Source organism: Rhizobium sp. AN73, from assembly GCF_030757975.1.
Classification (GTDB): Bacteria; Pseudomonadota; Alphaproteobacteria; order Rhizobiales; family Rhizobiaceae; genus Agrobacterium; species Agrobacterium arsenijevicii.
This window is the reverse complement of sequence record NZ_JARWME010000002.1, coordinates 2,705,515-2,763,185: the sequence shown is the minus strand read 5'-3', so window position 1 is coordinate 2,763,185 and position 57,671 is coordinate 2,705,515. Positions and strand designations below refer to the sequence as shown.

Here is a 57,671-nt window from a genome sequence, read left to right as displayed (position 1 = left end):
CGCGCGTGAAATAGGCAACCACGACGTCGGCCCTGCCGTTGCCGGCGCCGATATCGATCTCTACCTCGTTTCCGGCAAACTTCGACGAGACCGGCACGTTCAGCCCCTGCCCCTCGCGCTTGAAAGCATCGAGCCTGTCGTAGATGCCGCGCACATCGGCGCCCTTGACGTGATCGCGACCGTTCAGGATGGCTTGCGGCGTATAGACCCCGTTACGGCCGAGAGCGCGCATGTAACCATATTGCCGTTCGGTATTTTCCTTCGATGCTAGCGAATCCGTCCAGCCCAGATAATTCCAGTAGTCGACATGGTAAGAGAGACCGACGACATCGCCCTTCTGGATCATCTTGCGGAGCGCCTCGTCCGCCGGCGGGCAGGACGCGCATCCCTGCGACGTAAACAACTCGACAACGCCCTTCACAGCCTCCTGCGCATGCGCGGATGTGACGAGGAGCGTGCCGAGAAGACATATCGACAGGGGCAATTTCAGCGGCATTACAAGAACCTTTGTCCAGACCAGATATCCGGACGAATTGATGCGATCAACCCAACCGGATGCAATCCGGAAAATAACGTCTATTCCACTTCAATAGAAAGTCACGAAGGGGTGAGTGGCAATCACAAAAAAAGAGGTGATGAAACGGAAAGACGCCGGGATTTTTCCCGGCGTCTTTTATTGGTTTAAGCTTTCTCAGGCGACCAGATCGCGAAGAACGGTCTGCAGAATGCCGCCATTGTTCATGTAAATCACTTCATCCAGCGTATCGATGCGGCACAGAAGCGGGACTTCCTTAACCGAACCGTCGCTGTAAGTGATCTTGGCGATCTTCTTTTCGCGCGGCTTGATTTCGCCGTCGAGACCATCGATCTCGACGATTTCGTCACCCTTAAGATCGAGGCTCGCCCAGGTCGTGCCTTCCTCGAAGACGAAGGGAACGACGCCCATGCCGACGAGGTTAGAGCGGTGGATGCGCTCGAAAGACTGTGCGATGACCGCCTTGACGCCAAGCAGGTTGGTACCCTTCGCTGCCCAATCGCGGGAGGAACCGTTGCCGTATTCCACACCGGCGAAGATGACCAGCGGAACGCCCTCCGCCTTGTACTTCATGGCGGCGTCATAGATCGACATCTCTTCCTTGGACGGATAGTGGATGGTGTAGCCACCTTCCTTGCCGTTCGGGCCGAGCATGTGGTTGCGGATGCGGATGTTGGCGAAGGTACCGCGCATCATCACTTCATGGTTGCCGCGACGCGTGCCGTACTGGTTGAAGTCGGCAACGGCGACGCCGTTCTCCGTGAGATACGCACCTGCCGGCGAGGCAGCCTTGATCGAACCGGCCGGAGAAATATGGTCGGTGGTGATCTTGTCGCCGAAGAGACCGAGAACGCGGGCGCCCTTGATGTTCTTGAGGCCCGTACCGGTCTTGCCCATGCCCACGAAGTAAGGCGGGTTCTGAACATAGGTCGACTTGTCGTCCCAGGCATAGGTCTGGCCCGGAGGAACCTGAACCGCCTGCCAGTTCGCGTCACCCTTGAAGACGTCAGCATACTTCGATTCGTAAAGTTCGCGGGTGACGTATTTCAGGATGAATTCCTGGATTTCCTGCGAGGTCGGCCAGATATCCTTGAGGTAGACGGGGTTGCCGTTTTGGTCGTCGCCAATCGGCTCCTTTGTCAGGTCCTTCTGGACCGTACCGGCAAGGGCGTAAGCCACGACGAGCGGCGGAGAGGCCAGATAGTTCGCCTGAACGTCCGGCGAGATACGGCCTTCGAAGTTGCGGTTGCCCGAGAGGACACCGGCCGTGATCAGGCCCTTGTCGTTGATCGTCTTGGAGATCGGCGGCGGCAGCGGGCCGGAGTTGCCGATGCAGGTCGTGCAGCCGAAACCAACGAGATTGAAGCCGATCGCGTCGAGATCCTTCTGAAGACCCGATTTGGCGAGATATTCGGCAACGACCTGTGATCCCGGTGCCAGAGAGGTCTTTACCCACGGCTGGGATTTCAGACCCTTGGCAACCGCATTGCGGGCAAGAAGGCCGGCGGCGATGAGAACCGAGGGGTTGGAAGTATTGGTGCAGGAGGTGATGGCAGCTATCGCCACATCGCCATGGCCGAGATCGAAATCCTCGCCCTCAACCGCGTAGCGGCTGTGGAGCTGGCCGGGCTTCTTGTAGTCGTTTTCGAGCGCCGTTGCGAAATTCGGCGCAATGGTTTCGAGCGGCAGGCGACCCTCCGGACGCTTCGGACCGGCCATGGACGGCACGACGTCGCCAAGGTCGAGTTCCAGCGTGTCGGTGAAGACGAGGTCGGAACCGTCGCCGGTGCGCCACATGTCCTGCGCCTTCGAATAGGCTTCGACCAGCGCGATGCGATCCTTGGCGCGGCCGGACATGGTCAGATAGTTGATGGTTTCGCCGTCAACCGGGAAGAAGCCGCAGGTTGCGCCATATTCCGGACCCATGTTGCCGATGGTCGCACGGTCGGCCAGCGTCATCGAATCGAGGCCGGGGCCGAAGAATTCGACGAACTTGGAAACCACACCCTTCTTGCGCAGCATCTGCACCACGGTCAGCACGAGGTCGGTCGCGGTTACGCCTTCCTTCACCTTGCCGGTCAGCTTGAAGCCGATGACCTCAGGCAGAAGCATGGACACCGGCTGGCCGAGCATGGCCGCTTCAGCCTCGATACCGCCAACGCCCCAGCCGAGAACGCCAAGACCGTTGATCATGGTGGTGTGGCTGTCTGTGCCAACGCAGGTATCCGGGTAAGCGATCGTTTCGCCGTCCTCTTCCTTCGTCCAGACGGTCTGGCCGAGATATTCGAGGTTGACCTGGTGACAGATGCCGGTGCCGGGCGGAACCACGCGGAAGTTCTTGAACGCCTGCTGGCCCCACTTCAGGAAGCGGTAACGCTCGCCGTTGCGCTCATATTCAAGCTCGACGTTGCGGGCAAACGCGGTCGGCGTGCCAAATTCGTCGACGATGACCGAGTGGTCGATCACGAGGTCGACGGGAACGAGCGGATTGATCTTTTCCGGATCGCCGCCGAGCGACACCATGGCGTCGCGCATGGCGGCGAGATCGACCACGGCCGGAACCCCGGTGAAATCCTGCATGAGAACGCGGGCGGGGCGATAAGCGATTTCGTTTTCGGTCAGGCCCTTATTATCAAGCCATTCGGCAACGGCCAGAATGTGCTCCTTGGTGACGGACTGGCCGTCCTCGAAGCGAAGCAGGTTTTCCAGGAGAACCTTCATGGAATAGGGCAGCTTGGAAACGCCCTTCAGGCCGTTGGCTTCAGCTTTGGGAAGGCTGAAATAGACGTAATCCTTACCGTCAACGGTAAGGACGGAACGACAATGGAAACTGTCGAGTGATTTGGGCATGGTTAAAAACCCCGCTTACTCTGATAGCCAACACGTACGTGCAGACACCTATGCACTCATGCACATCAGGATGCGGGTACGACCATTTCCGCTGTCCGCACGTGAAAGTTACTCCTCGTAACATTCAAGTCCGGCGCAAGATGATGTTCACGCCGGCCGCTGGCGTGGTTGACACCCATATAGATAATTTCGGAGAAACGTGCCAGACCATTCAATGACCCTAATCGATTTTTTATGATCGAGACGATGAAAATCTTACACGGAACCGCGGCATGGATTTGACGGCGGAAAATCTTGGCGTGCGGCGCGGCGAAGATTTCATATTCATGAATATTTCCTTCAAGTTAAGCGACGGCGAAGCGCTGGTGCTGACCGGCCGCAACGGCTCTGGAAAATCCACGCTCCTGCGCACGGTGGCTGGCCTGTTGCGTCCCGAACAGGGATGGGTAGAGATAGCCGGCGAAGGAATAGAGCCGGACATGCGCCCGTCGGAGGCCTGCCATTATCTCGGCCATCGCAATGCGATGAAAACGGAATTGACCGTTTCGGAGAACCTCAGGTTCTGGAAAGACTTTCTCGGTGATTTTTCCGGCGGCACCGGGGTGGGCATCGATGAGGCAGCGGAGATCGTCGGCCTTGCGGGCATCACCCATCTGCCTTTCGGTTATCTGTCCGCGGGCCAGCAACGGCGTTTTGCCATGGCGAAGCTTTTGATCGCATGGCGGCCGGTGTGGATTCTCGACGAGCCGACCGCGGCGCTCGACAAGGCCGCGGATCACATGTTTACCGATCTCGTCAAGAACCACCTGTCCGGCGGCGGCATCGTCATTGCAGCAACCCACCAGCCTTTGGGGCTTGAGAATGCTCGGGAATTGCAGATGACGGGGTTTGCGGGTGTGGAGGCTTGGGCATGATGGGTATGTACGCGGGACATACCCCCTCTGCCCTGCCGGGCATCTCCCCCCTCAAGGGGGAGATCGGCAAGAGGCTTTCCCATCACTTCATTCTCGGGCTTCGAGATGGGCGAAACTTTGCCGCAGATCGATCTCCCCCCTTGAGGGGGAGATGCCCGGCAGGGCAGAGGGGGTAAAACCTCAGACGCGGAGCAACCCCAATGACCGCCCTCTTCCTCCGAGACATCAAACTCTCCATCCGCGCCGGCGGCGGTGCGTTGATCGGCGTGCTGTTTTTCATGACCGTGGTGGCCGTCATCCCCTTCGGTGTCGGGCCTGATCTCAACCTGCTTGCGCGCATCGGCCCGGCCATCGTCTGGATCGGCGCGCTTCTTTCCGCCCTTCTCGGCCTCGACCGGCTGTTTCAGGCCGAGCGCGAAGACGGCTCGCTCGACCTCATACTCATGCAGGAAAACCCGCTGGTGCTGACGGTACTCGTCAAATGCCTGGCGCATTGGGTGGGGACCGGCCTGCCGCTGGTCATCGCCTCGCCGCTCATCGGCCTATTCATGAACATGGACGAGGTGGCGATCGGCGCCGTGATGCTGACGCTGCTGGTCGGATCGCCCGCCATTACCTTCATCGGCGCGGTAGGAGCCGCTGTCGCCGTCGCTCTGCCGCGCGGCGGCCTGTTGGTCTCCATCCTCGTCCTGCCGCTGGCCATTCCGGTCCTAATCTTCGGTGTCAGCGCTTCCTATGCGGCGGTGCAGGACCCGGCACCTTTTCTGCCGCCATTCCTCATTCTCTGCGCGATCACGTTATTTTCAGCCGTGACCGGTCCTTTCTTCGCCGCTTTGGCGTTGCGCAATGTTATGGATTGATGAAACCGCGATTGCCGATCTACCATTGACAGGGATCAATTGCGGGGCGGCCATTCTCGGGTTACACAAACGGCATGAACGAGCAGACTTTCAACATCACCAAATTCAGCGATCTCGCCAATCCCACGCGATTTCTGGCGCTGGCGGCACGTATTCTGCCCTGGCTTGCGGTCATAACGGCGCTGGTGCTGGCCGCCGGTCTCTACCTGTCTTTCACGACAGAGGGCGATTATCAGCAGGGCTACACCGTTCGCATCATGTATGTGCACGTTCCTTCCGCCTGGCTTTCGATGATGTGTTATACGGTCATGGCCGTCTCGGCGATTGGCACGCTCGTCTGGCGTCATCCGCTTGCGGATGTCAGCCACAAGGCTGCCGCACCCATCGGCGCCGCCTTCACGCTGATCGCACTGGTCACCGGCTCGCTCTGGGGTAAACCCATGTGGGGAACCTGGTGGGTGTGGGACGCACGGCTGACCTCCGTCTTCGTCCTCTTCCTGATGTATCTCGGGCTGATCGCGCTCAACCGGGCCATGGACGATCCTTCCAGAGCCGCCCGCGTCAGCGCCGTGCTGATCCTTGTCGGTTTCGTCAATATTCCCATCATCAAATTTTCGGTGGAGTGGTGGAACACGCTGCATCAGCCGGCAAGCGTCATCCGCATGGGCGGCTCGGCCATCGATGCGGAGTTTCTCTGGCCACTTCTGACCATGGCGATCGGCTTCACCCTGCTGTTCTTCACATTGCACATCGCCGCCATGCGCAACGAAATCTGGCGCCGACGTGTGGCCGCGCAGCGGCGGCTTGCCGCCCGCATGGCAAACCGGGAGGCATGAGGCCATGACACACGCCTTTTATATCGGCATGTCCTATGCGGCGACCGGCCTTGTTGTCCTCTGTCTCATCGCCTGGGTCATCCTCGATGGTCAGGCGCGCAAACGGGAACTGAAGGAACTGGAAGCCTCCGGCGTGCGCCGCAGGAGGAAGGCCGGCTCCGCAGGTGACGCCCGATGACGCAAACCGACCACGACCAGAACACCAAGGCCAAAGCGACGGGTCGCGCACGATATGCACTGGCGCTGCTGCCGCTGCTGCTTTTTGGCGGCTTCGCCCTCATCGCCGGCAAGATGCTCTACGATCAGGATGTCAACGGGCTGGATATCAGCGCCATTCCGTCAGCACTCATCGGCACCAAGGCACCCGCATTGTCTCTGCCGCCGCTTGAAGGCTCGAACCTGCCAGCGCTAACGGATGCCGCCATCAAGGGCAAGCTGACGCTGGTGAACGTCTTCGCCTCCTGGTGCATTCCCTGCCGTCAGGAACACCCCATCCTTCAGGAACTGGCGAAAGACAACCGCATTACCGTCGTTGGCATCAATTACAAGGACGGCCAGGACAACGCGCTTCGCTTTCTCGGCGAACTCGGCAATCCCTTTGCTGCAATAGGTGTAGATCCGAACGGCAAGGCCGCGATCGACTGGGGCGTCTACGGCATTCCCGAAAGTTATCTTGTCGGCGCCGACGGCACGATCCTTTATAAAAAGGTCGGCCCCTTTGATGCCCGCAGCGTCGAGCGTGATCTGCTGCCGGCAATCACCGCCGCAGCCGGAAAATAACCTGCGCGCCGAAAGGCATTATCCCTTGGAAATTACCCTGAGCGACGGCCCTTCGGCTGTCGCCTGCAAACGTATGCCTTCAAGCACGACCTGATCTCGGCCGCCCCGCTTTGCCGCATAAAGACTGTCGTCGGCGCGTTTGATCGTATCGTGAATGGAATGATCTCCCCTCGCGACGGCTGAGACGCCGAAGCTCGCAGTGACCTTGGTGGCCACGCCCCAGCTGCGCCAATCCTGTGACAGGAGGTTCAAACGCATGCCATTGGCAAGGTGACCGGCCGCGGCAGCCGTGTGGCCGGGCAGGAAAACCACGAATTCCTCGCCGCCGAAACGCGCCACCAGAGCGTCTTGAGGTGCGCTTTTCCTGAGAAGATCTGAAAGGCCGATGAGAACGATATCGCCGGCGGCGTGGCCATAAACATCGTTGATACGCTTGAAATGGTCTATGTCGCAGGCAATCACAGCACCATCAGGTGTCTCGCTGCGAAAATCGGGAACGCGTCGGTCGAACCCGCGACGGTTCAGCACATCCGTCAGCGGATCGTGCTCAGCCGCTTGCAGGTGCCGGTCGACAGTCACGGAAATCTGGCTTGCAAGTACGGATAGCGCAAGCAGGAAGCCGAATATGCTCGCGGCAACCTGCATGTAAAATGCGTAGTCCGACTCGAAGAACTCGCTGAGTTCCACCATCGAACCGCTTGGCGTCATCACCAGCAGAACGGTGACCCGCACCAGCGTTTCAAGCACCACCAGCAACGCGATCGCCACCATCAGCCTGTCGGCAAGGGCGATGGGCCGCTTTCGCACGACCAGAACCGGAAAGGCGAGCAGCAGGGCGCAGACGACATCGCCGATGACGAGTTCGCGTTTCAGATCCGGTGTGATGAGAACGTGAAACGAGACCAGCAAAATCGCGGCAAGCACGATCGACAGCCGCACCCTCGTATAAAGCGGCCGCCCGAAATGGATGAGCAGCGCATGGCCGTAGAGAAAAAAGGCAGAGAAGAACAACAGGTTCGAGACGATCGCCTGCACTTCGAAGGGCAGACCGCCGAGCACCAGAGGTGCCGCAAAACCAAACGCCGCCGCAAGATATCCAATACCCCAATACCGCGCCGAGGCATGGCCGATCCTTTGCAGGAACAGGAACACCACACCGAATGTCAGCATGATGAAAGGGAGAAGATAGGCGAAATTATCTTGCACAGTGTTCTGCCGGGTGGGGAGACAAGCTTCTGAACCCGAAGACTACCCCAATGCCATTAAGAAAACTTGCATATGCAACGGACTTTATGCGCCTTGCCTGCCCAGATACCGGCAGGCATGTTCACATTTGCGGGAGCGCGTTCTGCCATTCCTTGATTGCCTCGACGGGCCATACCAGCATCACCACGTTCAGCGTCAGATTATCGCGGATCAGCCAGCCGGTGAAAATTTCAAAGAAGATGGCAATCAAAACCGTCAGCCAAACCGGCACGCGGGCGGCGAACAGGAAACCCAGCGCCATGAAAACCGTATCCATCGCCGAGTTCAGGATGCTGTCACCGGTATAACCCAGCGCCATGGTCGCGGTGCGGTAGCGATCGATGATGAGCGGCGAGTTTTCGAGGATTTCCCACGCCGCCTCTATCAGAACCGCGAAAGAAAGCCGCATGGAAAGCGGCTTTTTGCGAAACAGCAGCCACGCGAACCAGTAAAACAGGAAGCCATGGATGATATGCGAAGGCGTGTACCAGTCCGCCAGATGTTGTGAATTGCCCGGCGTGTTCACACCCGGCTCGAACAGCTTCACATAACCGCATTCGCAAATGGGAATGCGGCCCATGGCATAAAGAATGACGATCTGCAGGAGAAGTAGCCCGGCGGCCACACCGAACCATTTGAGCGAGCGCGAACGGGAAGCCGACATCTCCGCAACTGTCATTTTTCGTCCTTGTTGAGCGGCTCTAGCGAATGACGCATGACGAGCGGCATTTGCGCCATGGTGAAGATGATGGTGATCGGCATCGTGCCCCACACCTTGAAGGCAACCCATGCGTCGGTGGAGAACATGCGCCAGACCACCTCGTTCAGCACCGCGAGGAAGAGGAAAAATACACCCCAGCGCAGCGTCAACTTGCGCCAGCCCTCATCGTTCAGTCTGAAGGCCGAATTGAAGACATAACCGAGCAGCGACTGACCAAAGAACAGGCCGCCCAGCAGGATGACGCCGAACAGTGCATTGACGATGGTCGGCTTCATCTTGATGAAGGTGTCGTTCTGCAACCACAGCGTCAGCGCGCCAAACACGAAAACCACGATGCCTGATATCAGCGGCATGATCGGTAGCTTGCGTGTCAACATCCATGAAACGGTGAGCGCAGTCGCGGTTGCGATCATGAACAGGCCGGTGGCGATGAAGATCGGTCCACCGAACTCCGTCAGCACCGGAAAAGTCGACGCCAGCCATTCGCCGCGGGAATTGGCGAAAAAGAACACCATAAGCGGGCCAAGCTCGAGCACGAATTTCAGGAGCGGGCTGATTTCCGCCACCATCTTTTCGCTTTCCTTGGAATTGCTTTCGATATCCATACTCAAACTCCCGCAATGGCCTTGGCGAAATCTTCCGCCTCGAAGGGCTCCAGATCGTCCACACCTTCACCCACACCGATGAAATAAACCGGCAGCTTGTGTTTGGCGGCGATGGCAACGAGGATACCGCCCCGCGCCGTGCCATCCAATTTTGTCATAATCAGGCCCGAAACGCCCGCAACATTGCGGAATATTTCCACTTGGTTCAAGGCGTTCTGCCCGGTCGTCGCATCCAGCGTCTGAAGCACGGTATGCGGCGCATCCGGATCGAGCTTGCCGAGTACCCGCACGATCTTTTCCAGCTCCGCCATCAACTCCGTCTTGTTCTGCAGACGGCCGGCGGTATCGATGATGAGCACGTCACTTTTTTGCGCCCGCGCCTGCTCATAGGCGTCGTAGGCTAGACCCGACGCATCCGCGCCGAGTTTGGTGCCGATGAATTGCGAACCGGTGCGATCCGCCCAGATCTTAAGCTGCTCGATTGCCGCTGCACGGAACGTATCGCCAGCCGCAAGCATCACCTTGAGGCCCGAGCCGGAAAGCTTTGAGGCTAGCTTGCCGATTGTCGTCGTTTTGCCGGTGCCGTTCACACCCACAACGAGAATGACGTGTGGCTTGTGTGAAAGATCAAGTTCCAGCGGTTTGGCGACGGGCTTCAGGACCTTGGTGATCTCGCCCGCCATGATGCGCGCTACGTCCTCGCCGCTGACATCCTTACCATAACGCTCCGAAGACAGGGCGCCGGTGATACGCATGGCGGTCTCGACACCCAGATCCGACTGGATGAGAAGATCTTCAAGCTCGTCGAGCGTATCCTCATCCAGCTTGCGTTTGGTGAACAGCGCCGAAATCTGGTTGGTCAGCTGCGAGGATGTGCGCGCAAGCCCGGCGCGCAGACGCTGAAACCAGCTGAGCTTCGGCTGCGGTGCTTCGGCAACAGGCTCTTCGCGTTCACTTGCCGATGAAAAACCCTTCGGCAAGATGGGCGGAGCCTCAGAGGGTTCGACAGTACGCGCGGCCTCCGCCTCATCGAGCAGCGCATCCATCGCATCTGCGTCGAGTACGGCCTCTGCCGCTTCCGGTAAAACCTCGGCCTGTTCTTCGGCAGCAGCTTCGGCCTGCAACAGCGACAGCGGAACAACACCGATATCGCCGGCAAGCTCGGCACCGGGCAGTAGCGGCGCGTCTTCTTCCTCCTGGTCGTCGGAAAGGGTCGCATCGAGGTCCGGAGCCGGCCCGCCCGCCGTCTCGATTTCCAGTTCGGAAACCGGGTCCTTCTCGATGATGGGATGTGCTTCGGCTTCGCTCAGCGCCTCGTCGAAAGAGGCGTTTTCCTTGGCGCTGTCGTCCGTCCCGGCCTTATCCTTGCCGAACGAAAAGACTTTTTTGATGAAGCCGAGGGCCATGGTCGTTTCCGTGTCTTTTCCTGTGCCGCTTCAGGCAGCGTCCGCCGACAGAAGCTTCATGTTCAGATGTTTGCCGTTGTGGCCGGTAATCGCAACCTGCGCAAGAGTGCGCGGCGCAAGATGCGGCGCCTCCACCAGCGTGAAATTGTCGGTATGCGCAAAACCGGTGTTTTCGACGAGGATCGTCTGCACCGAGCCGACCATGTTTTGCAGATGCGCGAGCCTGAGCGTCTCACCGCGCTTGCGAAGCCTTGCCGCCCGATCCTTCACCAAAGCCCGATCAAGCTGCGGCATACGCGCAGCGGGCGTGCCGGCGCGCGGGCTGTAGGGAAACACATGCAGGCTGGAAATGCCGCATTCTTCCGCCAGCGTCGCAGCGTTTTCGAACATCTCTTCCGTCTCGGTCGGAAAACCGGCGATCATATCCGCGCCAAAGGCGATGTCCGGCCTCAGCGACCGCACCTCATGACAGAACCGAATAGCATCAGCCCGTGAATGACGGCGTTTCATGCGTTTCAGGATCATGTCGTCACCATGCTGGAGAGACAGATGCAGATGCGGCATGAAACGCGCTTCACCGGCAATCAGATCCATCAGATGGCTGTCTGCCTCGATGCTATCGATGGAGGACAGCCTGAGCCTTGAAATTTCCGGCACCTGCTTCAACAATGTCTTGGCGAGAAACCCAAGCGAAGGCTCGCCCGGCAGGTCAGCACCGTAGCTGGTGGCGTCCACGCCGGTCAGCACGATTTCGCAATAGCCGCTTTCCACCAGCCTGCGCGCCTGCTCGACCACAGCTCCCATCGGCACCGAACGGGAATTGCCGCGTCCATAGGGAATGATGCAGAAGGTGCAGCGATGATCGCAGCCGTTCTGCACCTGAATGAAGGCACGGACATGCCCGTCAATATGCTTGACCATCTGCGGCGCGGTTGCCTTGATGCTCATGATATCGTTGACGCGCAGCTTTTCTTCCGCCGAAACGCCGAAATCCGGCAGCGCACGATAGGAGGCGCTTTTCAGCTTTTCCTCATTGCCCAGCACCGCATCCACCTCGGGCATCTCGGCAAAGGTCTGTTTTTCCGTCTGCGCGGCGCAGCCGGTGACGATGATGCGGGCATGCGGATTGTCGCGCCTTGCCCGGCGGATGGCCTGGCGCGCCTGGCGCACCGCCTCACCCGTCACGGCGCAGGTATTGACCAGCACGGCATTGTTAAGCCCGGCCTTCTCGGCCTCCGCCCGCATCACTTCCGATTCATAGGTGTTGAGACGGCAGCCGAAGGTTATGACCTCGACGCCGCTCATACGGCCCCCTGTTCGGCCGCCGCATCCCGCGACCAGACGCCGGTGACAGGATCGACCATGCCGGACCATTCCCATTCGGCCGGCCCGGTCATGATGACGTGGTTGTCCTCGCGCCAGTCGATGGTCAGCGGCACACGCACGGGGCTGGAGGCGACATCGATGGTGACCTTCCTGTCCGTGCGGCCGGTACGGGCGGCGGAAACGGCGGCGGCGCAGGCGGCGGAACCGCAGGCAAGCGTAAGCCCGGCGCCGCGCTCCCAGGTGCGCGTGCGAAGCGCACTGTCGGAAATAACCTGCGCCAGCGTGATATTGGCCTTTTCCGGGAACATCGGGTGGTTTTCGAGAAGCGGCCCGAACCGCTCCAGATCGAAATCCATCGGATCGCGATCCACCCAGAAAATGGCGTGCGGGTTGCCCATCGACATGACGGCGGGCGAATGCAGGATCGGCGCATCGATCGGCCCGATCTGCAATTCGATGCGGCTCGTATCGTGGAATTCTTCCGAAAGCGGAATATCGCTCCAGCGGAAACGCGGCAGGCCCATATCGACGGAAATCATGCCGTCTTCATGCTCGACAGCGTTGAGAATGCCCGCCACCGTCTGGAAGGTGAAAGAGGTCTTGCCGGTTTCAGAAGACAGCGCCTGCACCACGCAACGCGTGCCGTTGCCGCAGGCCTGCGCCTTCGTGCCATCGCAATTGAGAATATCGATGAAGGCATCAGTTCCGCTGACACGCGGATCGTGGATCGCCATGATCTGGTCGAACTGCGTGGCTGGATCGGCATTGAGCGCGATTGCCGCCAAAGGCGTCACCATATCCTTGCGGCCGCGCATGTCGACAACGAGGATCTTGTTGCCAAGCCCGTTCATCTTCGCAAATTCGACCGTATCCGCCATCGCCTTGAACCTGAGATTGTCTGAAAACCGAAATATATACGGGTTTTCCCCGCGCTTTCGCCCTATATGGCGGAAAGGACGGTAAATTACCAGACTGTTGCAGCGCAAACCGGTGAGCGCTCAGGCGACAGGCACGTCGAAGACCTCGCCGGGGCGCATCGGCCGGAAACGGCTCTCCTCTACTCCCTGCGCCGCAAGCGCTGCCTTCAGCGCGACAAGAGGCGCATCCACGGCTTCATCGGTCAACTGCACCGTGCCCCAATGGTGGCCGCAGACATGCGCGGCACCGCAAATCTTCATGCCTTCCACGGCTTCCGCCGGGTTCTGGTGCTGGCCCTTCATGAACCAGCGCGGCTCGTAGGCGCCGAAGGGCAGGTTGGCGAGGCGGAAATCGCCATGCTTCTTACGGGCAGCCTGATAATTGAGGCCGTCGTGAAAGCCGGTGTCGCCGATATGGTAGATCTTGCCATCCGGCGTTTCGATGACGAAGGCGGCCCATAGCGCCATGCTCCGGTCGTTCAGGCCGCGTGCGGACCAGTGATGGCAGGGTTCGAAATGAATTTTGACCGGACCCGCCTCCACGACATCGCCCCAGTCACCCACCTTGATGCGCGCCGCCTCGACGCCCGTGCGGATGATGGCATCATTGCCGAGCGGTGTGACAAAAAGCGGCTTGTGCGCGACATGCAGGCGCTTCAGCGTTTCCATGTCCAGATGGTCGTAGTGATTATGCGTCACCAGCACCAAATCGATGGGCGGCAAATCCTCAAAACGGATGCCGGGCGGATTGACCCGTTTGGGGCCGGCAAAGCTGAACGGGCTGGTGCGCTGCGACCACACAGGATCGATGAGAATATTCAGCCCGGCTGTCTGGATGAGAAAGGAGGCGTGACCGACGAAGGTAACGCGAATATCCTTGCCGTCGACCCGGGGTTCGGGCTTTGCGAGCGGAAAAGGGCTGGGGTAGTTTTCCGGCCATGTGGCGCGTTCGCCGTTGAAGCGCCATTTCAACAGGCCCATGAAATTGCCGGGCGGTGAGCCGCCGGGATTGAAGAAACGCACCCCGTCAAAATGATCGGAGACCGGGCCGCTATAATAGACGCTGGCGTTCGAACGGCGCGCAAACAGGCCGCCACCCGCAAGAGCAAGCAGGCCAAGCGCAGAAAAACGAAAGAAGTTTCGACGTTCCATGGACAAGGTATAGGAAGCCGAACGACGCCGTTCAAGCACTGCCATCGCGGCTTGCGGCCGATCACGCAAAGATGACAGGGCACGCTTTGCCGCATGAAAACCGGTACTGCCTTGACTTTCGCAGCGCTTTCCTGTTTATCGCCGCCAATCAGCTGGCAGTTTCACGACTCCAAGCCGCCGACCGGGACCCGCAAAGGTATAAAGAGATCCCGGAGGTCAACACCCGACAGCGCGATGCGCCCTCGGGTGCTTTTTGGCTTTGCGTCTTGTTTTTGGCAGCGAAAGCACCGACGTTTCGGAAACCCCGGAACGAAGAAGGAAGAAACGATGTTTGAAAACCTCCAGGACCGCCTTGGTTCCATTCTGAATGGACTGACCGGCCGTGGCGCGCTGACGGAAGCTGATGTTGCTGCCGCCCTGCGCGAGGTTCGCCGTGCGCTTCTGGAAGCGGACGTTGCGCTGGAAGTCGTGCGTTCCTTCACCGACAAGGTGCGTGAAAAGGCTGTCGGCGCAGCCGTTCTGAAATCCATCAAGCCCGGCCAGATGGTCGTCAAGATCGTGCATGACGAACTTGTCGAAATGCTCGGCACCGAAGGCGTCTCGATCGACCTGCATGCGGCCGCCCCCGTCGTCATCATGATGGTGGGCCTGCAGGGTTCGGGCAAGACCACGACAACAGGCAAGATCGCCAAGCGCCTGACCGACCGCGACAAGAAGAAGGTGCTGATGGCATCTCTCGACACGCGTCGTCCGGCCGCACAGGAACAGCTTCGCCAGCTCGGCGTGCAGACCGGCGTGGATACGCTGCCGGTCATCGCCGGCCAGTCGCCGACCGATATCGCCGCGCGCGCCGTGCAGGCCGCAAAACTCGGCGGCCATGACGTCGTCATTCTCGACACCGCCGGCCGCACCCACATCGACGAACCCTTGATGCTGGAAATGGCCGACATCAAGAAGAAGTCCAACCCGCACGAAATCCTGCTGGTCGCGGATTCGCTGACCGGTCAGGACGCCGTCAACCTCGCCCGCAACTTCGATGAGCGCGTCGGCATCACCGGCCTCGTGCTCACCCGTATGGACGGCGACGGACGCGGCGGCGCTGCCCTTTCCATGCGCGCCGTCACCGGCAAGCCGATCAAGCTGATCGGTATCGGCGAGCGTATGAACGAACTCGACGAGTTCCATCCGCGCCGTATCGCCGACCGTATTCTCGGCATGGGCGACATCGTCTCGCTCGTCGAGAAGGCCGCCGAAAATATCGATGCGGAAAAAGCCCGCGCCATGGCCGAGAAGATGGCCAAGGGCAAGTTCGACCTCAACGATCTCTCCGACCAGCTTGCCCAGATGAAGAAGATGGGCGGCATGGGCGGTATCATGGGGCTGATGCCCGGCATGGCCGGCATGAAGGACAAGATGGCTTCCGCTGGCCTCAACGACAAGATGTTCGACCGCCAGATCGCCATCATCTCGTCGATGACCAAGGCGGAACGCGCCAATCCCGATATTCTGAAACATAGCCGCAAGAAGCGCATCGCCGCCGGTTCCGGTACCGACGCCGCTGAAATCAACAAGCTGTTGAAGATGCATCGCGGCATGGCCGACATGATGAAAGCCATGGGCGGCAAGGGCAAGGGCGGCATCATGAAGCAGATGATGGGCGGCCTTGCGGGCAAGATGGGGCTTGGTGGCATGATGGGCGGCGGCATGCCTGACCTGTCGAACATCGACCCGAAGCAGCTCGAAGCGCTTCAGAAACAGGCTGAAGCCTCCGGTCTTGGCAAGCCGGGCGCAATGCCCGGTCTTGGTGGTCTGCCGGGTGGATTGCCTGGTTTGGGCGGGGCAAAGCTGCCGGGTCTCGGCGGCATGCCGGGCCTGCCCGGCTTCCCGAAAAAGAAGTGAGGGCGACGCCAGTGAACAACGCAGAAGTGAAAACCCAGCTTTCCGAATACCGCCAGTCGATCGACAATATCGATGCCGCACTGGTTCACATTCTTGCCGAACGTTTCCGCTGTACCAAGGCGGTGGGCGTGCTGAAGGCAAAATACAATTTGCCGCCGGCGGACCCGGCGCGCGAGGAATACCAGATCGAACGCCTTCGCCGTCTGGCGAAGGATGCCAATCTGGACCCGGATTTCGCCGAGAAGTTTCTAAACTTCGTCATCAAGGAAGTCATCCGGCATCATGAAGCAATAGCCGCCGAACATGGCGGTAACGAAAAGACCGCCTGACCGGCGGACAAGCACCTCAAGGAGTAAATAACATGGCACTTAAAATTCGTCTCGCACGCGGTGGTTCCAAGAAGCGTCCGTATTACCAGATCGTCGTTGCTGACGCCCGTTCGCCCCGCGACGGCCGTTTCCTCGAGAAGGTCGGTTCCTGGAACCCGATGCTCGCAAAGGACAACCCGCTGCGCATCGAGCTGAAGGCTGACCTCATCAAGGAATGGATCGCCAAGGGCGCACAGCCGACCGACCGCGTTCTGCGCTTCCTCGCAGAGGCAGGCCTTGCCGACCGCGCTGCTCGCAGCAACCCGGAAAAGGCACTGCCGGGCAAGCGCGCTCTGGAACGCGTTGCAGAAAAGAAGCAGAAGGCTGAAGACGCAGCTGCTGCCGCAGCAGAAGCCTCTGCCGCAGAATAATCTGCATTAGAACTTCAAAGAACGGGTGGCGTGGTTTTCCATGCCGCCCGTTTTTTGTTTATTTTGGTATCAACAAACTTTAGAGCGTCAGGAACTGTGCTCTAACGTGTTGAATCTGCGCATCGCGCCTTGCGAAAATCGATTCCGATTTTCACGCCGATGCTGTAAACCAGACGCAACCAACACCAGAAGACGGACGGCCCGATGGCAAAGCTGGAAAACCCGATACTCATGGCAAAGATCGGCGGCGCACAGGGATTGCGCGGCGAAGTCCGTGTCAGCACCTATACGGACGAACCGATGGCGCTCGGCGATTATGGCAATCTGGTCAGCGCCGACGGCCGCGTCTTTGAAATTCTGGAAGTTCGCGAGGGCAAGAATGTCGTCGTCGTCCGCTTCAGGGGCATCAACGACCGCAATGCGGCGGAAAGCCTGAACGGGCTGGAACTGTTCATCGAGCGCGACAATCTGCCGGATGAAGAGCTGGACGACGACGAATTTTATTATGCCGACCTCGAAGGGCTGGAAGCCGTCGATGCCGAAGGCAAAAGCTATGGCGCTGTCAGCGCCGTTTACGATTTCGGCGCGGGTGACCTTCTGGAGCTGAAAGGCGCCGGCCGCCGGCCCGCCCTCATTCCCTTTTCGGAGGCGGCCGTGCTTGAAATCGATCTGGAAGCGAGACGTATTCTCATCGATCCGATGGCCGCCGGCCTGATCGACAATCCGGACGACAAAGACGAAACCGGCGCATCGCCTTTCGGCAAGAAATAAGGCCATGACGTTCAAGGCTACCGTTCTGACGCTCTACCCGGAAATGTTTCCGGGGCATCTCCAATATTCGCTGGCGGGCAAGGCGCTGGAACGCGAGCAATGGTCGCTTGAGGCCGTGCAGATCCGCGAATTCGCCACCGACAGGCACAGAAGCGTCGATGACACGCCGGCAGGCGGTGGCGCCGGCATGGTGCTGAAACCCGACATTCTGGCCGCGGCCATCGACCATGTTTCAGACGGGGATACGCGACCGCGTCTCTTGATGAGCCCGCGCGGCAAACCATTGTCGCAGGACCGTGTGCGCGAACTGGCGGCAGGCGACGGCGCGATCATCGTGTGTGGCCGCTTCGAAGGCGTCGACCAGCGGGTCATCGATGCGCGCGGGCTGGAGGAGGTGTCGATCGGCGACTATATCCTCTCCGGCGGCGAGCCGGCGGCCCTGACGCTTCTGGACGCCATTGTGCGCATTCTGCCAGGCGTCATGGGCAACGATCTTTCCGGCGTTCATGAGAGCTTCGAGGGTGGGCTGCTGGAGCACCCGCATTATACCCGCCCACAGGTCTGGGAGGGCCGTGACATTCCCGCCGTTCTCACCTCGGGCAACCACGCCGTTATCGACAAGTGGCGGCACGAGCAGGCGCGGGCGCTGACGAAGGAAAGACGGCCCGACCTGCTGGAAAAGGCCAAGGCTCAGGTCGAGGCGAAATAATAGGCCGTCAATACCAGTCCGACCGCAATCACCAGCCAGCGGATGATCCATTGCGGCACCCGCCTTGCCGTGTGCACACCCACATATCCGCCAAGTGCGGCCGCCGGGAACATGATGAGAGCGGCCCACCAGGAAACGACACCGCCGCTGACGAAGATCGTAATGGCGATGACGGCGATTACCACCGACAACAGGTTCTTCAGCGCATTCAGATGATGATAGCTGCCGCCCGAGGTTATCCCGAGGATGGCCAGCATCATGATACCCATGCCAGCCCCGAAAAAACCGCCATAGATGGATGCAAGCCCCTGAAAGACAAGGCTCGGAAGATTACCGGGCGAACGCTCGGTACTTGCCTTCGGCCGCAGCCACGGGCCAGCGGCGAAAACGGCGGTTGCGGCAAGAAGCAGCCACGGCACGAGCTGGCGGAAGGAGGGGTTGTCGAGTGACAACAGCAAAAGCGACCCCGCCAGCCCACCAACGATGGAGACGGCCGACAGGAGTATCGCCTCGCGCCAGTGGGCGCGGATTTCCGGCCCGTAGGCGATCACGGAAGTAACGTAGCCCGGGAACTGCACGATCGCCGAAGTGGCATTGGCGACAATGGGCGGCAGGCCGGCAAGCGTCATCGCCCCGAAGGTCAGGAAGGTGCCGCCCCCGGCAATCGCATTGACCACGCCCGACAGAAAACCGGTCGCAAACAGCATCAGAATGATAAATACAGACATGGCCCCTCCCAAGGTTTTCATGCCATAACCGGGGAAATGCACCTGCGCAACAGCAGGGACGTCCCGCCTAATTGACAAAATATTGTCATGAAAGGGATGACAAACGGCGCTACCTCGTGTATGTGCCCGCGTGGAATTGGGGTTTTCCCCTTTAACCGCAAGCAAAGAATGGCGAACCCGCTCCTGCCGCAAGGCATGGTCTGAAGGCATTGACCGACAGACGAACGTTGAGCGCTCTGGCTGTTTCAGAAGAAATCAGAGGTTAACATGACCAATATCATTCAGCAGCTGGAAGCCGAACAGGCTGCCAAGATCGAAGCAAAGCGCACCCTGCCTGAGTTTTCTCCGGGCGACACGCTGCGCGTCAACGTTCGCGTTACCGAAGGTAACCGTACCCGCGTTCAGGCTTACGAAGGCGTTTGCATTGCCCGTTCCGGCGGTGGCCTGTCCGAAAGCTTCACCGTTCGCAAGATCTCCTACGGCGAAGGCGTCGAGCGCGTATTCCCGATCTACTCCCCGCTGGTCGAAGGCGTTGAAATCGTTCGCCGTGGTAAGGTTCGCCGCGCGAAGCTCTACTACCTGCGCGACCGTCGCGGCAAGGCTGCCCGTATCGTTGAAAACACCGGTACGCGCGCCCGCAAGCTGAACGAGTCCGAGCGCCAGGCAATCGTCGAAGAAAAGGCACGTCTGGAAGCTGAAAAGGTAGCAGCAGCACAGGCTCTCGCCGCCGAAAAGGCAGCAGCCGAAGCCGCAGAAGCCAAGGCAGCGGAAGAAGCAGCAAAGGCTGCTGAAACCGCAGCGGAATAAGATTTCCATTTCGATGGATCTACGGAAAAGGCGGTCTTCGGACCGCCTTTTTTATTGCGCCAACGCGCCATAACAATCAGGTGGACGGCATTACCTCTCGTCTACCCTTCGACCCCGTCTCCATATCGACAGATCAAGATCAAAGTCGTATTGCTACTTATCTCTTTGCCCAATTTATTTAGAACATTCTCGAATAGCATTGCCTAGTTTCACTTATTGTGCAATTTTCGCGCAGTTTTAGGTGTTGATATGTTTTTTTTTAATTCTTTTTTAGCAAAAAATAAGCGCGCTTTCTTTGCTGTCGGCCTTGCCAGCGCACTCATGAATATTCTCAACCTTTCCGGCTCACTTTTCATGCTGGAGGTTTATGACCGGATTCTGCCGAGCAAGAGTATTCCTTCTCTTGTCGCTCTGGTTCTTCTGCTGGTTATTCTCTACGCCTTTCTGGTGGGGTTCGACGCTCTGCGCGGCCGGATATTGGCGCGTATCTCCGACAATATGGACGACGCGCTCAATCAGAAACTCTTCAGGGCATCAATCAGCGCGCCGCTTGCCACCTATGGCAAAGTGGATGGACTGCAGATCGTCGGCGATCTCGATCAGATACGCCAGTTCCTGTCCGGGCCGGGGCCTGCAGCTTTCTTTGATATTCCCTGGTTGCCCATTTATCTGCTGATCTGTTTCGCCTTGCATCCCTGGATCGGCTTTGCCGTGCTTGGTGGTGCACTGGTCCTTGTCGTGCTGACGCTCATAACCAACTGGCTGACAGAAAGGGCGACCAAGCAGGCCTATACCGTGCGCGGACAGAGAAACGCGCTCGTTGGCAGCAGTCAGCGCAATATCGAATCCATCAAGACCATGGGCATGATGAACGCGGTGACATCCATGTGGGATGAGCTGCACTCCAAATATCGCGCCGTCACTCTGTCAACATCGGACACGGCGGGCATGCTCGCCGCAATTTCCCGAACATTCCGCCTGTTGTTGCAGTCAGGCGTGATGGCAATCGGCGCCCTGCTGGTTATCGAGGGGCACGCGTCAGCGGGTAGCATTATTGCAGGCTCGATCCTCTCGGCAAAGGCGCTAGGCCCTGTCGAACATGCGATTGCAAACTGGCGCAGCTTCATGACCGCGAGACAGGGCTGGAAGCGTATCAACGAGTTTCTCGAACTCGTGCCGGAACCAACGCAGCCGCTCTCCCTGCCCTCACCGAAATATACCGTGGCTGTTGATCGTGTGACCGGCGGTCCTCCCAATGGCGCGCGCGATACCGTCGCCGATATTTCCTTCACATTGAATGCGGGCGATGGTCTTGGGATCATTGGCCCCAGCGCCTCCGGTAAATCCACACTGGCGCGTTTGATAACCGGTATCTGGCCATATGAGCGCGGTTCCGTGCGCTTCGATGGGGCAGCACTAAACCAGTGGGATTTCGACGTTCTCGGTAAATCCATCGGTTACATGCCCCAGCAGGTGGAGCTGATGCCGGGCACAGTCGCGCAGAATATCGCACGCTTCGACCGCGATGCGACGGCGGAAGCCATCATTGCCGCAGCCAAGGCCGCTCAGGTTCATGATCTGATCCTCAACCTGCCCAACGGTTACGACACCTACATCGGTGACCGTGGAGAGGCATTGTCAGGCGGGCAAAAACAGCGCATCGGCCTTGCGCGGGCGCTTTTCGGGGAGCCGTTCTTCGTCATTCTCGATGAACCGAACTCCAATCTGGACGGCGAAGGCGAGGCAGCCCTGCGCAACGCCATTGGCGACATCAGGGCGCGCGGCGGCATCGTCGTCGTCATTGCCCATCGTCCGAGCGCCATCGAAAGCGTCAATCTCGTGATGGTGATGAGCAACGGCCGCATGCTTCGCTTTGGCACCAAGGAAGAGGTGCTTGCGCAGATCCTGCGACAGAACATCCGCCAGGTACCCGAAACAGAAGAAGATGTACGCAAGCTGGAAAGCCGGGTGGGTGAAAATGGCTGAGGGAGAAAAAACCGGCGTGACGAAAACATCTATCGTCAAACACTCAACCGCCGTGATCGTTCTTGCCGCCGGCCTTCTTTTCGGGTTGGGCGGCTGGGCAGCTCTGGCGAAACTCTCCGGCGCGGTCGTCGCCACGGGCCGGGTTGTTGTCGAAGGTAACTCCAAAAAGATCCAGCACCTTTCCGGCGGTATCGTCAGCGAGATCGATGTTGCCGAAGGCGACACGGTGGAGGCCGGTCAGGTTTTGCTGCGGCTGAGCGGCACGATCGTTCAGGCAAACCTGTCCATCGTTGAGAATACGCTTGCGCAGCTCTATGCGCGCCGTGCGCGTCTGCGTGCCGAAATTTCCGATGCGCCCTCTTTCACGACGCCGGAAGATCTGGCCACCTTGACCAATTCCAAGGCTGCCAAAACCTTCATCGACAGTGAGCAGAACCTTTTCAACAGCCGCCGCAGCGCGCTGATCGGCATGAAAAAGCAATTGGCAACGCGCAAGGATCAGCTCGCCGACGAGGCGCATGGCATGGACGTCCAGATTGAGGCGACCAACAATGAGCTGACTATTGTGAGGGAAGACGTTTCCAAAACGCAGGAACTCTACGCAAAGGGGCTCGTAACGCTTCAGCGCCTCAATCTTCTCAAGCGGCAGCTTTCCAATCTCGAAGGCCAGCAGGGCCAATATATGGCCTCGCGTGCACAGACGGTGGGTAAGCTCAGCGAAATGGACTTGCAATCGCTTCAGCTTGACGAGGACCGCAAATCCGAAGTCACCAAGGATTTGACCTCAATCGAAGCGACGGTCGCGGAATACGAAGAACGGCTTGCGGCAACACGCGACCAGCTGGATCGCCTCGATATTCGCTCGCCGATAGCGGGGCGCATCTACCAGCTGTCGGTGCACAATATAAACGGCGTCATCCAGCCGGGCGAAGTGCTTATGCTGGTGGTGCCGGCAAAGGAAGATCTTGCAATCGACGCCAATGTCCTTCCCCGTGACATAGACCAGATTTACGTCGGGCAGCCGGTGACCATTCGGTTCACGGCTTTCAATCAGAGCACGACGCCGGATGTGAGCGCTGAAGTCGCGGTCGTCGCTCCCGACTTGCAGACAGATTCCCGAACCGGGTCATCATTTTATGCGCTGCGCATCAAGCCAAGCAAAACTGGAATGGAGCATTTGCCTGGCGGGCGGTTGTATCCCGGCATGCCAGCCGAAGTCTTCATACAGACAACCGAAAGAAGTGTTCTTTCCTATTTTGTAAAACCATTTCAGGACAGGCTTAAAAAGACATTCCTGCAGGAGTGAATGATTTCAACTACATGATTTTTTGAGAGAAAATCTTGAAATACACCAAAGACGCGATTTCCTCAAAAAGACAATTTCTTATATTGTATTATCATGTTTTATGTATTAAATATCACCCGTAATATTTAGTATAAATTTAATTTCGATTCATCGAATTCTCAAAAATTTATAGGAGAGTAAAATGGCGTTAAAAGTAACTTTTGGTAATGGCGGTGCCGCTTCGGTTTCGTCGCTCACCAGCCTGATCGATCAGGAAGCTTACAAGCTCCTCACGGAATCGACGGCACAGGTCAAAAACGGTTCTTCGATCGACTCCGGCGTTGTCAGCGTCGGCGCTGTTGCGGTTGCCGGCACCGGCGCGGGCGGCACGGTTGATGTTGGTTATGACGCCGCCTCGAACGGCTTCAAATTTGACGTATCGTCGGCATGGAATTCGGTGAAGAATGCTCTCGCCCAGTCCGACACCTCTGAAAACCTGACGTTCAAGGATTTCGTTCAGGTGGACGTTCACCTCGGCGGCACCGGTTCGTCCAGCGTTGAAGTTCTCAATGCCAAGCGTGGTAACATCACGACCGGCGCAGGCAACGACACGGTTACCGTATCTGTCGTTTCCAACGAAAAGACCTGGGTAAACAATTTCAACATCGACACCGGCGCAGGCAACGACACGATCATCGTAAAAGCTGGCGCTGCATTCAATGACGCGTCGGCCGCGGGCACGGGCGGTCTTGCTGCCAACACCGGCGCTGTGAATGGCGGTGCAGGCATCACCGATGGCAGCTTCACCTCCGTCAAGATCGACGCAGGCGCAGGCAACGATACGATCGACCTGAGCGGTGTAAAGCTCGCTTCGTCGCTGGTAACCGGCGGCAAGGGCATCGACCACATCATTGCAAGCGGTGGCGCCGATACCTTCGTCTTCAATCTGGGCGACATGGCGAAGAGCATTGCCACAGACACCATCGAAGGCTTCAACGCCGCCATGGACAAGCTCAAGCTGGTCGGCACGGTGATCGATAACTGGGCGGTATCGACGATCGATAACGACACCATCCTCAGCTACAACGTCACTGGCGAGCACAAGGGCGAAAAGATCGTTCTCTCCGGTGTTCACCTGACCGGTAGCGATTGGTTCACCGCGTAATTCTCTCGAAGAGAATTTCATTATTTGCCGCTTAAAATGATCGTGGCCCGGAAACATCCGGGCCACGATTTTTTACAGGTGCGACGGTCGGCAATCGTGTCAGCCGTCGCTATCTTCCAAAGTCAGGCGACCTTGACCTGATTACCCATTCTGCGCGTTGCGATAATGACCAGCACCCCGGCAAGCGCCAGGCAGAAAGCAAGGAAGAACATCGGCGCGATCGTGCTGCCGGTCTGATCCTTGATCCACGGCACCACATTCTGCGCCACGAACCCACCCAGATTGCCGACGGAATTGATGGCGGCGATACCGGCAGCAGCGCCTGCCCCCTTGAGGAAGCGGCCGGGCAAGCTCCAGAACACCGGCTGGCCGGCAAAAATGCCCGCAGCTGCGATGCAGAGGAAGGCGAACTGCAGAACCGGATCGCTGAGCAGCGCCGACATCAGCAGGCAAAATGCACCAACGAAGGCGGGGACGACGATATAGGGCGTCTTGTTCTTCGCCTTGTCGGCCGCCGAAGGCACGACGAAAAGCGCGATAGCGACGACCACCCAGGGGATAATGTTAATGAAGCCATTGGTGGTGTTGGAAACGCCGAAGCCCTTGACGATTGTCGGAAGCCAGTAGCTGAGACCATAGGCTGCCAACGGAAAACCGACATAACAAAGCGCCATGAACAGCACGCGCGGATTGATCAGCGCCTTGAAGCCGTCCTCCGCATGCTCTTCCATACCCTTGTTTTCTTCGGCCAGCCGGTTCTTCAGCCAGTCCTTTTCAGCCTGCGTCAGGAACTTTGCCTTTTCCGGCGTATCATCAAGATAAAAGAAAGTGACGATGCCAGCGATTACGGCGGGAATGCCCGTCGCCAGGAACACCCATTCCCATCCGGCATAACCGAGGAAACCATCGAGATCGAGCAGCATGCCGCCAAGCGGCGCACCGACCGCATTGGCGAGTGCGCTGAAGATCATGAACAGGCCGATCATACGGCCGCGGTAATCGCGCGGGAACCAGAGCGTCATCAGGAACAGCACGCCGGGGAAGAAACCGGCCTCGCAAAGCCCGAGCAGGAAGCGCAGGATGTAGAACATCGTCGCGTTCTGCGTATAGGCGAGCGCAATGGTGACCGCACCCCAGGAAACCAGAATGCGGGCGAACCACTTACTGGCGCCGAAACGGTTGAGGAACAGGTTGCTCGGAACCTCAAAGAGGAAATAGCCGATAAAGAACAGCGATGCGCCTAGACCGTAGGCATATTCGCTGAGGCTGAGCGCATCGACCATCTGCAGCTTGGCATAGCTGACATTCTGCCGGTCGATATAGGCGATGAGATAGAGAAGGCCAAGAAACGGCATCAGCCGCCAGGTGATCTTCGAGATAAGGGATTTTTCCGATACCATGTGCTTTTCCCTCCCTTCGATTGCTCGTCGAAATGCAAATGATAAGGGGACCCATCTATATGTGCAGCGCAAAATACGCAAGTTGCGGCGCGTCATAGCCAAGGGCGTAACTTCAGAGAATCGGGCTTTTTCTACCTAAAGCCAATGTTGCGTCGCATATAACGAGGTCTTGGAAACGGCCTCACCGGCGGCACGCATTCATATTGCCGCGAAACCGGCAATCTGCTATGAAGACCGTCATGGGATCTAAATTCGGATGTCTCGCGCAGAATGTTTATGTGCTGCAGGACCACAAGCGTCTGCCGGCACGTTTTTTTGCGCGTATTTCCGGGGCGCTCAACAGCCGACTTAGGCTCGCCTGACAGCACCCGCTGTCCACCGCCTGCTGAACCCTGATTTACCCTTTTCCATGACAAGGCACAGAGCCATGAGCGCACCCCGCACCCTGTATGACAAGATCTGGGACGACCACGTCGTCAATCGTGACCCGGACGGAACCTGTCTTCTCTATATCGACCGTCACCTGGTCCATGAGGTGACGAGCCCGCAGGCCTTCGAAGGCCTGCGTCTGGCCGGCCGACCGGTTCATTCGCCCACCCGCACGCTCGCCGTGGTCGATCATAACGTTCCGACCACCGCCGACCGGCTGGAAGGCATCAAGAACGAGGAAAGCCGCATTCAGGTGGAAGCTTTGGCGCAAAATGCCAAGGATTTCGGTGTCGAATATTATTCCGAGCGCGACAAGCGGCAGGGCATCGTCCACATCGTCGGCCCGGAACAGGGTTTCACCCTGCCCGGCATGACGATCGTTTGCGGCGACAGCCACACCTCCACCCATGGTGCTTTCGGCGCACTCGCACACGGCATCGGCACTTCGGAAGTCGAGCATGTGCTGGCGACCCAGACGCTGATCCAGAAAAAGGCCAAAAACATGCTGGTGCGTGTCGATGGCAAGGTACCGGAAGGCGTTACCGCCAAAGACATCATTCTCGCCATTATCGGTGAGATCGGCACGGCAGGCGGCACCGGCCATGTGATCGAATTTGCAGGCGAGGCGATCCGTTCGCTCTCCATGGAAGGTCGCATGACGGTCTGCAACATGACCATCGAGGGCGGCGCCCGCGCCGGTCTGGTCGCGCCCGATGAGACCACTTTCGAATACATCAAGGACAAGCCGCGCGCGCCGAAGGGCGAGACGCTGGAGCAGGCCATCGCCTACTGGAAGACGCTGAAATCCGACGAAGGCGCGCATTACGACAAGGTCGTGGTGCTGGACGCGGCCAATCTGCCGCCCATCGTCTCCTGGGGCTCGTCGCCTGAAGACGTGACCTCCGTTGAGGGCATCGTTCCCAATCCTGACGACATCGAAGAAGAAAACAAGCGCACTTCCAAATGGCGTGCGCTGGATTACATGGGCCTGCAACCCGGCACGCGCATCACCGATATCGCTATCGACCGCGTCTTCATCGGCTCCTGCACCAATGGCCGCATCGAGGATCTGCGCGCAGCCGCAAAGATCGTCGACGGCCACAAGGTCGCGCCCACCGTCTCGGCCATGATCGTGCCCGGCTCCGGTCTCGTGAAGGAACAGGCGGAAAAGGAAGGCCTGGACAAGATTTTCCTCGAAGCCGGTTTCGAATGGCGCGAACCGGGCTGCTCCATGTGCCTTGCCATGAATGACGACCGCCTGAAGCCCGGCGAACGCTGCGCCTCCACCTCGAACCGCAATTTCGAGGGTCGTCAGGGCTACAAGAGCCGCACCCACCTCGTCTCCCCTGCCATGGCGGCGGCGGCGGCAATCGCCGGCCATTTCGTCGACGTCCGCGACTGGCAATAAAATCCTGAAGCCACGCCTTTATGGAAGCCACCTGCCCCGCACCGGGGCGGGTGGCTTTTGCATTACAGGCCTTGCAAACGCCGTTGCGGCTGCGTCCCGTGCAGAAACACGGCAAAAGTATCCCAGGGCGGCGTGATGGAGAGCTGGCTCAAGATACGCGCGACCTCTCCTCGATGAATACCGGCATGCAGGACCATGTGTGAGATCATTTCGGCCCGGGACATGTAACCTTTGTCACCGTCCGTAAAGGTGAAAGCGACAAAGTCGCCAAGCGATTCCGGCGATGTTTTCTCGATGTAGTCGAGATACCAGCCATCCAGAGCCGCGACCTCCTTCGCAAGATCATCCAGCTGCGGCGTTGCCTCGGTATTGTCGGAGAGAAAGCCGTGCGCCGTTCCGGTGAGATGGCCCGAAAAAAATCCTTGCGACCACGTAGTAGTGATTGATGAGCCGAATTGCGGTATGCCGTTCGGATGCGTTTTGGCCGGGATCGAGTTGTTGCAGCTTCTCGAACAAATCCCTGTTCGCCCATGCGTGATAGCCGAGCAAACTCCTGAGCAAATCTTTCACGGCAATATCCTTTACATCCGGAAAATGTGAGCACTATGTTTATATTTTCGTCACGGAGGCTGCCTTGTCTACTCGCATTGCCAAACGCAAGACCACGATGCGCAAAGAGCCGCGTCAGGAGCGTTCGAAGGCCACGGTCGATGCCGTCATCCACGCGGCGGCTCGCATTTTGAGCGATCATGGCTGGGCGGGTTTCACCACCAACAGGGTCGCAGAAACCGCCGGCGTCAGCATCGGTTCGTTGTACCAGTACTTCCCTGACAAGATTTCGATTGTGGAGGCGGTGCGCCATCGCCACCTCGAGGACTGTCTGACCGTCATGAAAAGAATGGCCGAGCAGCGGAACGCCCTCCCGCAATTCGTGGAAGAACTCGTAACCGGCATGATTGCGGTCCACAGCATCCATCCCGGCCTCCACAAGGTCCTTCTGGATGACGCACCCAGTCATGAGGGAATGAACGATCCCAACAGCGCTTTCGAAAAAGAATACCTCGGTCTTTATTCGAAAGCGCTTGCGGCCCATATGACGCCCGGCTCAAGGGCGGAAAGCGGCACTATGGCACTGATCGTGTCCGACGCCATCGACGGCATCATTCACAACGCCGCCCGACGCGGGGAATTGCAGTCACCCAAAATCAAACGGGAAATGATCGCACTCGTTGAGGCTTATCTGTGCCGGGAAACCAGCAACTGAGAGATCGCCAAATTATTCCGCAATGATCTTCACCCGCTGGCCGGGCTGAAGCGTGGCGGTGGCGCTCATCGCATTCATCATGCGGAACATGTCGAGCTTGCGGTCGGTGCCCATCATCCGTGCGGCAATCGTCGCCACGGTTTCACCGGGCTTGACCGTCACCACCCGCACCCGCAGCGGCTTCAGGGAGCCGATCTCCTGCGGCGTCATCTTGCGGAAGCTTGTGCGCAGCACGTTGGCGATGGAATCGAGCTGCGTGTTACCCTTCGGCACCGCCGTCAGGAAACGGAATATCTGCTGCCCGACACGGATGACGGTCACGTCGAAATCCCATTTGTCCGCCGTTGCCCGTGCCGTCGCGGCCTCCAGGCCGTTGATCTGCGTTTCCTTCACGGTTTCCGGCATCAGACCGGCAACCCAGCCGCTGGTCAGGTAGTTGGCAAGAGTGGTCTGCTTCGGATCGGCCACGCCGTCGAAACGGATCGCCACATCGCCCGGCCCCGTCGCAAGAACGGCCTCCACCTTGTTATCGATGACGAAACCTTCCGGCACATCGAAGCGGATACCGAGCGTTCCGTGCAGGAACGTCTGGCCCCGGACATAACCCTCCTGCGGGCTGTCGCCGTAAAGCAGGCCGTCTATGCCATCCAGAAACCAGTCACGACCACGATCCCCTACCTGGCCTTCCTGGCCGAAGGCGCGGGCGTGCCGGCGCGCGAGCTCGATGCGCTGCGGTGTATTGGGATGGCTGGAAAGGAAGTCGAGGCTCTGGTCGTTCTCAGGATCGGCAGAGGAAAACCGCGCATAGGCCGCCATGGAATCCAGAAAACGCGGCGATGCGTAAGGGTCGTAACCGGCTTCGCCGAGCATACGCACACCGATCACGTCCGCCTGCAATTCCTGCTGGCGCGAAAACGCCGCGAGCCGCAGCTTGCCGCGTGCAAGCGCCTGCTTGCCGGCGAGATCGCTCGACAGCACTTCGGCGACCACGCGGCTTGCAATCACCTCCGCCTCCTCCCGACGCTGGCGCTCGATACCGTGGTTTGCAGTGACATGGCCCATCTCATGCGAAAGCACGGCGGCCACTTCCGAAGCGTCATTGGCAAGCGCCAGAAGCCCGCGTGTCACGTAAAGATATCCGCCCGGCAGCGCAAAGGCGTTGATAGCCGGCGAGTTGAGGATGGTGATGCGATAGGATTGCTGCGGATTTTCCGACACCGCCGTCAGCGCGCCGGCGATGCGGGCGACAAGCCGCTCCGTCTTGGCATCGCGATATTCGCCACCGTAACTCGCCACGATGCGCGGATGCTCGCGCGCACCCATCTGGGCGCGGGGATCGTTCTTCTGCACCTCTTCCACGGTCTGCGGATTGTCCGACGGACGCAATGTGGACTGGTAGGCCGGGCTGAAGAGAGACTGGCACGACGACAGGAACACAGCGGTCGCCGTCAGCACGGAACAGGCAGCAACCATCCTGCCCGAACGGCGAAGGCCTGAACGGGAGAAGAGCCTCCACTGTGCAGTCATGCTATTTCTCATTCTGTATGCCTGCCCCTAACGTTCCTGATCATCCGTTAATTGCAGACCAGAATAACAGATCTCGCCCCAACGAGCCATGAATGTCGAAACGGTAAAAACGATCCATCAAGTCCGGAATATTCCTGAAGAACGCAATAATTCTCGTCTTTTCTCGGGCAACAACTTGAAACTGGCAAGTGCAAATTAGCGCCATTGAAGTTATCTAAAGCGATTGCCAGCGAGGCGCGTCGAAAATAAGGCGATCAGCCGTTCAGAAAACTGTCGACCGCCTTCACATTTTGTGTGGCGAAGAAATCTGCGGTCGATCCGGCATAGACAACGCGGCCGCGATCAAGAAAAACCACCCGCTGCGCCAGCTTTTTTATGTCGTCGGGATGGTGCGTGACAATAATCGCCGTATTTTTTGTTTCGGCATGCAAGTCGAGAAGCAGGGAGGTCATGCCCGCCCGCAGCCCCGGATCGAGCGCGGCGAAAGGCTCGTCGAGCAACATGACCGGTTTTTTCCTGACCAGCGCACGCGCCAGCGCCGCCCTTTGCCTTTCCCCGCCGGAAAGCGTTCCCGGCAAACGTTTGCCAAAACCGATAAGACCCACGCGTGTGAGCGCCATGTCGATCCTTTGCCTGTCTTCCGCCTGCAATTTCAGCCCGGGGCTGACACCAAGCGCGACATTGGTGAAGATATCGAGATGGGCAAAAAGATTGTTGTCCTGAAAGATCAACGAGACCGGTCTTTCGGAAGGGTCCAGCGCCTTCATATCCTGTCCGCCGATCACCACTCGGCCGGAATCGGGCACTTCGAAACCGGCAACGAGATTGAGGAGCGTTGACTTGCCCGAACCGGATGCACCGACGACGGCGGTTATCTGGCCTTGCGGGAATGTACAATCAAGATCGAAATCCTGCGTCCCAAGCCGCAGCCTGACCTTGTCCAGTTCCACTGCAAAATCATCGCCTGTCATATGCTCGCCCTTGCTGATTTCGCTTCTCTGGATTGCGATTGCCGTGAAACGCCACCTGCGGCAAGCAGCAGGCAGACCACACCGAGAAGGAAAGCATATCCGGCGGCATCATTGGTGCGATAGCTGCCCATATTGCTATAAACCAGCCATGGCAAGGTGACGAAATTTTCCGATCCGAACAGGGCAACCGCCCCGAGATCGCCAAGCGACAGGGCCATGGCGAAGGAAAACGCCATGAGCAGTGGCCGCCACAGAACCGGCAGATCGGCGAACCGCAGCCGCGTCAACCCTTGAAGCCCGAGACTGGCGGAGAGCCGACCGGTCCGCAAAAAGTGACTGGTGAAGGCCGGCTCCAGCACCCGCATGGCAAGCGGCAGCGCCATCAGCATATTGATGAGCGCCACGAGAACGGGAGCATAGAAGCTGACATCACCGAATGGCCGCAACAACAGGAACCAGCCGCTTCCCAACACGACGGGCGGCACAAGCAGCACCAGCGACGACCCCGCCCCGAGCGTGGCGGAAAGGAAGCGCAAGGGCCGGGCCACGCGCCGTCTGGAACCCACGGCCTGGCGCGCACTTATGATCGCCATGCAGCAGAACACGACGAGGATTGCGGAGAGCGCCGCGATTGCGAGACTGGTCGCTGCAGCACGCAGGAAGATCGGCGCGGACAAGAGGCGTGGCAGATCGGCCCTCAAGCCTGATATGGTTATCGCGGCAAGCGGCAGGCCGATCAGCAGGATTGCAAAAATAATTGCAACCCCGTCCCATAGGCGGGCGCCGACGCTTTTGTCGTCGAAACGACGAACGGGACGGCCAAGCGACACAATTTCCGCCTCAGGCGAAGGCAAAAAGGCAAGAAGGCCGAGCAGTATTGCCGTGAGAACAATCTGCAGAACCGAAAGCGCGATTGCCCGCTGCGGATCAAAATCGAACCGTAGTGCCTGATAGATCGCCACCTCCAGCGTCGTGGCCGCCGGCCCACCGCCCAGCAGAAGAACGAGCGTGAAGCTGGTGGCGCACAGCATGAAGATAAGCCCGGCAATGCCGGGAACGAGACGCGAGACGGCAGGCCATTCGATGAAGCGGAAAACCGAGACCGGTCCCATGCCGAGGCTTGCGGCCATCCGCCAATATTCGCCCGGAATGCGTTCCAGCCCGGCCAGCATCAACCGCACCGCGAGCGGCAGATTGAAAAACACATGGGCAATGAGAATGCCGGAAAGGCCATAAATACTGAAAGGCTGATCCGCACCGGCAAAAACAAGAGCCGCGTTCAAAATACCCTGTCTGCCCCAGATGGTGATGATGCCGAAAGCACCGACGATGACCGGCAGCCCCATCGGCACCGCCATCAGCCTGATGATCCAGATCCGCCCCGGAAAGTCTCGCTGCCGGGAGAGTGCCAGCGCCACCGGCAAGCCGAGAACAATCGATAGAACAGTGGAAAGCGTTGCCTGATAAAGCGTGAACCGCAGGATGCGCAGCGTATAGGCATCCATGATGCCGGCAGCGGATGCGCCGGCATCGAAAGACAGGAGAGCCGCAACGGCAAGCGCCATGAACAGGAAAATGGCGACAAAGGCCGCCGTTCCGAAAATGATCGACCACCTGTAATCGCGACGCAGCATCATGCGCGGGCGTGCCTCTTCGTCAGTTCATGCTCATGGCCGCAAGCCATTCATCGATCCAGGCCTTGCGGTTCTTCGCCACCTCTTCCGGGTCCATCAGGAAGGTCTTCTGCGGCACGACGAGTTTGGAAAACGCCTCTGGCAACGGCGTCGACGTTGCCGCGACCGGCATCATCCAGTTGTTTTCGGGAATGGCATCCTGAAAACCTGATGTCAGCGTGAAAGCGAGGAACTGTTTCGCCAGTTCTTTGTGCGGCGCGTTTTTCAGAAGGCCGGATACCTCGATCTGGATATAATGCCCTTCGGAAAAAGCTGCCGCCTGATAACGATCCGTCTTTTCCGCGACCATGTGGTAGGCCGGCGACGTGGTGTAGGAAAGCACCATCGGCACCTCGCCCTTGGTGAAGAGGCCATAGGATTCCGACCATCCCGGCGTGACGGTGAGAATACGCTTCCTGAGCTTCGCCCAGGCCTCCGGCGCCTTGTCGCCATAAACGGATTTCACCCACAGCAACAGACCAAGGCCCGGCGTGGAAGTGCGTGGGTCCTGAATGGCGATCTTCTGTGAGGGATCGCCTTCGACGAGATCCTTGAGGCTCGTCGGCGGATTTTTTATCGTCTGCGTGTCGTAGACCACTGCGAAATGACCGTAATCATAAGGGACGAAAACATCGTCCTTATAGCCGCCTGGCACCTTGGCCGCCGATGCATCGATGCCGCTGGCGTCGAAAAGACCGGTCTGTTTCGCTTCCGCGACAAGATTGGTGTCGAGACCGACCACGACATCCGCCTTGGACCCGGCCCCCTCGAGCTTCAGACGGTTGAGCAGCGCCACACCATCGGCCACGCCGACGAAATTGACCATGCAGTCGCAGACCTTTTCAAAGGCCTCCTTCACCTTGGGGCCGGGACCCCATTCGGAAACGAAGCTTTCATAGGTGTAGACGGTCAGTTCCTGTCTGTCCTGCGCAACGGCAAGAGCGGGCAGAAACAGCGAAGCGGCAACGAGGGAATTCAGGAAAAGACGACGTCGCACGGGTACCTCCTCAAAAACGATAAGGGAAATAGCCGCTTGCCTTGAAGCCGTCTAATCCCTCCGCCGGTATGAACCGGATCAGGTTCTTCGGGTTGGCAAGCCTCTCAGCCTTTTGCACGCAAGCACAAAAGACACCCCGTTAGATCATGATGATGATGTAGTCCCGCCGTCTCTGATTGGCAAGATGGCCGCTGTCAGGCCTGGGCCGTCATATGGACCAGTTCCCAGACATGACCGTCGGGATCCTGAAAGCTGCCGGCATACATGAAGCCGTGATCCTGCACGGGTTTCCAGTTGCTGCCACCGGAGGCAAGCGCCGTCGCGATCATCCGGTCGATTTCCTCGCGGCTTCCCGCCGTCAGACAGGTCAGCACCTCGGTGCTGCGCGTCGCATCAGCGATATCGCCATTGATGAAATCGCGAAAACGCTCTTCCTGAAGCAGCATCACGAAGATGTTCTCTTCAACGATCATGCAGAGCGTGCGGTCATCCGAATATTCCGGATTGAAGCTGAAACCGAGTGCCGTGAAGAAATTTCTGGATGTCTCGATATTCTTGACGGGCAGGTTAACGAAGATCATGCGCATTTTCTGAACTCCTCCGAACCGGCATAGAAAACGGCAATTCCGCCTCCCTGTCAAAGGCGGATGAAGCGTCAATCAACAAAGCGCGCTTCACCTTCAGCCTTCCAGTTCCTCGCGCAGCATCTCCAGCTCCAGCCATTCCTCTTCCATGGTCTCGAGCTTTTCACGCAGCTTCGTCATTTCCTTCGCCAGCGTGTTGAAGGTAGCCGGATCCTTGGTGAAAAGATTGGGATCAGCCATGCGCTCCTCGCGCTTGGCGATTTCGCCTTGCGCCTTTTCCATCTCCTTCGGAAGATTTTCGAGCGCGAATTTCTGCTTGAAGGAAAGCTTGCCTTTGGCTTTTAAAGGGTCCTGCGATGCGGAGCCCGAAGATGCCGCCTTTGCCTTTTCCTGCTTCTCAGCCTTGCGTTTTTCTTCGGCTGCGCCCTTGCGCTGCGCCATCATGTCCGAATAGCCGCCGGCATATTCGATCCAGCGCCCGTCCGGCTGGTCCGGATTGGCGGGCGCAATGGTGGAGGTGACGGTACGGTCGAGAAAATCGCGGTCGTGGCTGACCAGAATGACCGTGCCGGAAAAACCAGCGACGATTTCCTGCAACAGATCGAGCGTTTCGATGTCAAGATCGTTGGTCGGCTCGTCGAGGATCAAGAGGTTGGTCGGCCGCGCCAGAATACGTGCCAGAATAAGGCGAGCACGCTCACCACCAGAGAGGTTGCGGATCGGCGTGCGGGCCTGTTCCGGCTGGAACAGGAAGTCCTTCATGTAACCCGTGACATGCTTCAATTCGCCGTTGACCAGCAGATTGTCGCCGCGCCCGTCTGTCAGATAATGCGCAAGCGTATCGTTCGGATTGAGATCCTCACGCTTCTGGTCGAGCGTCGCGATCTCCAGATTGGTGCCGAGCTTCACCGTGCCGCTATCGGGCTGAAGCTGGCCGGTGAGCATCTTCAAAAGCGTGGTCTTGCCGGCACCATTCGGCCCGACGAGACCAATGCAATCGCCGCGATGCACCCTCAGCGAAAACGGTGCGATGATCACGCGCTCACCGTAAGACTTGGTAATGGCATCGGCTTCGATAACCAGCTTGCCGGATTCCCGCACTTCCGCAGCCGTCGCCTGCACAGAGCCCTGCGGTCCCTTGTGACCGCGATAGTCCGCGCGCATGGCCTGAAGCTCACCCACGCGGCGCATGTTGCGCTTGCGTCTCGCCGTCACGCCGTAACGCATCCAGTGTTCTTCGCGCTCTATCGCCTTGCCGAGCTTGTGCTGCTCCAGCTCTTCCTCTTCCAGCACCTTGTCGCGCCATTCCTCGAAATGCGCAAAACCGCGGTTGAGACGGCGGGACTGGCCGCGATCCAGCCAGACGGTCGAAGTCGAAACCTTCTCCAGAAAACGCCTGTCGTGCGAAATCAGCACCAGCGCACTGCGCGTCTGCTGCAATTCGCCTTCAAGCCATTCGATGGTGGGCAGGTCCAGATGGTTGGTCGGCTCGTCAAGCATCAGAATATCGGGTTCGGGCGCCATGACACGGGCAAGGGCCGCACGCCGCGCTTCACCGCCGGAAAGGCTTTCCGGATGTTCCTGTCCCGTCAGGCCGAGATGCTCGAGAAGATAGGTGACACGATAGGGATCATCGCCAGGTCCAAGCCCCGCCTCGGCATAGGCCTGAACGGTGTTGTAATCGGCGAAATCCGGCGCCTGTTCCAGATAACGGATGGTGGCGGAGGGATGACGGAAAACCTCGCCCGACTGCGCCTCGACCAAACCGGCGGCAATCTTCATCAGGGTCGACTTGCCCGAACCGTTGCGTCCGACAAGGCAGATGCGGTCGCCCGGCTCCACCTGAAGATTGGCACCGTCGAGCAGCGGGGTCACGCCGAAGGTCAGCTTGATGTCATCGAGTTTCAAAATTGGGGGTGCCAAGGCGTCAGGCTCCGGTCAGATCATAAGGGCGGGCGAGGACGATGGCTTTGCCGCTTTTCAGCGAAAAATGCACAGGGCCGCCATTCGCGACATTGGAAATAGTGCGGGAAGAGCCGAAAGCAAGCGCGAAATCCTCAAGCGGATAACGCACATTGCCGATATCGAGCCCCGCAAGGTCGGTAAACCCGGCAACGGAAAACAGCGAAGCGGGCGGCAGATCGAGATCAAACGAGCCGGCGAGCAGCGGGCGGGCCTCCTCTTCACCGGAGGTCAGCGTAACCTCCAGACCGCGTTCGGCAAGCGCCACCGCGTAAAGAAGATGCTGAAGCGCGTGGTCGCTTCTCGCTCCACCGAGCGCACCGGCCAGCACCAACGAACACGCGCCGCGGGCAAGAGCCTCCGACACCGCGATTTCGCCATCGGTCACGGCCTTCGCGGTGGGATAGGGTTGCCGCTCCACATCGGGCCAGGTGTCCAGCAGGTCTTTATTGGTGGAATCGAAATCCCCCACCCAAAGCTCCGGCGAAAGGCCAAGCGGTGCGGCATGGCGCATGCCGCCATCGGCCGCAATCACACGGCTACCCGCAACCGCCGCTTTCAGGCGATCGGTAACGGTGACATCGCCGCCAAGCAGAATGGTGAAGCGTTCTTTATCCATGCCCTGCCTTATCGCACCTCAGATAAAAATGGAAAGGCAGAAACCCGATGAAATCAGCCGATATTGATTTTCGTCGGCTTCGGGATTATGAAACGCCTCAGTGGTGATTTGCCGACCGGCTTGCAGCCACTTTAAAGAAGTCGCTAAAGGGTCGAGGAAAAGGGCAATTTCCTGGGACCGGCTGCGATTTCGCTGCCGGTTTTTTTGTTTTCGCAACGTTCTTTACGTCATCCGAAAAGAGAGTTCGACATGCCGATCAAGATTCCCGATACGCTTCCCGCTTACGAAACCCTCGTTCATGAGGGTGTGCGGGTCATGACCGAAACGGCGGCCATCCGGCAGGATATCCGCCCGCTCCAGATCGGGCTTCTCAATCTCATGCCGAACAAGATCAAGACGGAAGTGCAGATGGCGCGCCTCGTTGGCGCTTCGCCGCTGCAGGTAGAGTTTTCGCTGATCCGCATCGGCGGCCATCGCGCCAAGAACACGCCGGAAGAACACCTTCTCTCCTTCTATGAGACCTGGGAGGAAGTGCGCCACCGCAAGTTCGACGGTTTCATCATCACCGGCGCCCCCATCGAACTGCTGGACTATGAAGACGTGACCTACTGGAACGAGATGCAACAAATTTTCGAATGGACGCAAACCAACGTCCATTCGACGCTGAACGTCTGCTGGGGCGCGATGGCCGCCATCTATCATTTCCACGGCGTGCCGAAGTACGAGCTCAAGGAAAAGGCTTTCGGGGTTTATCGTCACCGCAATCTTTGCCCTTCGTCGATCTATCTGAACGGTTTTTCGGACGATTTTCAGGTTCCGGTCTCGCGCTGGACGGAAGTACGCCGCGCTGACATCGAAAAAAATCCGAAACTCGAAATCCTGATGGAGTCAGAGGAAATGGGCGTGTGTCTGGTGCATGAGAAAGAGGGCAACCGTCTCTACATGTTCAACCACGTCGAATATGATTCGACCTCGCTTTCAGATGAATATTTCCGCGACGTGAACTCCGGCGTTCCAATCAAGCTGCCGCATGATTATTTTCCGCACAACGACCCGGAACTGGCACCGCTCAACCGCTGGCGCAGCCACGCCCATCTGTTTTTCGGCAACTGGATCAACGAGATATACCAGACCACACCCTATGATCTCGAAACCGTCGGCGAATTGGCCGCTTAAAGCGCGTCGCGTTTGGTCAAACGCATGCGACGCGCTTTCGTCTTTGTTTTAAGCATGTCTTTGTCCCAAAACCGCGGGACACTTTTGGGAGACATGCTTTGAATTGCGGGATTGCGAATTGCCGGAAAATGACGCAACGTCCGCCCGGCAATTCATAAAAACTTGGAGAATGAGGAATGAGCGACGCGGCGGCACGGGAGAATTTCGGTTTCACGGCGACCGGTGAAAAGGTCGAACGCGTCATCATCTCGAAGGGCGGATTGACAGCCAAGGTCATCACCTGGGGCGCGGTCATTCAGGATTTGCGCCTTGAGGGCCACCAGCCGCCGCTCGTTCTCGGCTTCGATAAATTCGAGGACTACAAATATTCGTCCTATTTCGGCGCCACCCCCGGCCGCAATGCCAACCGTATCGGCGACGGCAGGTTCTCGATCGACGGGCACGAATATCAGCTTGAACTGAACGAAAAAGGCGTCACCCATCTGCATGGCGGCAGCGACGGCATGGGTAAACGCAACTGGATGCTGATGGAACATGGCGAAAGCCATGCGGTCCTGCAGATCATCGATCCCGACGGCCGCGCCGGTTATCCCGGCAATTGCACTGTCACGGCCACCTATACGATCCTCGACGGCGGCGTGCTTTCGGTGGTCTATGAAACGGTGACCGACCAACCGACCATCGCCAATGTCTGCCAGCACTCCTATTTCAACCTCGACGGCGCAGATACCGCCCTAGGGCACGAAATTAGCATCGCCGCTGACTTTTACCTGCCGACCAACGACAAACAGATCCCGACGGGCGAAATCCGCTCCGTTGAAGGCACGGTCTTCGACCTGCGCCACCCGACGCCAATGCGGCGCAAGGAGAATGGCGAGCAGGTTCTCTACGATCACAACTTCTGCCTTTCGCCCGAGCGTCGTGCCAAGCGCAAGGTCGCCCGCGCCTATTCGCCCGCCTCCGATATTGCCCTTGAGGTTCACACGACAGAGCCCGGCGTGCAGTTCTATTCGGCATTCAAGCTGGACGTTGCCGTTCCGGGCCTCGATGGCCGCCACTATGGCCCCTTCGCCGGTTTTTGTCTGGAAACGCAGATTTGGCCTGACGCCGTCAATCACCCCGACTTCCCCTACGCGATCCTGCGTCCCGGCGAGACCCTGCGTCAGGAAACCGACTATATTTTCAGGAAGGGCTGAGGCGCCTGGCGGACTTCAGTTCAGCACGCATCCGACATAGCTGCCCGATGCCCGGGCGCGTCGCTCGATAAGGCCGGCAAGGCGCTGCAAACCGCGCCCCGGCTTGCTGGCGACGCGATCGATGGGATTGGGCAAGGAAACGGCAAGCAGCGCTGCCTGACGGGAGTTGAGCTTTGCGGCCGGCACCTTGAAATGGTGCTGCGCGGCGGCCTCGATGCCGTAAATGCCCGGCCCCCATTCGGCGACATTGAGATAAATCTCCATCATCCGCTTTTTCGACCAGACGAAATCGGCCCCGATCGCCAGCGGCAACTCCATCGCCTTGCGCAAAAACGACCGGCCGTTCCAGAGAAACAGGTTCTTGGCCGTCTGCATCGGAATAGTGCTGGCGCCACGGGTGGAAGCCCCCTCAAGCGCATCGCTGACGACGGATTGCATCTGGTTCCAGTCCACACCGCCATGGAAACAGAACTGCCCATCCTCGGACATCATCACGGATTGGATAAGGCGCGGTGAAATATCCTCGAGCGGCACCCAGCGCCGGTCATATCCCTGCAATGTCACAAGATCGGCAAGCATCAACGTCGAGACCGGCCGGACAAACGGCAACGCATAAACCGGGATCAGCAGATAGGGCAGGATCAGCAACGCCAGCAAGGTCATGATAATACGCTTTGCCAACGTGCGAAAATCCACCTTCGGACTGCTCCGGTCTTCCGCCAGCACGGCGTAATCTGCGTCGCTTTCAGGCGTACTGCTCAATATTCGTCAAAGCCCCGCACCATTCGAAGCCTTTCATATTCCATTGCCGCCTTCAAGGCGAGTCCGGTCAGGCAGTTGCCCCGGGGAATAACGAAAAGGTTTGCCTGCATTCGCGCGGCATGCCAAAGAGCGCGGCATGGACGCTCAGATGACGAATTTCGAAACGAGGCTGCGCGATAACGCGGCAAAGACCGAAGCCTTGCTTGGCCGCCTTCTATCCGGCGAAGCGCGCGCGGACGAGATCACGCGTCCGCAAAACCTGCTCGACGCCATGCGCCATGGCGTGCTGAACGGCGGCAAACGCCTGCGACCTTTCCTCGTCATCGAAAGTACTGCCCTGCTCGGCGGAGACGCCGAAGCCGCCCATTATGTCGGCGCCGCACTGGAATGCCTGCATTGTTATTCGCTGGTCCACGACGATCTGCCGGCCATGGACGACGACGATCTGCGTCGCGGCCAGCCGACGGTGCACCGCAAATTCGATGAGGCAACCGCCATTCTTGCGGGCGACAGCCTGCTGACGCTGGCTTTCGATATTATCGCCTCGGACGAAAATCCCCTCGGAGCGGAACGCAAGGCCGCCCTCGTACTCGCACTTGCCCGAGCAGCAGGCATCGGCGGCATGGCGGGCGGGCAGGCGCTCGATCTTGCTGCGGAAAAGAAGGCACCTGATGAGACCGGCATCGTGACATTGCAGGCTATGAAAACCGGCGCTCTGCTGCGTTTCGCCTGCGAGGCCGGCGCGATCATTGCCGGTAGCGACGTTTCGGAACGGCAAAGACTGCGTCTTTTCGGTGAAAAAATCGGCCTCGCCTTCCAGCTTGCCGACGATCTTCTGGATCTGACGGCAGATGCCACCACCATGGGTAAGGCGACCGGCAAGGACGCCGCACGCGGCAAGGGAACGCTGGTGGCATTGCGCGGCGAAGACTGGGCGCGTCGCAAACTTCAGGAACAGGTGAGCGAAGCCACCGAACTTCTGGCCCATTATGGCGAAAAGGCCGCGATTCTCATCGCGGCCGCAAGGTTCATCGCCGAGCGAAAAAGCTGAGCCGGGTTTCCCGTTCAGCTTCCCTTCACCCAATTAGCCCTTGAGGGGCGAAATCAGCACTTCGACGCGACGGTTCTGGGCGCGGCCATCCGGCGTTGCGTTCGAAGCGATCGGCTGCGACGGACCGAAGCCGAGCGTCGAAATACGGCGCTGATCGACGCCGCGTGCGCCGAGATAGTTTGCAACAGACGCCGCACGACGCTCGGAAAGCGCCTGATTGTGCTGCTGGCTGCCGGTGGAATCGGTATGGCCGTTGATGTCGATCAGCGTGCGGTTGAATTTGTTCAACACGATGCCGACGGAATCGAGCGTCTGATAGAACGGCGGGATGACCTGATCCTGATCCGTCGCGAAGGTGATGTTCGACGGCATGTTGAGAACGATGCTGTCGCCACGGCGGCTAACGGAAACGCCGGTTCCCTGCAACTGGGCGCGAAGCTCGGCCTCCTGGCCATCCATATAGTTGCCGATGGCGCCACCGGCGAGAGCACCGATGCCGGCGCCGATAAGGGCTGCGTTACGGCGACCGACCGGCGAACCGCCGACAGCCAGACCACCGAGAGCACCGACAACAGCGCCGATGCCAGCACCGCCGGCAGTGTTCGACATCTTCTGCTCACCCGTATAGGGATCGGTGGTGGTGCAGGCGGAAAGATAGGTCCCGCAAAGGGCAACGATCGCGATTTTTTTGATCATGTGTTTTGATGCTCCGAAGGGTTCAGGCGGTATGACAGTGGAATTCCGGCATTTTCACGGTAGTTTTTACTCCGCAGCATCTTTCCGGCCAAAACGCTTTTCGATGTAATCGATCACAAGCGCTTCAAAATCGGCGGCGATGTTGGGACCACGCAGGGTGAGTGCCTTCTCTCCATCGATGAAGATTGGTGCGGCGGGGCTTTCGCCTGTGCCGGGCAGCGAAATGCCGATATCGGCATGTTTGCTTTCGCCGGGACCATTAACGATGCACCCCATGACGGCGACATTGAGCGCCTCGACGCCGGGATATTTCTCACGCCAGATCGGCATGTTCTTGCGAATATCGTTCTGGATGTTCTGGGCAAGTTCCTGAAAGACGGTGGACGTGGTGCGCCCGCAGCCGGGACATGCCGCAACGACCGGAATGAACTGGCGGAAACCCATGACCTGCAGCAGTTCCTGCGCCACCTGCACCTCGCGGGTGCGGTCGCCGTTCGGCTCCGGCGTCAGCGATACGCGGATCGTATCGCCGATACCATGTTGCAGCACGTAACCCATGGCGGCGGACGAAGCGACGATGCCCTTGGAACCCATGCCCGCTTCGGTGAGACCGAGATGCAAGGCGTGGTCGGACCGCTCCGACAGCATGGAATAAACGGCGATCAGGTCCTGCACCTGGCTGACCTTGGCCGAGAGGATGATGCGGTTGCGCGGCAGGCCGATCTCTTCGGCAAGCTCGGCGGAAATCAGCGCCGACTGGACGATGGCCTCGCGGGTGACCTGACGGGCGGAGAGCGGAAACCCCTCCTCCTTGTTCTTGTCCATCAGCGTCGTCAGCAATTCCTGGTCGAGCGATCCCCAGTTCACACCGATACGAACCGGCTTGTCATAACGGATCGCCATTTCGACAATCTCGCCGAACTGCTTGTCCTTCTTGTCCTTGAAGCCGACATTGCCCGGATTGATACGGTATTTCGCCAGCGCCTCGGCACAGGCCGGATGATCGGCCAAAAGCTTGTGGCCGATATAGTGGAAATCGCCAATCAGCGGCACGTCCATGCCAAGACGCAGCAGCCGTTCGCGGATTTTCGGCACGGCGGCAGCGCTCTCGTCGCGGTCGACGGTAATGCGCACCAATTCCGAACCGGCCTGGAAGAGTGCCGCCACCTGCTGCACGGTGGCGTCGATATCCGCCGTGTCGGTATTGGTCATGGATTGCACGACGACAGGTGCACCGCCACCCACGATGACGCCACCCACGTCGACGGCGACGGATGCGCGGCGGGACTTGGGATCGTAATCGGCGTGTGACGTCATGGCGGTCTCTGAAGCTTGCGGCAAGGTCTGGCAATTGAGGTGAAACAAGGGGGCCTGCTTGTCAACACCCAACGCATAAGAGCTTCTACTTTACCGCAATCATGGCAAAATTCGAGACGCCTATTCCTTGCCCGCACCATCCGCATGCCGGGCGAGCCGCGAAAGCAGCAAAACCACCACATGCAGCAACGGCAGAGCGACAAAGACGCTGGCAAGGCCGGTATGTTCGGCAATGAAGCCGATGGCCGAAGGCGCGACCAGAATGCCTGAATAGCCCATGGTGGTGACGACCGACAGGCCGATGCCGGGCGCCAGCCCCGGCATATTGCCCGCCGCCGAAAAGGCAATCGGCACCATGTTGGAAATACCAATGCCGGCAATGGCGAAACCGATAATCACGAAGGTGGAATTTCCCGCAAGGCCGGAAATCAGAAGACCCACAATCGACATGACCGAGCAGAATCTCAGCGTATTGACCGCGCCGAACCGATCACGCACCAGATCGCCGGCAAAACGCATGGCCGCCATCGTCATGGAAAAGGCAGCGAAGGCGAAACCGGACTGCGATACGGAAGCACCCAGTTCGTTGCGCAGATAAAGAGCGCCCCAATCGAGGATCGCACCTTCCGGGATCATCGAAAACAGCGCCATCAGGCCAATGATCCACGGCAGAGGCGTTAGCGGCAGGCCACCTTTCGGGCGCTCCTCCTCGGCATGCGGACGATCCGCAAGAACGCGCGGCCATGCGAAGACCAGCAAGACAAGGGCAATAACCGTCAGCGCGATAGCATGCCCCTGCACGCCAATCGCCGTGATGAGGTAACCGCCAAGACCGGCGCCGATCAGGCCGCCGAGGCTCCAGAAAGCATGGCATGACGACATGATGGCACGGCGCATATCACGCTCGACCGCCACCGCATTGGCGTTCATGGCGACATCCATCGCCCCCGTCAGGCCGCCGAACAGGAAAACCGCAATCACGCCCGCCCAGACGGTGTTGGCCCAGGAGATGAAAAGCAGTGTCGGCAAAAAGATCGCCGCCGTCACGAGGCTAACGGTACGCGATCCGAAACGCGCAATCTGCGAACCGGCAATGGGCATGAAAACCAGCGAACCGATGCCGAACACCAGAATGATGAGGCCGAGCGCGCTTTCACTGAGGGATAAGCGCCCCGCAAATTCCGGAATTTTGGGTGCCCACGATCCCATCATGAAACCGTTCATCAAAAACAGCAGGGACACACCGAGCCTGTGGCGCGTCAGATAGGACGAGCGCTTGACCGTCGGCGAAAATGTCGTGGGGCCGTTCATCGGTAGTATCCTTCAGACTTGACCTTGGGAGAGTTGGACGGCGTCATCGTCGCCGCAATGAACTTGTATGCCTTTTGCCGATAACGCTTCGACCAACGCACGGTCGGCGTCGTGTTCCAGCACCAGGGAGAGAGGCGGGGAAAAATCATGCACGTGAAAAGCCGCCTTGTGGCCCAGCTTTTCCGTGGTGATGGCGGCAACGATCCGCTGGCTGGCGCTGCACGCGAGCCGCTTGAATACAGCATCCTCGAAAATATCCGCCGACAGGCCGGTCTCGATCGCAACGCCGCAAACACCGAGGATACAGAGGTCGGGCCGCATCAGTTCGAGTTGCCGCAACGCCATGGCGTCGATAGCAGCACCAACGGCCGGATCGACCTTGCCGCCGATCAGAACGAGATCGATATCGGCCCGTCCCGTCAATTCAGCCGCGATGGCAGGCGTATTCGTCACCACCGTCAATTTGAGGCCGGCGGGAATGGCCCTTGCAATGGCAAGATTTGTGGAGCCGGCATCGATGAAGACCACCATACCCGGCTCGAGAAGCGGAACGGCTGCGCGCGCCAGTGAGGCCTTGCGATCGGCATCCTCCGCAATCCGCGTCTTCAGCGGCACCGTCTTGCTGTCGGAAAGCAACGCCCCACCATAAACGCGCAGGCATTCCCCACGCGCCGCCATCTCGCGCAGATCCCGGCGGACCGTATCTTCCGACACACCGAAGTTCTGGGCCAGATCCTGCGCAAGCACACGGCCGCTTTGCCGCAACTGCGCAAGGATGAGCGCCTGCCGCTCGCTGACAAAATGATCGTTCATTGAGACTCATGCATAAACGGGAATAAACGTGCACGAACATGCATATTTGAGTTTTAGCAAAGGCGCAACAAAAAAGCCCGCCGAGGGGCGGGCATTGTCGAGGGTGATGGACGGCCATCACCAATAACAACGCCCGCCAAAAAAAGGCGGGCGTCCGACTTCGTATCATTCGATCCAATACGCCTTTTATTCAGCGTAAGCGATCAGCAGGTCCTTCGCGTCGATCTGGTCGCCGGGGCGCACCAGAACCTCAGCAATCTTGCCATCGCGTTCGGCGTGAAGCGCTGTTTCCATCTTCATGGCTTCGATCGACAGGAGCACGTCGCCGGCCTTAACCTCCTGGCCCTGATTGATGAAGACACGGCTGATAACACCCGGCATCGGCGCACCGATATGTGACGCATTGCCGGGTTCGGCCTTGCGACGCACGGCAGACCCGGAAGCGCCATGGGCGCGGTCCGGTACCTTGATGCGACGTGGCTGACCGTTGATCTCGAAGAACACCGTCACCATGCCCTTATCGTCAGTGCCGGACGAGGCCTGATTGACGATGACAAGCGTCTTGCCGCGTTCGATATCGGCAAACAGCTCTTCGCCATCCTCCATACCGTAGAAATAGGCATGGGTCGGCAGGACGGAAACCGGACCATAGGTCTCGGCGGTGAGTGCGAAATCGGTGAACACCTTCGGGTACATCAGATAGGATGCGAATTCGAAGTCGTTCACCGGGCGCTCGAGCTTGGTTTCGATCGCCTTTCTTTCCGCGCCAAGATCGGCATCCGGCAATAGCGAACCGGGACGGACGGTATAGGGCGCTTCACCCTTCAGCGCTTTTTTCTGCAGGGCTTCAGGCCAACCGCCGGGCGACTGCCCGAGATCACCCTTCAGCATCGAAACCACCGAGTCGGGGAAAGACACTTCACGATCGGGGTTTTCGACATCGGCGACCGTCAAATCCTGGCTCACCATCATCAGCGCCATATCGCCGACGACCTTGGAAGACGGCGTCACCTTGACGATATCACCGAACATCCGGTTGGCGTCGGCATAGGCCTGCGCCACTTCGTGCCAGCGGCTCTCGAGACCAAGCGAGCGTGCCTGTTCCTTGAGATTGGTGAACTGGCCGCCGGGCATTTCATGCAGGTAGACTTCCGAGGCGGGTCCCTTGAGATCGCTTTCGAAGGCCGCATATTGATTGCGCGCCGCCTCCCAATAGAAGGAGATGCGACGGATCCATTCGGTATCGAGACCCGTATCGCGCTCCGACCCGGCCAGCGCCTCAACGATGGAACCGAGGCAGGGTTGGGACGTATTGCCCGAAAGCGCGTCCATCGCAGCATCCACCGCATCCACGCCCGCATCGACCGCGGCAAGCACAGTCGCAGCCGCAATACCGGATGTGTCATGGTTATGGAAATGGATCGGCAGGCTGGTTGCTTCCCTCAGCGCCTTGAACAGCACCTTGGCGGCAGCAGGCTTCAGAAGCCCCGCCATGTCCTTGACGGCGATGATATTGGCGCCAGCACGTTCCAGCTCGGCAGCGAGATTGGTGTAATATTTCAGATCGTATTTCGGACGCGCCGAATTGAGGATATCGCCGGTGTAGCAGATGGCTGCTTCGCAGAGTTTGTTCTCCTCGGCGATCGCGTCCATCGACACCCGCATGTTTTCCACCCAGTTCAGGCAGTCGAACACACGGAACAGATCGATACCGCCCTTGGCGGCCTGACGAACGAAATATTTCACGACATTGTCGGGATAGTTCTTGTAACCGACGCCGTTCGCGCCGCGCAGCAGCATTTGCAGAAGCAGGTTGGGCGCGCCTTCGCGGATCAGAGCCAGACGCTCCCACGGGTCTTCCGTCAGGAAGCGCATGGAGACGTCAAAGGTGGCACCGCCCCAGCATTCCAGCGACAGAAGTTGCGGCAAAGCTTTGGCGTAAACGCTTGCCACCCCGGCAATGTCGTGGGTGCGCATGCGCGTCGCCAGCAGCGACTGATGGCCGTCGCGCATCGTCGTATCGGTCACCAGCACGCGTTTTTCGTTGCGCATCCAGTCGGAAAAGCCCTTCGGCCCCAACCGGTCGAGCAATTGCTTGGTGCCATCAGGCACCGGCGCATCGATGTAAGGAACCACCGGCTTTGCGGCATTTGCCGGCGGCTTGACGCGACCCTTGGTTTCCGGATGGCCGTTCACCGTTACATCGGCAAGATAGGTGAGCAGCTTTGTCGCGCGATCCTGCCGCTTGACCTGCGCGAACAGTTCCGGCGTCAGAATCGATGAAGCGCGTCGTATAGGTGTTGTTGCGGAAACTCGAATGCCCGATGATGGCTTCGAGGAAGGTCAGGTTGGTCGCCACACCACGAATACGGAATTCGCGCAGCGCACGGTCCATGCGGCTGATCGCTTCATCCGGCTGCGGCGCCCAGGCCGTTACCTTCACCAGAAGCGGGTCGTAATAACGGGTGATGATCGCTCCCGAATAGGACGTGCCGCCATCCAGACGAATGCCGAAGCCGGAAGCCGAGCGGTAGGCCGTGATCCGGCCGTAGTCGGGAATGAAGTTGTGTTCCGGGTCTTCCGTGGTGATGCGGCACTGCAGCGCATGACCGTTGAGGCGGATATCCTCTTGGCGAGGCACGCCCGATTCCGGCGTGCCGATTGCGGCACCTTCCAGAATATGGATCTGCGCCTTGACGATATCGATGCCGGTGACGACTTCGGTGACGGTATGTTCCACCTGAATACGCGGATTGACCTCGATGAAGTAGAATTTGCCGGTATCGACATCCATCAGATATTCGACCGTGCCGGCGCCGATATAATTGGTCGCGGCGGCGATCTTCAGGGAATAGGCTGCCAGTTCCTGACGCTGCGCTTCACTCAGATAGGGCGCAGGCGCGCGCTCGACCACCTTTTGATTGCGGCGCTGGATCGAACAATCGCGCTCGAACAGATGCACGACATTGCCATGGGTATCGCCGAGAATCTGGCTCTCGACGTGACGGGCACGCTCGAGCAGCTTTTCGAGATAAACCTCGTCCTTGCCGAAGGCGGCCTTCGCCTCGCGCTTGGCCTCGGTGACCTCGCGTGCCAGATCCTCCTTTTTGCGGATGGCGCGCATGCCGCGACCGCCACCGCCCCAGGAGGCCTTCAGCATCACGGGATAACCGATCTCTTCGGCAAGTCGCTCCACCTCGGCGATATCGTCCGGCAGCGGACTGGTTGCCGGAACTACCGGAACATCGACCGAGATCGCCAGATTGCGGGCGGCGACCTTGTTGCCGAGCTGGCGCATCGTGTCCGCCGTTGGTCCGATAAAGGTGATGCCCGCCTTGTTGCAAGCCTCTACGAATTCGGGGCTTTCAGACAAGAGGCCGTAACCGGGATGGATAGCATCCGCACCGGAAAGCTTGGCGACCCGGATGACCTCCTCGATCGAAAGGTAGCTCTCGATCGGTCCCATATCCTTGGCGAGATGCGGACCTCTGCCGACCTGATAACTTTCATCCGCCTTGAAGCGGTGCAAAGACAGCTTGTCCTCTTCCGCCCAAATGGCGACGGTTTTTATCCCCAGCTCGTTCGCTGCCCGGAAAACACGGATCGCTATTTCGGAACGGTTGGCAACAAGTATTTTCGATATCTTCAAGACGGTCTCCCCACACGCCAAAACAGAATTTCTGCTGCACTGCGGAATTAAGCAGCAAAACCCCGTCTTGGAAAGGGCAATTCCGGCGAGAACTGTCCTGTTTGCGCTAGCTCAGCAAGCCGTGGCGAAAAGCAAGTGCTACAGTATGCTGCCGGTTCTTGGCGCTGAAGCGGCGCTGAATTCCATTGATGTACCAGTCGACCGTGTGGTTGGAGATCGATAGCTGGCGTCCAATTTCCGTCGAGGTCATGCCATCCGCCATCAGCGTCAGCACCTCCATTTCCCGCCTTGTAAGGTCAAGAGCGGAAATATTCGGCGCGTTGGTGAGGCCATGGGCCTGACCTGAAAGATCGAGCAGGCGCCAGAACACCGCGCGCGTGGCCGCATCGAGCAGCTCCACCTGCAACGAGGGCAATTGCCGGTCCTCGCCGCCAAGGAACACCGCGCCGATAAATCCCGCCCGTCCGTGAACGGGAAAGGCGTAACCGCCCTGCAGACCGTAACGGCCGGCATCGTGAAAAAAGACATTCGCCCTTTTTCGATGCATCGCGCGGGGCAGACCCTCCAGCGCCTCTTTCCACTGAAACGGCTTGTGCACCGTGCCGATCACCTTACGGACCGGATCGACGAGATTATATTTCTTGGCCCGGTAGACCTCGAGCCACCCTTCAGGGAGATGTTGTGCGAGTACCTGGCCTGTCGAAGCAAGGTCTCCGGTCATCCGCCGGCTGACGAGGAAATATTCGAAACCGTATTCGCGAATGAGCGTTACGAATTCCGAGCGAACACGATCAGCGTTTCCCGCCTGGTAGCACGCAGAGATGAAGTGAAGAATATCATGCATTAAGACACATGCCCGGAGCTTGGCTGAAAGGGATGACATGAAGGACATGGTCCCGCGAGGACATCATGTTACTCGGGCGCCGGTCGGTTCAGACTGAACATATCGTCGTTAGCAATACCTGAAACGAACATGCGAAATCTTGTGACGGCGTCCCCTAGAAACATCGGGGTTCAGTTTTTTTCGGTTCGCACGCGCGCTCGGTTTGTTAAGCCGCCATTCAGACTGAAAGAGCGATAATTACACAAATTTCGCCGTCTCATGCAACCTTGCTAAAACAGCATTGCATTGAGACCGAACAATCAACCGCTCGAAACAGACGCCGGACTGGATTGAAAATTTGACCTTGTTTCAGGTTTACACACGCGCCCTGCGCTATCTGACCGTACATAAATGGCGGGTGTTGGTCGTTGTCATCGCCAACGTCATTCTTGCAGCGATCACCATTGCCGAACCCGTGCTGTTCGGACGGATCATCGACGCCATCTCTTCCGGCTCCGATGTCACCTCCATCCTTATCCTGTGGGCGGGCTTCGGTGTCTTCAACACCGTGGCTTATGTCGCAGTCGCCCGCGAGGCCGACCGGCTGGCGCATGGCCGCCGCGCCTCGCTTTTGACGGAAGCCTTCGCGCGGATCATCTCAATGCCGCTGTCCTGGCACCATCTGCGCGGCACCTCGAACGCGCTGCACACGCTGCTGCGCGCCAGTGAGACGCTGTTCGGCCTGTGGCTCGAATTCATGCGCACGCATCTGGCGACCTTCGTGGCGCTGACGCTGCTCATCCCGACAGCCATGGCCATGGACATGCGCCTCAGCTTCGTCCTGATCGGCCTCGGCATCGTCTACTGGTTCATCGGCAAGTGGGTGATGGGCCGCACCAAGGACGGCCAGGCGTCCGTCGAGGAGCACTATCACAGCGTTTTTGCGCATGTCAGCGATTCCATCAGCAACGTGTCGGTTCTGCATAGCTACAACCGCATCGAAGCTGAAACGAAAGCGCTGAAATCCTTCACCGAAAAACTGCTGAGCGCCCAATATCCGGTGCTCGATTGGTGGGCTTTCGCGAGTGCCTTGAACCGCACGGCCTCCACTGTTTCGATGATGATCATCCTCGTCATCGGCACCGTGCTGGTGAAGAGCGGCCAGTTGCGTGTCGGTGACGTCATTGCCTTCATCGGTTTCGCCAATCTTCTCATCGGCCGTCTCGACCAGATGCGCCAGTTCGTGACGCAGATTTTCGAAGCCCGCGCCAAGCTCGAGGACTTCTTCGTGCTGGAAGATTCCGTCAAGGAACGGGAAGAGCCGGGTGATGCTCGCGAATTGTCCAATGTCTCCGGCACCGTGGAGTTCCGCAACATCAACTTCGGTTTCGCCAACACCAAGCAGGGCGTTCACGACATCTCGTTTACGGCGAAAGCCGGACAGACCATTGCGATCGTCGGGCCGACGGGTGCAGGCAAGACCACGCTCATCAACCTCCTGCAGCGCGTCTACGATCCGGATTCCGGGCAGATTCTCATCGACGGAACCGATATTTCGACGGTGACGAAAAACTCGCTCCGCAACTCCATCGCCACGGTGTTCCAGGATGCGGGCCTGCTGAACCGTTCCATCCGCGAAAACATCCGCCTCGGCCGCGAATCGGCGACCGACGCGGAGGTGGTGGAAGCGGCGGCAGCGGCAGCGGCGACGGATTTCATCGACAGCCGCATCACCGGCTACCTGACGCAGGTGGGCGAACGTGGCAACCGCCTGTCCGGTGGCGAACGCCAGCGCATCGCCATCGCCCGCGCGATCCTGAAGAATGCCCCTATTCTGGTCCTCGACGAGGCAACCAGCGCGCTGGACGTGGAAACGGAAGCACGCGTGAAGGCCGCCGTGGATGCGCTGAGAATGAACCGCACGACTTTCATCATCGCCCACCGCCTTTCGACGGTTCGCGATGCCGATCAGGTGCTGTTCCTCGATCAGGGCCGTATCGTCGAAAAGGGAACGTTCGACGAGCTCAGCCAGCGTGGCGGTCGCTTCACCTCGCTGCTGCGCACCAGCGGCCTGCTGAACGACGACGAAGGTCAGCCCCGGCCAAAGGCCATAGCTTCCTGAGGCTCTTAGCTTTCGGAACGCAAAAAGGGCGAACAGCATGCTGTTCGCCCTTTTTCTTTGTCCGCTTCGTGAAGACCACGCAGAAGCATAGATCGCCTATCGGACAATTTCGGTCAAAGAATTTGCCAGCCAAAAATCTATCTGCCCGAATGGGAGGACATTTCCCAAAAAGGCAACAAGACCTGCCGTGGCATTGATCAAGAGAACTCCGAGAAGCACACCAAGTGCGATTCCGACGCTCGTTCTCCGAGGATAGCGCGCCAACCAACACGACAACGCCAAGGAAAGAGTGGCGAACAACACCAGTAATGCTGATCCTGTAAACGATCCGCTGAATTGCAAGACAACGTCCTTTCCCATCTACCGAGATTGTCGTGAAACCCTCAGAAACCGCTACCAACCCCTGCGGGCAATTCGTGAAGCCGACCATAGACGATAGATTCCTGCCACGGCACATCTTTCAGAATGGACCGCTCGCAACGACTGCTTCTGGTCGAAGTGGTCGATTCCCAGGTTGAACCGGACAGCCCCGCCCCGCGCTTCATCCAGGCTTTCATGGATAACCTCATCTCAGAAGGAGCTTGGGCTTCTGAGCAACGATCCGGCCGACATACCGCAGAGGTAAAAGGCAGCTTATAAAAGTTCGGCCCCCTGCGTCACCGCAGGGGGCCGATTTTAAAAGCGAATAGAGACCTCGTCGCCTCAGTCGAAAGGAATGACCCGATCACCTGCCGACAGGGGCTTGCCATCGACGGACACGGAAACCTCCGCCGAGCCGGCCTTGCGGCTGACGACGATGTCCTTTGCCTTTCCGTCGAGCGTGATCTTCACCGAGAAACCGCTCCAGTCTTCCGGCAGCGAAGGCGCGATATGAAGCTTGCCGTTGGTTCGGGTGATGCCAAGGATACCCTCTATCGCGGCGCGATAGAGCCAGCCGGCAGAACCCGTATACCAGCTCCAGCCACCACGGCCCGCATAGGCGCCCTCACCATAAACATCCGCAGTCACCACATAGGGTTCAACCCGGTAGGTTTCGGACGACGACGCATCAAGCGCATGATTGACCGGATTGAGCAGCTTGAAGCAGTTCCAAGCCTCCTGGGCGCGGCCCTGTCGTGCAAGGGCGAGCACTACCCAGGTCGCCGCATGGGTATATTGTCCGCCGTTTTCGCGCACACCCGGCGGATATCCCTTGATGTAGCCCGGATCATGCGGCGCCCGCGAGAAGGGCGGAGTGAACAGGCGGATGATGCCGGTCTTTTCATCGACCAGATGCTCCATCACGGCGTCCATCGCCTGTCGTGACCGGCCTTCTTCACCTTCACCGGAAAGAACGCTCCAGCTCTGGCCAAGTGAATCGATCTGGCATTCCTCGCTGGTGGCAGAACCAAGCGGCGTGCCATCATCAAAGTAACCACGCCGGTAATAGCTGCCGTCCCAGCCCGCTGTTTCGAGAGCATTGCGCAGCTTTTCGCGGTGCGCCGCCCACTTGCCGACACGCTCGGTATCGCCACGCTTCTCAGCGATCTCGATGAAATCGCGAAGCGCCCCGGCCAGGAACCAGCCAAGCCACACACTGGTGCCTTTGCCGCCGATGCCGACACGGTTCATGCCGTCGTTCCAGTCACCGCCGAGGATCAGCGGCAGACCGTTTTCGCCGGTGCGATGGATGGCGAGATCGAGCGCCAGCGCCGCATGTTCGTAAAGACTTGCGGATTTGTCGCTTGTCTCCGGCTGGAAGAAGGCATCGTGCTGCCCCGGCATCAATGCCGGACCCTTTATGAAGGGGATACTTTCATCGAGGATGGCGCTATCGCCCGTGGCCGATACATACTGGTTGATCGCATAAGCGAGCCAGACCACATCGTCCGAAATCGTCGTGCGGACACCTGCACCGGTCAACGGCAGCCACCAATGCTGCACGTCGCCTTCCGCAAACTGACGGCCTGCCGCGCGCATGATCTGCTTGCGGGCGAGATCCGGCTGATAGAGCAGGAAGGCCAGCGTATCCTGAAGCTGGTCACGGAAGCCGAAGGCACCGCTCGACTGGTAAAAGGCCGTGCGGGCAAGGATACGGCACGCCAGCGCCTGATAGGGCAGCCAGCTATTGACCATGTGGTTGAAGCCGGCATCGGGCGTGGAAACCTGCAACTGGCCGGTAAAGCCAGTCCAGAACGCCTTGCTGCCCTCCAGCACCGACTGGAAATCCGCCTTGCGAACCTCTCCAACCAGCGTGGCCGCCTCCTCTGCATTATCGGCATCGCCGAGAATGAACGTCATATGCCGCTCTTCACCGGGCTTCAGATGGATTTCCTGCATCAGTGCAGCACAGGGATCACCATCGACCTCGGTGCTGCCGCTGAGTGCTGCACCGGACACGATGCCCTGCGGGGCCTGTGCCGAACCGAAGCGGCCGATGAATTCCCGGCGGCTGGTGGTGAAACCGCTGGCCTCGCTGTCGAGCGTCAGGAAGGCAGTGCGGGTGCTATAGTCGATGCTGTAGGGGTTCGACGCGAAAATCGCATTGCTGCCGGCATCGTGCCTGCTCAGGATGAACGGCGCGGATTTCTGGCCGTTATTGCCCAGCACCCATTCAACATAGGCATAGACCTTCAGGCGGCGGCTTTTCGAACCCTTGTTGCGAACGATGAGCTGCGAGAACTTAACCGGCTTTTCACGGTCGACCGTCTGCGTCACCTCGACTTCAAGCGTATCCGTCTTGCCGGTCAGTACGGAATAACCGAGACCATGACGGGTTTCGAACAGCGCTTCCGGATCGCGCGATAGCGCGGCGAAAGGTGTATAGAGCTTTCCTGTTTCCACATCGGCAACATAGAAGGCTTCGCCCGGCCGGTTGATGACCGGATCGTTGCTCCAGGGGGTCAACTGATAGTCGCGCGAATTGCGGCTCCAGGAGAACCCGGCGCCTTCCGCCGACACATGGAAACCGAAGCTTTCGTTCGAGATGACGTTAATCCACGGATGCGGCGTGGACTGTCCACCATGCAGGCGCACGACATATTCCTGTCCGCTTTTGGCGAAACCGCCGAAACCGTTCCAGAAATCGAGATCGCCTTCATCCTCGACCGGCTCCGCAACGGGGAAGGCCGGCACCGGCAGGCGGGTCTGCGCAGTTTCAGTCGTACCGTCAGGACCGCGATGCGCCGCAAACAGCGAGACCGCGCGGTTGATCTGATCGACGATCTTGCCATTGCGGACGTGCAGCACAACGCGGGAAGCCGCCAGGAGCGCGCTCCAGGTCTCTTCGTCCATCAGGTCGCGACGCACGGAGAATACGTGCGGGCGGCCGCCATCGGCGGGATTGATACGGCGTTGCGCCTCGGAGATGTGATCCAGCGCATGCTGCATGTCCTGCGCATAGGACGCGGCCCGCTCGTTGACGATGACGAGATCGAAGATCACGCCGCGTGAACGAAGATATTCGTGGGCGCTGAGCGCTTCGCGGGCGATATCCATATCCATATCGTCGTTGATGCGCAGGCTGAAGATCGGGAAATCGCCCGAAATGGCAAGCGGCCAAAGCGCCCGCTGCGAGGCGAGGCCCGTTTTCAGGGTTTCCGAATCCGCACGCAGATGCATGTCGGGATAGGTCAGATAACGACCGAGATGCTGGAAAGCGGCGGCCTGCTGCGAGGTGACGCCCACATGGCGCATCTGCACCTGCGTGCGCGTCCAGGCATGCACGAGTTCATGGGCGAAAGCGTCCGGATGGCGATAACGGTCGATCGCCTTGTCGACTTCCTCACGGCTCGGCGCGGCAATCGTCCAGAAGATAACGCTCACCTTCTTGCCCGCCGGCACACGCACGGTGCGACGCAGCGAAAGGATCGGATCGAGCGTGAAACCATCGGTGCTGGAAAGCGTAGCGCCGGCATCGAATGCCGCCGCTTCACCAAGCGACCGGCCGCGACCGATGAACTTGGCGCGGTCCGTCTCGAACTCGGTCGGACGGGACGGGCCGGCATTGTCAGCAGCAAGATGCGCGATGATCGTGCCGGGCTCATTCGGGCTGCGGCGATTGCGCCAGGCGCGGATAACATCACCGCGGCGGCCGATCTCCGTCTGCACGAACATCCGCGAGAACAGCGGATGGGCGTTGTCGTCGTCCTCAGACGCAATGACCGGCTCCATATAGGAGGTCACTTCGATGTAGCGATCCTCGGAACCGACATTGAGCAGGGTCACGCGGCGGCCATCGGCATCGTGCTCGGTGGCGACGATGCATTCGACGACACTTTGCAGATCGCCGACATTCTTGTGGAACTCGGCCTTGTCGTCGGTGAAGATCGTTTTGGTCTTTTCGCCTTCGATGACACGCGGCTCAGCCGTCGCACTCCACCATTGTCCATTGGTGGTATCGCGCAGGAAGATGAAGGTTCCCCAGCGATCTTCGGTGGGGTCCGCCTTCCAGCGGGAAATCGCCTGTCCGTTCCACTTCGAATAACCCGCACCCGTCGAGGTGAGCATCGTCGAATAATGGCCGTTCGAGAGGAACACCACTTCGCGGTCGCGCACGGCCGGGTCGACAATGGAGCGCACTTCCGCACGCAACAGGTCGGCCTGTTCCTTGCCGGGCGTTTCCGGCTCGTATTTGGCGCTCATGACAGGCACTTCGCGCGGTGCCTTTTCCTGCAGCAGCAACTCGGCCGCCTCGATTACCGGATCGGAATGGAAGAGTTCGCGCAGCACGCCATCAAAGGCGACGTTGGCGACGGCCGCAATCGACATGCCATGGTGGTGGGCGTAGTAGTTGTAGACCACCGCGCAGACCTTGCCATCCGGCACGCGTGTCGGCGTGAAATCCACCGCATCGTGGAATCCGTACTGGCCAAGCGCACCAAGCTTGCGCAGCTTGTCGAGGTTTTCCAGAGCACCATCAGGATCGTACTGGCTGGCGAGGATCGACGCATAGGGCGCAATCACCGCATTCTGGCCAAGGCCACGCTTGAGGCCAAGCGTGGGCACGCCGAAGTTGGTGTACTGGTAGTTCATGTTGTGATCGCGGGCGTTGAACGCCGCTTCGGAAATGCCCCATGGCGTGCCAAGGCGGCGGCCGTGGTTCATCTGTTCCTTGACGATCAGATTGTTGGTCTGGTTGAGAATGCCACCCTGACGCTCCTGCATGACGAGCGGCGGCATCAGATATTCAAACATCGAGCCGGACCAGGAGACCAGCGCGCCCTGCGCACCAATCGGCACGACCTGACGGCCGAGACGGTACCAGTGCTCGGTCGGCAGATCGCCCTTGGCGATGGCGAAGAGGCTGGTCAGACGGCATTCAGAGGCGAGAAGGTCGTAGCAGGCCTCGTCCAGCTCCTTGCTTTCGACGCGGTAACCAATCGACAGAAGACGGCGATCCTTGCGGTAAAGGAACGTGAAATCCATCGAGAAGGCGAGGTTGCGGCTGCGGTCGCGCAGCGATGCGAGACGCTGGCGCAGCGGTTCCATATTGGTGAGGTCGATGGCGCTGTCGGAAATATGCGCTTCGCAGCAATCCACGAGCAATTGCGCCCAGCGGGTCACTTCCGCACTCTGCGCAGACTTTACCTCGTGATCGACGTTGGTAGCGAGTTTCTGGATGTCACGCGCAAGTACCGCGAGATTGATGACGCGGATCGACGCGAATTCATGCTCGCGCTTGACGGAGGCCAGCGCATTCGAAAA

The 57,671-nt window shown here is 59.0% G+C and carries 45 protein-coding genes, 2 pseudogenes and 2 riboswitches (2 of these 49 only partly in view); of the genes and pseudogenes, 20 read left to right on the top strand and 27 right to left on the bottom strand.

The genetic code is table 11. The features are described 5' to 3' along the window. Positions 1–496, bottom strand: the 5' portion of a protein-coding gene (locus RBH10_RS23395; RefSeq protein ID WP_281038253.1) for a thioredoxin family protein. It extends 245 nt beyond the left edge of the window; only the first 496 of its 741 coding nucleotides appear in the window; its start codon is at positions 494–496; its stop codon lies beyond the left edge, outside the window. Positions 497–691: 195 nt separating this feature from the next. Further along, positions 692–3,385 carry an aconitate hydratase AcnA gene (gene acnA / locus RBH10_RS23390; protein ID WP_281038254.1) on the bottom strand — a complete coding sequence of 898 codons (2,694 nt, stop codon included), beginning with the start codon at positions 3,383–3,385 and terminating at the stop codon, positions 692–694. A gap of 272 nt (positions 3,386–3,657) precedes the next feature. On the opposite strand from acnA, the gene ccmA reads away from it, so the two are divergent. The 5 genes from ccmA (at position 3,658) to RBH10_RS23365 (ending at position 6,775) form a co-directional block, all read left to right on the top strand. Continuing rightward, positions 3,658–4,299: a heme ABC exporter ATP-binding protein CcmA gene (gene ccmA, locus RBH10_RS23385; RefSeq protein ID WP_281038255.1), complete on the top strand. Its 642-nt coding sequence runs from the start codon at positions 3,658–3,660 to the stop codon at positions 4,297–4,299. 200 nt (positions 4,300–4,499) lie between these two features. Then, the gene (gene ccmB, locus RBH10_RS23380; RefSeq protein ID WP_281038256.1) at positions 4,500–5,159 is read left to right on the top strand and encodes a heme exporter protein CcmB; all 660 of its coding nucleotides are present in this window, start codon (positions 4,500–4,502) and stop codon (positions 5,157–5,159) included. A gap of 74 nt (positions 5,160–5,233) precedes the next feature. Then, a complete protein-coding gene (locus RBH10_RS23375; protein ID WP_281038257.1) occupies positions 5,234–5,995 on the top strand; it encodes a heme ABC transporter permease in 762 nt (253 codons plus the stop codon). Positions 5,996–5,999: 4 nt separating this feature from the next. After that, positions 6,000–6,173, top strand: a complete 174-nt coding sequence (ccmD, locus tag RBH10_RS23370) for a heme exporter protein CcmD (RefSeq protein ID WP_281038258.1) — start codon at positions 6,000–6,002, stop codon at positions 6,171–6,173. Next, positions 6,170–6,775 carry a DsbE family thiol:disulfide interchange protein gene (locus tag RBH10_RS23365; RefSeq protein ID WP_281038259.1) on the top strand — a complete coding sequence of 202 codons (606 nt, stop codon included), beginning with the start codon at positions 6,170–6,172 and terminating at the stop codon, positions 6,773–6,775. The genes ccmD and RBH10_RS23365 overlap by 4 nt, the downstream gene beginning before the upstream one ends. Positions 6,776–6,793: 18 nt before the next feature. On the opposite strand, the gene RBH10_RS23360 is transcribed toward RBH10_RS23365, so the two are convergent. The 7 genes from RBH10_RS23360 to RBH10_RS23330 form a co-directional block, all read right to left on the bottom strand. Continuing rightward, positions 6,794–7,981, bottom strand: a complete 1,188-nt coding sequence (locus tag RBH10_RS23360) for a diguanylate cyclase (protein ID WP_281038260.1) — start codon at positions 7,979–7,981, stop codon at positions 6,794–6,796. A gap of 121 nt (positions 7,982–8,102) precedes the next feature. Next, positions 8,103–8,699, bottom strand: coding sequence for a DUF2585 domain-containing protein (locus tag RBH10_RS23355; protein ID WP_281038261.1), 597 nt, complete (start codon positions 8,697–8,699; stop codon positions 8,103–8,105). Continuing rightward, positions 8,696–9,346: a septation protein A gene (locus RBH10_RS23350; protein ID WP_045020200.1), complete on the bottom strand. Its 651-nt coding sequence runs from the start codon at positions 9,344–9,346 to the stop codon at positions 8,696–8,698. The genes RBH10_RS23355 and RBH10_RS23350 overlap by 4 nt, the downstream gene beginning before the upstream one ends. 2 nt (positions 9,347–9,348) lie before the next feature. After that, positions 9,349–10,752 (bottom strand): signal recognition particle-docking protein FtsY, encoded by a 1,404-nt coding sequence (gene ftsY, locus RBH10_RS23345; RefSeq protein WP_281038262.1) that lies wholly within the window; start codon positions 10,750–10,752, stop codon positions 9,349–9,351. A 30-nt stretch (positions 10,753–10,782) separates the two neighbouring features. Then, positions 10,783–12,057: a tRNA (N(6)-L-threonylcarbamoyladenosine(37)-C(2))-methylthiotransferase MtaB gene (gene mtaB / locus RBH10_RS23340; protein ID WP_281038263.1), complete on the bottom strand. Its 1,275-nt coding sequence runs from the start codon at positions 12,055–12,057 to the stop codon at positions 10,783–10,785. After that, entirely contained in the window at positions 12,054–12,956 is a 903-nt protein-coding gene (gene dapF / locus RBH10_RS23335; protein ID WP_281038264.1) for a diaminopimelate epimerase, read from the bottom strand. The genes mtaB and dapF overlap by 4 nt, the downstream gene beginning before the upstream one ends. Before the next feature lie 120 nt (positions 12,957–13,076). Then, entirely contained in the window at positions 13,077–14,192 is a 1,116-nt protein-coding gene (locus tag RBH10_RS23330; protein WP_281038265.1) for an MBL fold metallo-hydrolase, read from the bottom strand. Between the two features lie 282 nt (positions 14,193–14,474). Between RBH10_RS23330 and ffh the strand changes: the two genes are divergently transcribed. The 5 genes from ffh (at position 14,475) to trmD (ending at position 18,265) form a co-directional block, all read left to right on the top strand. Beyond that, the gene (gene ffh, locus RBH10_RS23325) at positions 14,475–16,046 is read left to right on the top strand and encodes a signal recognition particle protein (RefSeq protein WP_281038266.1); all 1,572 of its coding nucleotides are present in this window, start codon (positions 14,475–14,477) and stop codon (positions 16,044–16,046) included. Positions 16,047–16,057: 11 nt separating this feature from the next. Then, the gene (locus tag RBH10_RS23320) at positions 16,058–16,375 is read left to right on the top strand and encodes a chorismate mutase (protein WP_045020211.1); all 318 of its coding nucleotides are present in this window, start codon (positions 16,058–16,060) and stop codon (positions 16,373–16,375) included. Between the two features lie 32 nt (positions 16,376–16,407). After that, on the top strand, positions 16,408–16,785 hold the full coding sequence (gene rpsP / locus RBH10_RS23315; RefSeq protein WP_045020213.1) for a 30S ribosomal protein S16: 378 nt from the start codon (positions 16,408–16,410) through the stop codon (positions 16,783–16,785). A 204-nt stretch (positions 16,786–16,989) separates the two neighbouring features. Further along, the gene (rimM, locus tag RBH10_RS23310) at positions 16,990–17,556 is read left to right on the top strand and encodes a ribosome maturation factor RimM (RefSeq protein WP_281038267.1); all 567 of its coding nucleotides are present in this window, start codon (positions 16,990–16,992) and stop codon (positions 17,554–17,556) included. Between the two features lie 4 nt (positions 17,557–17,560). After that, a complete protein-coding gene (gene trmD, locus RBH10_RS23305) occupies positions 17,561–18,265 on the top strand; it encodes a tRNA (guanosine(37)-N1)-methyltransferase TrmD (protein ID WP_281038268.1) in 705 nt (234 codons plus the stop codon). Here trmD and RBH10_RS23300 read toward each other — a convergent pair. Beyond that, the gene (locus tag RBH10_RS23300; RefSeq protein ID WP_045020218.1) at positions 18,247–18,993 is read right to left on the bottom strand and encodes a sulfite exporter TauE/SafE family protein; all 747 of its coding nucleotides are present in this window, start codon (positions 18,991–18,993) and stop codon (positions 18,247–18,249) included. The two genes, trmD and RBH10_RS23300, sit on opposite strands and share 19 nt — an antisense overlap. A gap of 267 nt (positions 18,994–19,260) precedes the next feature. Between RBH10_RS23300 and rplS the strand changes: the two genes are divergently transcribed. The 4 genes from rplS (at position 19,261) to RBH10_RS23280 (ending at position 24,236) form a co-directional block, all read left to right on the top strand. Continuing rightward, positions 19,261–19,800 (top strand): 50S ribosomal protein L19, encoded by a 540-nt coding sequence (rplS, locus tag RBH10_RS23295; RefSeq protein ID WP_045020220.1) that lies wholly within the window; start codon positions 19,261–19,263, stop codon positions 19,798–19,800. Between the two features lie 321 nt (positions 19,801–20,121). Beyond that, complete coding sequence (locus RBH10_RS23290) at positions 20,122–21,786, top strand: type I secretion system permease/ATPase (RefSeq protein WP_281038269.1); 1,665 nt, start codon at positions 20,122–20,124, stop codon at positions 21,784–21,786. Beyond that, positions 21,779–23,092 (top strand): HlyD family type I secretion periplasmic adaptor subunit, encoded by a 1,314-nt coding sequence (locus RBH10_RS23285; protein WP_281038270.1) that lies wholly within the window; start codon positions 21,779–21,781, stop codon positions 23,090–23,092. Before RBH10_RS23290 ends, RBH10_RS23285 begins: the two co-directional genes overlap by 8 nt. A 181-nt stretch (positions 23,093–23,273) precedes the next feature. Then, on the top strand, positions 23,274–24,236 hold the full coding sequence (locus RBH10_RS23280; RefSeq protein WP_281038271.1) for a rhizobiocin: 963 nt from the start codon (positions 23,274–23,276) through the stop codon (positions 24,234–24,236). A 122-nt stretch (positions 24,237–24,358) separates the two neighbouring features. Here the strand turns inward: RBH10_RS23280 and RBH10_RS23275 are convergent, their stop codons facing one another. Beyond that, a complete protein-coding gene (locus RBH10_RS23275; RefSeq protein ID WP_281038272.1) occupies positions 24,359–25,636 on the bottom strand; it encodes an MFS transporter in 1,278 nt (425 codons plus the stop codon). Positions 25,637–26,063: 427 nt separating this feature from the next. Here RBH10_RS23275 and leuC point away from each other — a divergent pair, with 427 nt between their 5' ends. After that, positions 26,064–27,473, top strand: coding sequence for a 3-isopropylmalate dehydratase large subunit (gene leuC / locus RBH10_RS23270; protein WP_281038273.1), 1,410 nt, complete (start codon positions 26,064–26,066; stop codon positions 27,471–27,473). Between the two features lie 62 nt (positions 27,474–27,535). Here the strand turns inward: leuC and RBH10_RS23265 are convergent. Next, positions 27,536–28,043 (bottom strand): annotated as a pseudogene (locus RBH10_RS23265) (DinB family protein). A gap of 97 nt (positions 28,044–28,140) precedes the next feature. Here RBH10_RS23265 and RBH10_RS23260 point away from each other — a divergent pair. Next, on the top strand, positions 28,141–28,737 hold the full coding sequence (locus RBH10_RS23260) for a TetR/AcrR family transcriptional regulator (protein ID WP_281038390.1): 597 nt from the start codon (positions 28,141–28,143) through the stop codon (positions 28,735–28,737). Positions 28,738–28,749: 12 nt separating this feature from the next. On the opposite strand, the gene RBH10_RS23255 is transcribed toward RBH10_RS23260, so the two are convergent. From RBH10_RS23255 to RBH10_RS23225, 7 genes are all read right to left on the bottom strand, one after another. Next, positions 28,750–30,210 (bottom strand): M48 family metalloprotease, encoded by a 1,461-nt coding sequence (locus RBH10_RS23255; RefSeq protein ID WP_045020559.1) that lies wholly within the window; start codon positions 30,208–30,210, stop codon positions 28,750–28,752. Positions 30,211–30,518: 308 nt separating this feature from the next. Beyond that, the gene (locus RBH10_RS23250) at positions 30,519–31,235 is read right to left on the bottom strand and encodes a thiamine ABC transporter ATP-binding protein (RefSeq protein ID WP_281038275.1); all 717 of its coding nucleotides are present in this window, start codon (positions 31,233–31,235) and stop codon (positions 30,519–30,521) included. Further along, a complete protein-coding gene (thiP, locus tag RBH10_RS23245; protein ID WP_281038276.1) occupies positions 31,232–32,872 on the bottom strand; it encodes a thiamine/thiamine pyrophosphate ABC transporter permease ThiP in 1,641 nt (546 codons plus the stop codon). The genes RBH10_RS23250 and thiP overlap by 4 nt, the downstream gene beginning before the upstream one ends. 19 nt (positions 32,873–32,891) lie before the next feature. Beyond that, entirely contained in the window at positions 32,892–33,905 is a 1,014-nt protein-coding gene (thiB, locus tag RBH10_RS23240) for a thiamine ABC transporter substrate binding subunit (RefSeq protein ID WP_281038277.1), read from the bottom strand. Positions 33,906–33,943: 38 nt separating this feature from the next. Further along, positions 33,944–34,054: riboswitch (TPP riboswitch) on the bottom strand. 45 nt (positions 34,055–34,099) lie between these two features. Further along, positions 34,100–34,492, bottom strand: coding sequence for a VOC family protein (locus RBH10_RS23235; protein WP_281038278.1), 393 nt, complete (start codon positions 34,490–34,492; stop codon positions 34,100–34,102). Positions 34,493–34,585: 93 nt separating this feature from the next. Next, positions 34,586–36,412, bottom strand: a complete 1,827-nt coding sequence (locus tag RBH10_RS23230; protein ID WP_281038279.1) for an ABC-F family ATP-binding cassette domain-containing protein — start codon at positions 36,410–36,412, stop codon at positions 34,586–34,588. 4 nt (positions 36,413–36,416) lie between these two features. After that, entirely contained in the window at positions 36,417–37,070 is a 654-nt protein-coding gene (locus RBH10_RS23225; protein ID WP_281038280.1) for a thiamine diphosphokinase, read from the bottom strand. 90 nt (positions 37,071–37,160) lie between these two features. Continuing rightward, positions 37,161–37,237: riboswitch (SAM riboswitch) on the top strand. An 82-nt stretch (positions 37,238–37,319) separates the two neighbouring features. Here RBH10_RS23225 and metA point away from each other — a divergent pair. Together metA and RBH10_RS23215 are read left to right on the top strand one after the other, a co-directional pair. Next, positions 37,320–38,246 (top strand): homoserine O-succinyltransferase, encoded by a 927-nt coding sequence (metA, locus tag RBH10_RS23220; protein WP_281038281.1) that lies wholly within the window; start codon positions 37,320–37,322, stop codon positions 38,244–38,246. Positions 38,247–38,422: 176 nt separating this feature from the next. Further along, the gene (locus RBH10_RS23215) at positions 38,423–39,442 is read left to right on the top strand and encodes an aldose epimerase family protein (protein ID WP_281038282.1); all 1,020 of its coding nucleotides are present in this window, start codon (positions 38,423–38,425) and stop codon (positions 39,440–39,442) included. Positions 39,443–39,457: 15 nt separating this feature from the next. Here the strand turns inward: RBH10_RS23215 and mtgA are convergent, their stop codons facing one another. Beyond that, positions 39,458–40,105: a monofunctional biosynthetic peptidoglycan transglycosylase gene (gene mtgA, locus RBH10_RS23210; protein ID WP_281038391.1), complete on the bottom strand. Its 648-nt coding sequence runs from the start codon at positions 40,103–40,105 to the stop codon at positions 39,458–39,460. Between the two features lie 235 nt (positions 40,106–40,340). Here mtgA and RBH10_RS23205 point away from each other — a divergent pair, with 235 nt between their 5' ends. After that, positions 40,341–41,255, top strand: a complete 915-nt coding sequence (locus RBH10_RS23205) for a polyprenyl synthetase family protein (RefSeq protein ID WP_281038283.1) — start codon at positions 40,341–40,343, stop codon at positions 41,253–41,255. Positions 41,256–41,288: 33 nt separating this feature from the next. Here RBH10_RS23205 and RBH10_RS23200 read toward each other — a convergent pair whose 3' ends face one another. From RBH10_RS23200 to RBH10_RS23175, 6 genes and pseudogenes are all read right to left on the bottom strand, one after another. Next, on the bottom strand, positions 41,289–41,951 hold the full coding sequence (locus RBH10_RS23200; RefSeq protein WP_045020242.1) for an OmpA family protein: 663 nt from the start codon (positions 41,949–41,951) through the stop codon (positions 41,289–41,291). 66 nt (positions 41,952–42,017) lie between these two features. Then, a complete protein-coding gene (ispG, locus tag RBH10_RS23195) occupies positions 42,018–43,268 on the bottom strand; it encodes a flavodoxin-dependent (E)-4-hydroxy-3-methylbut-2-enyl-diphosphate synthase (RefSeq protein WP_281038284.1) in 1,251 nt (416 codons plus the stop codon). A 120-nt stretch (positions 43,269–43,388) separates the two neighbouring features. Next, positions 43,389–44,579: an MFS transporter gene (locus tag RBH10_RS23190; RefSeq protein ID WP_281038285.1), complete on the bottom strand. Its 1,191-nt coding sequence runs from the start codon at positions 44,577–44,579 to the stop codon at positions 43,389–43,391. A 12-nt stretch (positions 44,580–44,591) separates the two neighbouring features. Then, the gene (locus RBH10_RS23185; protein WP_281038286.1) at positions 44,592–45,392 is read right to left on the bottom strand and encodes a DeoR/GlpR family DNA-binding transcription regulator; all 801 of its coding nucleotides are present in this window, start codon (positions 45,390–45,392) and stop codon (positions 44,592–44,594) included. 186 nt (positions 45,393–45,578) lie between these two features. Continuing rightward, positions 45,579–49,041, bottom strand: a pseudogene (gene pyc, locus RBH10_RS23180) (pyruvate carboxylase). Positions 49,042–49,147: 106 nt separating this feature from the next. Further along, positions 49,148–49,885: a LuxR family transcriptional regulator gene (locus RBH10_RS23175; protein WP_281038288.1), complete on the bottom strand. Its 738-nt coding sequence runs from the start codon at positions 49,883–49,885 to the stop codon at positions 49,148–49,150. Positions 49,886–50,222: 337 nt separating this feature from the next. Here RBH10_RS23175 and RBH10_RS23170 point away from each other — a divergent pair, with 337 nt between their 5' ends. After that, positions 50,223–51,986, top strand: a complete 1,764-nt coding sequence (locus RBH10_RS23170) for a glucan ABC transporter ATP-binding protein/ permease (protein WP_082065844.1) — start codon at positions 50,223–50,225, stop codon at positions 51,984–51,986. 702 nt (positions 51,987–52,688) lie between these two features. On the opposite strand, the gene RBH10_RS23165 is transcribed toward RBH10_RS23170, so the two are convergent. Further along, positions 52,689–57,671 carry the 3' portion of a GH36-type glycosyl hydrolase domain-containing protein gene (locus RBH10_RS23165; RefSeq protein WP_281038289.1) on the bottom strand. The gene runs 3,513 nt beyond the window's last position, so the window shows 4,983 of its 8,496 coding nt (coding positions 3,514–8,496); its start codon lies beyond the right edge, outside the window; its stop codon occupies positions 52,689–52,691.

What these genes read in the sequence shown, in the direction of transcription:
- RBH10_RS23260 (WP_281038390.1), top strand. Translation starts at nt 28,141, where the DNA reads ATGCGCAAAGAGCCGCGTCAGGAGCGTTCGAAGGCCACGGTCGATGCC.
- ffh (WP_281038266.1), top strand. Translation starts at nt 14,475, where the DNA reads ATGTTTGAAAACCTCCAGGACCGCCTTGGTTCCATTCTGAATGGACTG.
- ccmD (WP_281038258.1), top strand. Translation starts at nt 6,000, where the DNA reads ATGACACACGCCTTTTATATCGGCATGTCCTATGCGGCGACCGGCCTT.
- rpsP (WP_045020213.1), top strand. Translation starts at nt 16,408, where the DNA reads ATGGCACTTAAAATTCGTCTCGCACGCGGTGGTTCCAAGAAGCGTCCG.
- RBH10_RS23185 (WP_281038286.1), bottom strand. Translation starts at nt 45,392, where the DNA reads ATGAACGATCATTTTGTCAGCGAGCGGCAGGCGCTCATCCTTGCGCAG.
- RBH10_RS23200 (WP_045020242.1), bottom strand. Translation starts at nt 41,951, where the DNA reads ATGATCAAAAAAATCGCGATCGTTGCCCTTTGCGGGACCTATCTTTCC.
- RBH10_RS23285 (WP_281038270.1), top strand. Translation starts at nt 21,779, where the DNA reads ATGGCTGAGGGAGAAAAAACCGGCGTGACGAAAACATCTATCGTCAAA.
- dapF (WP_281038264.1), bottom strand. Translation starts at nt 12,956, where the DNA reads ATGGCGGATACGGTCGAATTTGCGAAGATGAACGGGCTTGGCAACAAG.
- RBH10_RS23375 (WP_281038257.1), top strand. Translation starts at nt 5,234, where the DNA reads ATGAACGAGCAGACTTTCAACATCACCAAATTCAGCGATCTCGCCAAT.
- RBH10_RS23215 (WP_281038282.1), top strand. Translation starts at nt 38,423, where the DNA reads ATGAGCGACGCGGCGGCACGGGAGAATTTCGGTTTCACGGCGACCGGT.
- RBH10_RS23365 (WP_281038259.1), top strand. Translation starts at nt 6,170, where the DNA reads ATGACGCAAACCGACCACGACCAGAACACCAAGGCCAAAGCGACGGGT.
- ccmA (WP_281038255.1), top strand. Translation starts at nt 3,658, where the DNA reads ATGGATTTGACGGCGGAAAATCTTGGCGTGCGGCGCGGCGAAGATTTC.
- RBH10_RS23275 (WP_281038272.1), bottom strand. Translation starts at nt 25,636, where the DNA reads ATGGTATCGGAAAAATCCCTTATCTCGAAGATCACCTGGCGGCTGATG.
- metA (WP_281038281.1), top strand. Translation starts at nt 37,320, where the DNA reads ATGCCGATCAAGATTCCCGATACGCTTCCCGCTTACGAAACCCTCGTT.
- RBH10_RS23225 (WP_281038280.1), bottom strand. Translation starts at nt 37,070, where the DNA reads ATGGATAAAGAACGCTTCACCATTCTGCTTGGCGGCGATGTCACCGTT.
- ftsY (WP_281038262.1), bottom strand. Translation starts at nt 10,752, where the DNA reads ATGGCCCTCGGCTTCATCAAAAAAGTCTTTTCGTTCGGCAAGGATAAG.
- mtaB (WP_281038263.1), bottom strand. Translation starts at nt 12,057, where the DNA reads ATGAGCGGCGTCGAGGTCATAACCTTCGGCTGCCGTCTCAACACCTAT.
- RBH10_RS23235 (WP_281038278.1), bottom strand. Translation starts at nt 34,492, where the DNA reads ATGCGCATGATCTTCGTTAACCTGCCCGTCAAGAATATCGAGACATCC.
- RBH10_RS23330 (WP_281038265.1), bottom strand. Translation starts at nt 14,192, where the DNA reads ATGGCAGTGCTTGAACGGCGTCGTTCGGCTTCCTATACCTTGTCCATG.
- RBH10_RS23250 (WP_281038275.1), bottom strand. Translation starts at nt 31,235, where the DNA reads ATGACAGGCGATGATTTTGCAGTGGAACTGGACAAGGTCAGGCTGCGG.
- RBH10_RS23255 (WP_045020559.1), bottom strand. Translation starts at nt 30,210, where the DNA reads ATGGTTGCTGCCTGTTCCGTGCTGACGGCGACCGCTGTGTTCCTGTCG.
- RBH10_RS23205 (WP_281038283.1), top strand. Translation starts at nt 40,341, where the DNA reads ATGGACGCTCAGATGACGAATTTCGAAACGAGGCTGCGCGATAACGCG.
- RBH10_RS23280 (WP_281038271.1), top strand. Translation starts at nt 23,274, where the DNA reads ATGGCGTTAAAAGTAACTTTTGGTAATGGCGGTGCCGCTTCGGTTTCG.
- leuC (WP_281038273.1), top strand. Translation starts at nt 26,064, where the DNA reads ATGAGCGCACCCCGCACCCTGTATGACAAGATCTGGGACGACCACGTC.
- RBH10_RS23350 (WP_045020200.1), bottom strand. Translation starts at nt 9,346, where the DNA reads ATGGATATCGAAAGCAATTCCAAGGAAAGCGAAAAGATGGTGGCGGAA.
- ispG (WP_281038284.1), bottom strand. Translation starts at nt 43,268, where the DNA reads ATGACGTCACACGCCGATTACGATCCCAAGTCCCGCCGCGCATCCGTC.
- RBH10_RS23290 (WP_281038269.1), top strand. Translation starts at nt 20,122, where the DNA reads ATGAATATTCTCAACCTTTCCGGCTCACTTTTCATGCTGGAGGTTTAT.
- RBH10_RS23190 (WP_281038285.1), bottom strand. Translation starts at nt 44,579, where the DNA reads ATGAACGGCCCCACGACATTTTCGCCGACGGTCAAGCGCTCGTCCTAT.
- trmD (WP_281038268.1), top strand. Translation starts at nt 17,561, where the DNA reads ATGACGTTCAAGGCTACCGTTCTGACGCTCTACCCGGAAATGTTTCCG.
- RBH10_RS23355 (WP_281038261.1), bottom strand. Translation starts at nt 8,699, where the DNA reads ATGACAGTTGCGGAGATGTCGGCTTCCCGTTCGCGCTCGCTCAAATGG.
- thiP (WP_281038276.1), bottom strand. Translation starts at nt 32,872, where the DNA reads ATGATGCTGCGTCGCGATTACAGGTGGTCGATCATTTTCGGAACGGCG.
- acnA (WP_281038254.1), bottom strand. Translation starts at nt 3,385, where the DNA reads ATGCCCAAATCACTCGACAGTTTCCATTGTCGTTCCGTCCTTACCGTT.
- mtgA (WP_281038391.1), bottom strand. Translation starts at nt 40,105, where the DNA reads ATGACCTTGCTGGCGTTGCTGATCCTGCCCTATCTGCTGATCCCGGTT.
- ccmB (WP_281038256.1), top strand. Translation starts at nt 4,500, where the DNA reads ATGACCGCCCTCTTCCTCCGAGACATCAAACTCTCCATCCGCGCCGGC.
- rplS (WP_045020220.1), top strand. Translation starts at nt 19,261, where the DNA reads ATGACCAATATCATTCAGCAGCTGGAAGCCGAACAGGCTGCCAAGATC.
- RBH10_RS23175 (WP_281038288.1), bottom strand. Translation starts at nt 49,885, where the DNA reads ATGCATGATATTCTTCACTTCATCTCTGCGTGCTACCAGGCGGGAAAC.
- rimM (WP_281038267.1), top strand. Translation starts at nt 16,990, where the DNA reads ATGGCAAAGCTGGAAAACCCGATACTCATGGCAAAGATCGGCGGCGCA.
- RBH10_RS23300 (WP_045020218.1), bottom strand. Translation starts at nt 18,993, where the DNA reads ATGTCTGTATTTATCATTCTGATGCTGTTTGCGACCGGTTTTCTGTCG.